The sequence below is a fragment of the Pseudonocardia alaniniphila genome (assembly GCF_022524485.1).
GTDB classification, from domain to species: Bacteria; Actinomycetota; Actinomycetes; order Mycobacteriales; family Pseudonocardiaceae; genus Pseudonocardia; species Pseudonocardia alaniniphila.
Map to the genome: position 1 here is coordinate 57672 of NZ_JAKXMK010000006.1, position 55366 is coordinate 113037.

The following is a 55366-nucleotide window of genomic DNA, read 5'->3' on the forward strand; positions in this document are numbered from 1 at the left end:
GTGGGTCCGCGGCCGGTCGAGGCCGATCGCCCGATCCACGGCGATCCGTCCGCCCTCGAGCACCAGCACCCGGTCGGCGAGCGACACGGCCTCGTCGACGTCGTGCGTGACCAGCAGCACCGCGGGCCGGTGCCGGTCGTAGAGCTCGCGCAGCAGCGCGTGCATCCGGATCCGGGTGAGGGCGTCGAGTGCCCCGAAGGGCTCGTCGGCGAGCAGCAGGGCGGGCTCCCGGACGAGGGATCGGGCCAGTGCGACCCGCTGTTGCTCGCCTCCCGAGAGCTCGTTCGGCCAGGCCCGCTCGCGCCCGGACAGGCCGACCTCGTCGAGCGCCGCGCTTCCGCGCCTGCGCGCATCGGGACCACCGAGGCCGAGCACGACGTTGTCGAGCACGCGCGCCCACGGCAGGAGCCGCGAGTCCTGGAACACCACCGCGCGTTCGGCGGGCACCCGCAGCTCGCCCGAACCCGCGACGCCGTCGTCGAGCTCGGCGAGCGCTCGCAGCAGGGTGGACTTGCCCGACCCGCTGCGCCCGAGCAGCGCCACGAACTCGCCCGCCGCGATGTCCAGGTCGACGTCGTCGAGCACCGTGCGCCCGTCGAACCCGCGGGTCAGTCCGCGCGCCCGCACCGCGGGCGACACCGCCGGGCCGACCGCTCCCGGCAGGCTCGTCAGCTGCCCAGCGTCCGTCGCCATGACAACGCCCTCCTCTCGATGGCGCGGACCAGCGTGTCTCCCACCAGCCCGAAGGCGGCGTAGACGACGAGCCCGACGACGATGATCTCGGTCTGCCCGTAGGTGCGGGCCTGGGTCATCAGGTAGCCGATCCCGCTGGTCGCGTTCACCTGCTCGACCACGACCAGCGCGATCCACGAGATCGTCACGGAGAGCCGCAGGCCCGTGAAGAAGCCCGGCAGTGCGCCCGGCAGCGCCACGCGGCGGATGAACTCCGCACGGGAGAGCCCGACGGTCTCGGCGAGCTCGACGTACCGGTGGTCGACGCCGCGCAGCGCCGCATGGGTGTTGATGTACACCGGCACGAAGACGCTCGCGGCGATCATGATGATCTTCATCTCCTCGCCGATCCCGAACCAGATGATCGCGAGCGGGATGAGGGCCAAGGTCGGGACGGCACGCTTGATCTGCACCGGCCCGTCGATGAGCGCCTCGCCGACGCGGCTCAGGCCCGCGGCGAGCGCGAGCGCCACACCGAGCCCCACGCCGAGCACGAGCGAGATCCCGGCGCGCTGCACGGACGTGAGCAGGTTGCTCTGCAACCTCCCGTCGGCGATCAGCTCACCGAACGTCGCGACCACCGTCCACGGCGCGGAGAGCGTCTGCGGGTCGAGAAGCCCGGTCGCCGAGGTGACGACCCAGGCGAGCAGGAGGAGCACCGGGCCGAGAGCGAGCCCGCCCGGGACGGCCCGCCCGGGCCCGAGCCTGCGGCCGTGCCGGATCCGGTGGGCCAGCCGCGGGTCATTCGCCGCCTCGCCGCCGCGGCCGCGCTCGCGGGGCCGGGAGACCGACAGCTGGGTCATGACGCCCCCGCCGGCCCGTAGGACGCGCCGACCGCCGGCACCGTGGTCGTCACGACCTGGTCGAAGCGCAGGTCGAAGCCATCGCTCGCGCGCACCTTCTTCGGGAGCTCCCCGGCGCGGTCGATCACGTCGATCGTCGCCTGCTGGCGCTCCACCACTGCGGCGTCGAGGCGGGGAAACGTGATCTGTCCCAGCGAGTCGACGATCCGCTGCCCGTCGGCCTGGCTGATGCCCTGGTTCTCCACGTAGTACTGCTGCACCCACTCGGCCGGGTGCTCGTTGATCCACTGCTGCGAGCGGATGTAATGGTCGACGTAGGCGCGCAGCGCCGCGGCCTTCGCCGGGTCCTCCAAGGCCTCGCGGCGCGCGTAGAGATAGTTCAGCCCGGAGGAGGTGTCGGCCGTCTCGGCCGGGTCGATCACGCCGCCGCCGCGCGGCCCGGCCTCGGCGAGGAACCGGGTCAGCCGCGGCTCGTTCAGCGGAGCGACGTCCACCTGCCCGGTGCGGACGGCGTCGTTGAAGTCGCCGAGCTGCAGCCGGACGAGCTCGACGTCGGACGTCCGGAGCCCGGCCTTCTCCAGCGCCCTCAGCACGATCACCTGTTGAGCGGTGCCCTCGGCGTAGGCGATCTTCGCTCCGCGCAGGTCGGCGAGCTTCCGGATGTTCTTGCCGGGGGCGACGGCGAGTTGCGTGCTCGACGGGTCGGTCTGGCGGGCCAGGATGATCGGGACGTCTTCGCCTGCGGCGAGGGCCTGGATCGGCGGCGTGTCGCCGACGCTGGCAACGTCGGCGGCGCCCGCCCGGAACGCCTCGAGGATCGCCGGTCCGCCGGTGAAGTTGGCGAACTGCGCGGTGAAGGGCAGTTTCTCGAGCTCACCCGACGCCCGCAGCGCCACCTGCTGGGCCTCGGCCTGGTCGGCGATGACGAGGGTGGTGCCCGCGGGGACGTCGGTCGGGAGCGGGGCGTCGGCGGCGAGCTCGCCGCCGGTGGAGGTGGTGGTGCCGCAGGCCGCGACGACCACCGCGGCCAGTAGAGCCGCGGTGGTGGCGAGCGTGCGCCGGGAACGGGAGGTGCTCACGGGTCCTCGGTCTCGGTGTCGTCGGGCCGGTCAGTCGACGACGACGGCGTGGTCGGCCGTGAACGGGCGCCCCGCGAGGAGCTCGGACTCACGGCCGTCGGGCCCGACGGGACGGTCACCGATCACCGTGACGCGGTGCAGGGTGCGCCGGACGTCGAGGTGGTCCAGGTCGGCCGGGGCGAGGTGGGCGGTGGCCCGGTTGTCCCAGAAGGCGACGCTTCCGGGCTCCCAGCGGAACCGCACGGTGTACTCGGGGCGGGTGAGCTCGGCGTAGAGCAGGTCGAGGATCGCCCTGCTCTCGCGCGGCTCGACGTCGACGATGTGGCTGGTGAAGCCGGGGTTGACGAAGAGTGCGCGCTCCCCGGTGACGGGGTGGACCCGCACCACCGGGTGGACCGCCACCAGCAGGTTGTCGTTGACGCGGCGGGCGTAGGCGGAGCCGCCTGCCGGCTTGTCGCTGCCGCCATAGCGATGTTCGGCCCGCAGCGTGTCGATGAACGCGCGGACCGGGGCCGACAGGCCGTCGTAGGCGGCCACGAGGTTCGTCCAGGTGGTGTCGCCACCGACCTCGGGCACCACCTCGGCCCGCAGGATGGACGCGGCAGGCGGGTTCACCGCGGCGGTGACGTCGGTGTGCCAGCCCGCGACGTAGCTGTACTTCCGGCGGGTGCGAACCGTGTACTCGCCGCCGTAGCGCTTCGCGTACCGCTCGGGGTCGACCGTGAAGATCTCCGGGTGGCCCTCCGGCGGGGCGTCGTCGTGCGGGTGGGCGTAGGTGAGCTCGCCGAAGTGCCGGCCGAAGCGGATCTGCGCGGCGTGGTCGAGCTCCTGCCCGCGGAAGAAGATCACCTTGTAGCGGTGCAGGGCGTCGGTCAGACCGGCGACGGTCTTCTCGTCGAGTGGCGCGGACAGGTCGACGCCGGAGATGTCGGCGCCGATGTGTCCGGCCACCGGCCGGACGGACAGAGCGGTGCGTTCGGGCGCGACGGTCATGGGGGTCCTTCCATGAAGTGGCAGCGAACATTCCCCGGCTGCGACACAATGCGCGGGACCGGAGTGGTTCAAATGTTCGGACTAATGGTGTGGAGCGGCTCGAGACAGCGAGCGGGGTGGCCGCGAATCAGTGGCGCCGAGCGCCGGCGGTCACCCGCAGGTACAGCACCCGGGGCGACATGCCCTGGTCAGGTGCGGTGAGCTCATGCGAACCATCGTGTGTGGGAGAGCCACGGAAGTCAATTTTGCGACTTCTGTAATTAAGTCCGCGCAGGTGGTGGGCCTCAATTCCCGTGGATGATCGCTACGAGATCCGGGTTTCGGCCCTGCCGAGGGCGATAACCCGGATCTCGCGACGATCAACGAGTTCAGCCCCGGCCGGCCACACGCCCGTCCAGGTGAACACGTCGCCGCTGGTCGCGCCGGGGTGTGTCACGTGCGGGCGGGAGGCGGGCCGATCTCCAAGGGGCGCGCGTAGGCCTCGTGCAACACGATCGATCCCGCCGCCACGCCGAGCGTTCGCGTTCCGAACGAACTCGCCACCACGGTGCGCCGCGGATCGGCGGCCACGTGCGCGCGCTCCGCCACCTCGGTGTGCAGATCGTCGAGCAGTTCGGGCCTGCGCGTGATCCCGGCCTCGGCCACCACCAGGATCTCCGGGTTGATCACGTCGAGGAGCAGGGCCACCGCGCGGCCGACGAGCCGGGCGCGTTCGCGGAACAGCGCGACAGCCCACGGCTCGTCCGCCTCCAGCGCGGCGAGCACGTCGGGGAAGCGGGCCTCGCGCAGCAGGCCGGTGCCGGCGGCGTGTTCGGCGAGCGCCTGTTCGGCCACCGTGGCCTGGAAGCAGCCGGTGCGTCCGCAGGGGCAACGCCCACCCGCGAGCGTCGGCCCCGACCCGACCGGGAGGTGGCTGACGTCGCCCGCCGCAGACCGGGGACCGTGGTGCACGATCCCGCCCGTCACGATCGCCGCGTCGACCACGTTGCCCACGAACAGGTGCACCAGGCTCATCCGTGCGCGGGTGCGGTGGGAGCCCATCAACTGCTCGGCGCGGGCGAGGGCGCGGGAGTGGCTCTCGACGCGCACCGGGAGGCCGAGCCTCCCCTCCAGCACCGCCTGCGCCGGCACGTCGCGCCAGCCCAGCTGCGTGTGCCGCACGACGACCCCGCGCGCGGGGTCGATCCACCCGCCGCTGGCCAGTCCGACCCCGAGTGGCCTGCGCCCGCAGGTGTGCTCGTCGAGGAACGCGGCCATCCGGTCCCCGGCGTCGGCGAGCACGGCCTGCGCTGCGCGGTCCCGGTGCGGGATCCGCTGCTCGGCGAGCACCCGTCCGCGCAGGTCCATCAGCACGAGCGTCGTGTGGCGCAGCGCGATGTGGATCCCGCCGACCAGGTGGGACCGCGTGTCGATGTCCACGGGGACGTGCGGGCGCCCGATCGCGGGGCGCGGCCTGCGCACCGGCCGCTCGCGGATCAGGCCGAGGTCGGCGAGCTCGGTCGACTGGCGGCTCACCGCCGCCGCGGAGAGCCCGGTGAGCCGGGCGACCGTGCTGCGGGCCACCGGCCCGTGGTCGAGGATCGTGCGCAGCACGACTGCTGCGGTCGCGGTGCGACGGCCGTCGCCGGCGAGCTGGTCACCGCCGTCGGGCTGCGGGGCGGGGGCGCGGAGGAGAGCGTGCATCGATGTCCCTGCCTGGGTGGGCCCTTCGTGCGGGCCCGTGACGGGTGCTGCGGCCTGTTGCGCGCGGGGGTGGATCAGCCGCGCGCCACGGGCGCCGCACAGAGCGCGCTCGCCTGCCGACGGAGGTCGACGTGGCGGCGCGCCTTCAGCGTGGCGGCCTGGGACATCCCGGACATCGTCGCAGAGCGGCACCGGCCGGAGGCAGTGGCCGCCGTCACAGTTTCTGATGAATTCCTCCGGGCCCGACATTTCGACGGACATTTCCCGTCGGCTACTGAATGATGAGAATATGTCGCTGCAAATGTTCGAACCGATGGATCGACATGAGCGCAGGTCCGAACTCCCACATCACATTTGGTTGCGCGAACTCCGCGCGTCTGCTCGGCTTGCAACTGTGAACGGGGTTCTGCTCACGCAACGTCGGCATGTCGACCTCTGCCGACTCGCGTCCTGCGTGTGTCCTGGCTGACGCGCCGCCCCGCCGTTTTTCTTGCCCGTGCCCGTCGGCCGGGCGCTTCCCCGCAAAATCGTTGAAGAAGGTTCGCCGTGTCTCCTGGTCCTCTGACCGCGCACTGGTTCCTGCCCACCTACGGCGACGGCCGCCAGCTCGTCGGGGGCGGCCACGGCGTCGGCGTCGGTTCTGCCGGTGGCGTCCGGCCGGCCTCGATCGGTTACCTGACGCAGGTGGCACGGGCCGCCGAGCAGGTCGGCTTCGTCGGTGCCCTCACACCGACAGGGGCGTGGTGCGAGGACGCCTGGCTCACCACGGCGATGCTGGTGGCCGAGACCGAGCGGCTGAAGTTCCTCGTGGCGTTCCGGCCCGGATCGGTCTCGGCGACGCTCGCCGCGCAGATGGCCGCCACCTACCAGCGGCACTCGGCCGGCCGGCTGCTCCTCAACGTCGTCACCGGCGGCGAGCCCGCCGAACAGCGGGCCTACGGCGACTTCCTGGACAAGGACGCCCGCTACCGCCGCACCGGCGAGTTCCTGCAGGTGGTGCGGGCGTTGTGGCGGGGGGAGAAGGTCGATCTCGACGGCGAGCACGTCCGCGTCGAGAACGCGTTCCTCGACCGCCTGCCCGACCCGGTGCCGCCCATCTACTTCGGGGGCTCGTCGCCCGCGGCCGGAGACGTCGCGGCCGAGCACGCCGACGTCTACCTGACCTGGGGTGAGCCACCCGCGCAGGTCGCCGAGAAGGTCGACTGGATCCGCCGCCTCGCCGCCAAGCGCGGGCGCACGATCCGCTTCGGCATCCGGCTGCACGTGATCACCCGCGACACCTCGGAGCAGGCCTGGTCGCACGCCGAGTCGCTGCTCGAGGCGATCGACCCGGCCGCGATCGAGCGCGTGCAGGCCGGCCTCGCCCACAGCGAGTCGGAGGGGCAGCGGCGGATGCGCGCCCTGCACGGCGGGTCGACGGCGAACCTGGAGGTGGCGCCGAACCTGTGGGCGGGCGTCGGTCTCGTCCGCGGTGGCGCCGGAACCGCGTTGGTGGGCAGCCACAGCGAGGTCGCCGACCGGATCGCCGAGTACCACGCGCTGGGCATCGAGGAGTTCATCCTGTCCGGTCACCCGCACCTGGAGGAGGCCTGGTGGGTCGGCGAGGGCGTGCTGCCCATCCTCGAGCGACGCGGGATCTGGAAGCGCCCCGGCGCCGATGTCGCGTCCGTCCCGGAGTCGCGGACCGTCCCGTTCGCCGCGGCCCAGTGAGGGCCCGGCGCCCGGTGCCGGGGGAGGGCGAGCGATGAGTACGGCCGCGGTCCTCGCAGAACGGCCGCCGGACGGGCCACCGCCCAGGACCCGCACCATCCTCCTGGCGAGCCTGGTCGGCACCACCGTCGAGTGGTACGACTTCTTCCTCTACGCCACGGCCGCGGGGCTGGTGTTCCCGCAGCTGTTCTTCCCCGTCGGCAACCAGCTCGTCGGCACTCTGCTGGCCTTCGGCACGTTCGCCGTGGGGTTCGTCGCGCGCCCCATCGGCGGCGTCCTGTTCGGGCACATCGGCGACCGGCTCGGCCGCAAGCGGACGCTCGTCGCCACGATGGTGCTGATGGGAGCGGCCACGGCGCTCATCGGGCTGCTGCCCTCCTACGCATCGATCGGCGTCGCCGCACCGGTGCTGCTCGTCGTGCTGCGCGTGCTGCAGGGCCTGGCCGTGGGCGGTGAGTGGGGCGGCGCGGTGCTCCTGGCCGTGGAGAACGCGCCGCCGGGGTCGCGCGCCCGCTTCGGCAGCGTGCCGCAGATCGGCCTGGGTCTCGGGCTCGCGCTGGGTACCGGGGTGTTCGCCCTGCTCGGCGAGGTGCTCGACGAGCAGGCGTTCCTGACCGTCGGGTGGCGCGTCGCGTTCGTGCTGAGCGTGGTGCTGGTCGTCGTCGGTCTGCTGGTGCGGCTCCGGATTCTCGAGACGCCGGAGTTCCGCAGGCTGCGCGACAGCGGTGGGACGGCGCGGGCGCCCGTCGTCCAGGTCTTCCGCACGTCCGGCCACCGCCGGGGCCTCCTGGCGGGGATGCTCGCCCGCTGGGCGGAGGGGGCGGCGTTCAACACCTGGGGCGTCTTCGCCATCACCTACGCCACCGCGACGGTCGGGATGAGCAAGATCGTCGTGCTGCTGGCCGTCACCGGTGGCGCGCTGCTGATGGCGGCGCTGACGCCGGTGGCGGGCCTGCTCGCCGACCGGTACGGGCGGCGGCGGGTGTTCGGCACCGGCGTGGCCGGTTTCGGGATCACCGTCGTGCCGTCGTTCTTCGCCGTGCACAGCGGGATCACGTGGCTGGTCGTGGTGGTCCTGCTGCTGCAGCTCGGTGTCTGGTATGCATTGATGACCGGTGCGGAGTCGACGCTGTTCGCCGAGCTCTTCGACACCGACGTCCGTTATACGGGGATGTCGCTGGTCTTCCAGGGCTCCGGCATCTGGGCGTCCGGGCTGACCCCGGTGATCCTCACCGGCTTGCTCGTGCTCGGCGCGGGAACGCCGTGGTGGGCGGCGGGCTACCTCGCCGCCACCGCGGGGATCAGCCTGGTCGCCGTCGTGCTCATGCCGCGCTGGATCCGCTGGCGTCCACAGTGGACGAGGGGAACGCGCTGGTAGCGACCGGACGGCACCGATCGGCCCGTGCCGGTCGGTGCGGTGCGGATTGCTACAACTGATCCGTGCTGACGGTGCGTGGGGCCGACCTGGTGTGGACGGGCGTGGTCGAGCGGCCGGGCGGTGAGGTCGCGTGCGGGCCTGACGGCCGGGTGGCCGGCGGCCAGGTCGAGGGGGAGGTGCTCGACGCCTCGGGCTGCGTGATCACGCCGGGCCTGGTGAACGCCCATCATCACCTGCTGCAGTCGGCGTTCCGGATCCTTCCGGGCACGCGGGGCGTCCCGATGCGCGAGTGGTTGCCACGCATGTCGGCCGCCTACACGGCGGTCGGCGTCGACGGCGGGCTCGCGCATGCGGCGGCATCCGTCGGGCTGGCCGAGTCGCTGCTGTGTGGGGTGACGACGGTGGCCGACCACCACCTCACCTGGCCTGCGGGTGACGGGGTGGAGCTGGCGTCCGCGGTCGCTGCCGCTGCGGCGGAGCTGGGCGCGCGTCTGGTGTTCGTTCGCGGCAGCGCCCGCGACGACCCGCAGGCCGCGGCGGCGTCGGCCGACGCGATCGCCTCGCGACTCGGCGGCGACGCCACCGGCATGGTGCAGGTCGCCGTGGGCCCTGCGGGGGTGCACAGCGACGCGCCCGAGACGTTCGCGCTGCTCGGCGAGGTGGCGCAGCGCCACGGGCTACGCCGGCGCACCCAGGCGAACGAGCAGGTCGACGTTGAGGTGGCTGCGGAGCGCTACGGGCGGCGGCCGCTGGAACTGCTCGACGAGTGGGGCTGGCTCGCCCCCGACGTCACGCTCGCGCACCTCTGCGGCGTGACGCCCGGCGAGATCGCCCGGCTCGCTGCGACCGGCGTGAGCGCCACCCACGCACCGGGCTGCGACCTGCCGATGGGGTGGGGGGTGGCGCCGATGGCGGCGCTGAGCGATGCCGGGGTCACCATCGGTCTCGGCACGAGCGGCGGAGGCAGCAACGACGCAGGCCATCTGCTGGCCGACGCCCGGCTCGCACTGCAGGTCGCACCGCTGGCGGGCCGCCCGGTGAGCGCTCGGGAGGTCCTGGCCTGGGCCACCGCGGGGTCGGCCGTGGGCCTGGGTCGTGCGGAGCTCGGGCGTCTCGAGCCCGGGTGCGCCGCCGACCTCGTCTGCTGGGACGTCACCGGCGTCGCCGATGCCGGTGTGGCCGACCCGCTCGCCGGACTGCTCTGGGCCGCGCCCGGCCGCAGGCCGCGCCATGTCGTCGTGGCCGGGCGGGTGGTGGTGCGCGACGGGCAGCTGGTTTCCCGCCCCGAGACCGAGGTTGCGAGGGCGCTGCGCGCGCTGCTCGCCTCACGCGCGGCCGGCTGAGGTCGGCGCGGTCCGGGCAACGTGCCCGATTCCACCATCGAGATCGGATCCACCGTGGTCAGCGCCTCGAATCCGTGAGGTTGGCCATAAGCCGCAGCACCGACGGGGGCGCCGGGCGTGAACTTGTGGCGTGGCCGACAACGCGGATAGCGGTGCGGGACCGGGGTACGACTACGTGGTGGTGGGTGCGGGCACCGCGGGTTGCGTGATCGCTGCGCGGTTGTCCGAGAACCCGGACGTACGGGTGCTGCTGATCGAAGCAGGCAGCGGGCAACCGCCGCCCGCCGTGGCGGTGCCGACCGGGTGGCCTGCCCTGCAGGGCACGTCGGTCGACTGGGCGGGTACCACCGTGGTGCAGGGCGCGACCGGCACGGTCATTCCCTGGCCGCGCGGGAAGGTCCTGGGTGGGTCCTCCGCGATCAACGGCATGTGTTTCATCCGTGGGCACCGCTCGTCCTACGACGCCTGGCCCGCGGCAGGTGCGAAGGGCTGGGGGTTCGACGACCTGCTCCCGTACCTGCGGCGCAGCGAGCACACCGAGGGGCGCGATCCGGCGCTGCGAGGCGTCGACGGTCCGCTGACGGTCGGGCCGGCGCGGTCGCCGCACCCGGTGGCGGCGGCCGGGCTGGCCGCGGCGGCGGAGGCAGGGCATTCGCTGGCGGACGACATCAACGCCGGGCTGGAGGAGGGCTTCGGCTGGTGTGACCTGAACATCGTGAACGGCAGGCGCCAGAGCGCGGCCGACGCCTATCTCGTCCCTGTGCTACAGCGGCCGAACCTCGACGTGGTGACCGACGCGCTGGCCCACCGGCTGCTCCTGTCCGGCGGGCGGTGCACGGGCGTCGAGTACAGCGTCGGTAGTGCCCTGCACACCGCGGCCTGCACCGGCGAGGTCGTGCTGACGGCGGGCACGGTGGGTTCCCCGCAGCTGCTGATGCTCTCGGGGATCGGCCCGCAGGCACACCTTCGTGAGGTCGGCGTCGACGTCGTGCTGGACCTGCCCGGCGTCGGATCCAACGTGCACGACCATCCGCGCTCGACCGTGGTCTACAGCTCGCCCGTGCCGATCCCGGCCGGAACGCACAACCATGCGGAGATGATCGGGCTGGCCAGCAGCCACCTGGCGCAGGACGGGCCGGACCTGCAGTTCCAGGTGCTGGAGATCCCGTATTTCGCACCTGCCCTGCCGCCCGCGCTTCCGGTGCCGGGCCAGGCCTACAGCGTCGCCCTCGGTGCCATGACCCCCAGCAGTCGTGGCTCGGTGCGGCTGTCGGGTGCCGGGCCCGACGCGGCGCCGCTGCTGGACCCGAACTACTACGGCGATCCCCGGGACGTCGAGGTCATGGCCGCTGGCCTGCGCATCGCCCGGGCCATCGGCCGCGCAGCCGCGTTGGCTCCGTGGCGGGCGGAGGAGGTGCTCCCGGGGCCCGGGGTGCACGCGGATGACGACGAGGCCGTGCGCCGCTATCTGTTCCGGAGCCTGCGGACCTACTCCCACCAGGTCGGTTCGTGCCGCATCGGCACCGACTCCTTGGCGGTGGTCGACACCGAGCTGCGGGTGCGCGGGATCGACGGGCTACGGGTGGCCGACGCCTCCGTCATGCCCTCCATCGCGTCGGCCAACACCAACGCCACCGTCTACGGCATCGCGGAGCGGGCCGCGGATCTCGTCAGGGCAGGCTGACCAACCCCCACTCTCACGTCAGCACCCATCGCGATGGCCGGTAGCTGTGATCCGCGTTGGTCATCGATGGCCGAACAGCGCAGGGTGGAGGCGATGTCCGCTCGTCCAGACCATCATCTCCGAGAGCTGAGGTAGTCGATGTCCGAGTACGGTGCCCTGCAGCACGAGGAAGTCGTGATCCGGCGTGGCCGCCGATCCGGTGCCGCCATCACGGTCGCGGTGCACTCGCGGACGCTCGGCCCCGCGGTGGGCGGTTGCCGTATCTGGACCTATCCCAGCTGGCGTGACGGCACGGCGGATGCGATGCGCCTCTCGGAGGCGATGACGTACAAGTGCGCGGCCGCCGGTCTCGAGTACGGGGGCGGGAAAACCGTCGTCGCGCTGCCGATGGGAACGGTACTGACCCCCCAGGTACGCCACGACATGCTCCTCGACGTGGCCGAGATCGTCGCCGGGTTCGACGGGAGCTACTGCGTGGGACCCGACGTGGGCACCGGGCCCGACGACATGATGGTCATCCGCGACGTCACTCCCTACTCGTTCTGCCTGCCACAGGAGCACGGTGGCACCGGGAGCTCGGGCACGCCCACAGCGCTCGGCGTCCAGGCCGCTCTGCGGGCCGGCGCCCGGCACGTCTTCGGCTCGGAGTCGCTGTCGGGCCGGCGGGTGGTGATCGCCGGGTTCGGCTCTGTCGGGTCGCGGCTCGCCGCCGACCTCTCCGCGCAGGGGGCCATGGTCGTCGTCTCCGATGTCGACGACCAGAAGCGCGCGGAGGCGAAGAACGCGGGGTACGGCTGGGTGGATCCGGACCGGGCGCTCCTGACCCCGGCCGACGTGCTCGTGCCCGCCGCGGTGGGCGGGGTGCTCAACCCGCGGAGCGTGGCCGCTCTCGACGTGCCGCTCATCATCGGGCCGGCGAACAACCAGGTGACCAGCGACTCGGTCGCGCAGCTGCTCGCCGACGCCGGAACGGTGTGGGTCCCCGATTTCGTGACGAGTGCCGGAGGCGTGATCTACGTGCTGAGCCGCGAGGTCGGCGGTCTCGACCACGAGGCAGCCGCGAAGCGGGTCGAGGCGATCGAGGAGACCGTGGACAGCGTGCTCGACGCCGCCCGCACGGCAGGCACCACCCCGCTGCACGAGTCGATGGCACTCGCGGAGCGCAGGCTCAGCACCGCAGCGGCGGAGTAGCGGCTGAGCCTTGTCGATCCAGGTGGGCGCGCCATCGGAGGGGTGGGCATGCCTGCTCAGGGCAGGACCGGAAAGCAGCGCCAGGTCCCACCGGGCGAGTCGTGCGGCCGTACGGCGTGGCCGTCGAGGACGAAACGAGTCCGGCCGGGCGGGGTCACGTCCGTTCCGGCCTGCCAGAAGTCCACACGGTCGGGAACGAGCCGGATCGTCGTCCAGCTCGGGGGCGCCTCCCGGGTGGCGGGGTCGCGTGCGGCGACGTCGAACGAACGCTCGACGTGAACATCGGAGTGCGGTGATGAGCGTCCCCCGGTTCGTCGACCTCAGTGCCCCGCAGATCGCGGCCCTGCCCGCCGGCACGGTCGCGGTGCTCCCGCTCGGGGCCGTGGAGCAGCACGGCCCGCACCTGCCGGTGTCCACCGACTACGTCACCGCCACCGAGGCGGCCGAGGCCGCGGTCGGGGCGGTCGCCCGGCAGGGCTCCGCACCCGTGGTGCTCCTCCCCGGTCTCGCCTACACGAAGTCGGACGAGCACCACTGGTCGCCGGGCACGATCTGGCTCTCGTGGGACACGCTCATGCGCACCCTGGTGGACATCGGCCGGTCCCTGCAGACCTCGGGGATCAGGTCGATGCGAACGGGCGGATCTGCGGGATCGGTCCGGGCGCGCCGCCCCCGGACGACGCCGGCACACCCGCAGAAGAGGTGTTCGATGCCGGTGGGGCGATCGTCGCGCCGGGGTTCGTCTCCGCGCACTCGCACCTGTTCACCTCCGGCCTGCGCGGCATCGCGCCCGCCTCCACGCTCTATCCCTGGCTGCGGGCCATGTCGGAGGTCTTCCGGCACGCGGACGCCGAGGCGCTGTACTGGTCGACGGTGCACGGCTCGCTCGACTTCCTCGCCAGCGGCATCACGACCGCGTACAACTTCACCCAGTCGCGGGTGAGCAGGGTCTTCGACCCGGCCACCGGCATGAGCACTGTCGACGTGGTGCACCCGCCCGAGTACCTCACCCGCCAGTTCGACGGCGCGGCCGACGCCGGGCTGCGCGTGGTGAACGCGATCCGGCTCGACGACGGGGTCGGGCCCGAACGCGAGGTGCTCGCGGAGTTCGCGGACATGGTCGCGGCGTCGGCAGGGCGGACGCCGCCCGACCACCATCTCGGTACATCGGTCTTCGGGTCGGTGCAGTGGGCGGACACGCCCCGTACCGCCGAGCTGGAGGCCCAGGTGATGCGGGAGCACGGGATCGGCAACCAGGCGCATTTCCTCGAGACCGCCGAGGAGCTCGCGGTGCAGCGCGAGAAGTTCGCCTGGTACGCCGACGCCGGGGTGCTCGGGCCGGCCCTCCTGCTGGGTCACTTCGTGCACCCCACCGACGAGATGGTGGCGGCTGCGGCGGAGGCGGGCTGCGCGATGGTCTGGCAGGCCACGTCGAACGGGCGGCTCGGCTCGGGGATCGCCGACGTCGTGCGGTACTCACGCGCCGGGATGCGCATCGGGATGGGGCTCGACGACCAGTCGTGCACCGACCAGTCCGACCCCTTCGGCAACATGCGCATCGGCATGTACACGATGCGCGCCCTGCACACCGACGCGTCGGTGCTCCTGCCCCGCGAGGTACTGCGGATGCACACGCTCGGCTCGGCGGAGGTGCTCGGCGTGGCCGATCGCGTCGGGAGCCTGGAGGTCGGCAAGTTCGCCGACTTCGTGGTGGTCGACCACCGGGCGCCCGGCACGGGCCCGGTCTGGGATGTCTACGCCACTTACGTGATGGCGTGTGGGCAGCGCAACCTGAAGCAGGTGTACGTGGGAGGTCGCATGGTGAGCTCGGACGGCCGCTGTACGAGCCCGCTCGGCGCGGACGTGGACGGCGCCCTGCACGAGTGGATCGGCCGGGCCGCCCGCGAGGCGGGGGTGTACCCGGTGCTGGGGCCTGGTGGACAGGAACCGGACGTCCTGCCGTGACCGACCGGCCGGGCCACGCCTGTCCCAAGCACATGACCTACGGGCCGTGCGGGGGAGTCGGCGTGGACGGGTCGTGCGAGATCGGCCCCGAGCCGTGCGTGTTCCTGCACGATCCCGTCGTGCCCTGGCCCGGGATGCCGCAGGCGGATGCCGAACCGGGTGCTGCGGGCCGGGCGTTCCGCGACCTCATGCGCCGGCGGCCGGTGGTGATCTCCGGGATGCCGGCGGCCGCACTGGACGCGCGTTCGGTCGCCGACACCGCGGAGGTGCTGGGGGGCTCGGTCGACGCGGTGCTGACCGGGGACATGCCGGCGGCGAGGGTGCAGTTCCCGCCCGCGTACCACGCGATGCTGGTGCAGGAGCGCGGCATCCCGGTATGGGCGGGGCTGAACTGCCGCGACCGCAACCGGGTCGCGCTGGAGGGCGAGATCGCCGCGCTCGCCCACGCGGGGGTGGCCGGCGTCCACTGCGTCACCGGTGACCACACGTTCACCGGTCACCGTCCGGACGCGGCGGCGGTGTTCGACCTGGAGTCCCACGAGCTCGTCCCTCGTGCCCGGGCCGCCGGGCTGCTCGTCTCCGTCGCGGAGTCGCCCGCGGCGCCACCGGTCGAACGGCGAGGCGGGCGTCTTGCCCAGAAGGTCCGGGCCGGGGCGCGACTCTGCCTGCTCCAGTTCTGCGGGGAGGCACAGGACGTGGCCGCATTCGTCCGGTCCGCCCGTGCGGCGGGTGCGGATGTCCCCGTGCTGCCCGCCGTCCCCGTCATCGTCGACGAGTACGGGGCACGGGTGATGGCGTCCTTCGCCGCGGCGGTGCTCCCGGCCGGTCTCGCCGACTCGGTCCGCCGGGCCGGCGACCCGGTGGCCGCCGGCATCGAGGCTGCGGTGTGTCATGCACGGGAGCTGCTCACCGTGGCCGGGGTGGCCGGGGTGGTGCTGAACGGGGTGGCCACGGGTGGCGCCGAGACGCTGCTGGCCAGGTCGATGGCCGCCGTCGGCCGCGCACTGGGAGCTGGGCGCTGACCGTCATCCGGTGCGCGCACCGTCGAGGAAGACGGTGAGCATCGCGCTGCTCGCCTGCTCCACCCCGAGCTCGTCCCGCACCACCAGGTGGAGGGCTCGCTCCAGCAGGCCGGTGAAGAGATCGAACAGCACCGGCACCGGGATGTCGGCCCGCAGCGTGCCGTCGGCGATCCCGCGTCGGAGCAGCTCGCGTACCGGTTCGCCGAGCTTCGTGTCGAGATCGGCCTGGTCGGCGGGCTGCTTGCGCAGCGTCTGGAGGAGGGCGCCGTACTTGCTGCCCGCACCGATGAAGCCCCGCGTGACCCGCGCGACTCCCTCGGGCACGGCGACGCTGCCGAGTTCGGCGTCGGCGATCCGGTCGCAGAGCTCCGTGACCGCCGCCGCGGTCAACCCTCGGATCAGGGCGTCCCGGTTGGGAAAGTAGCGGTAGAGGGTGGCACGCCCGACGCCCGCGGCGTCGGCGATCTCGGCCATGCTCGCCGCCTCTCCGCGCCTGGCGAGCACGTCGGCTGCCGTGTCGAGGATGCCCGTGGCGACGCGATCGTGGAGGGATGACTGCCGGACCATGCGGATCAGCATACGGACGTCTCATTCGTTGACGGGCACGTCTCGTTTTGAGACATTAATGTCTCAAATGGGAGGAGGGGTCATGATGCGACGACTAGGGGCCACCGGGGTCGAGATCACACCGGTGGGCCTGGGCTGCATGCAGTTCTCGGGATCCGGGCTCGTCGAGCGCTTCTACCGGGCCCTCGATCAGCCGGCGGTCACGTCGGTGGTGGGCGCGGCGCTGGACGGGGGGATCACCTGGTTCGACACGGCCGAGATGTACGGCCGTGGACGGTCTGAGCGGGCGCTGACCACGGCGTTGCGCGAGCGGGAGGTCGCCCCGGGCTCGGTGACCGTTGCGACGAAATGGGCGCCCGCGGGCCGCGCGGCGGCGAACATCGGCAGAACGCTGGACGCCCGGCTCACGTCGCTACAGGGGTTCCCGATCGACCTCCACCAGATCCACATGCCCTACGGCAGCCTCTCGCCCGTGTCGCGGCAGCTCGTGGAGATGGCGCGGTTGGCCCGGGCCGGACGGGTGGGCGCCGTCGGCGTCAGCAACTTCTCGGCACGCCAGATGGAGAGGGCGAGCGTGCTGCTGCGGTCGGAGGGGGTGGCGCTCGCCTCCAACCAGGTGCAGATCAGCCTCCTGCACCGGGCGATCGAACGGAACGGCGTACTGGACACCGCGCGGCGTCTCGGGATCACGCTCATCGCCTACTCGCCGTTGCGTACCGGCCTCCTCGCGGGGGTCTTCCACGCCGACCCCGGCCGAGTGCGTTCGCTCCCGTGGGTGCGGCGGTTCCTGGTCGGCCTGGGTTCACGAGGGCTCGCGCGCACCGCGCCCCTGATCGACGAGCTGGGCGCGATCGGCCGGGCGTACGGCGTGTCGGCGGGGCAGGCCGCGCTCAGCTGGCTGATCCGCTTCTACGGCGAGACGGTCGTGGCGATCCCCGGAGCGTCGAAGCCGCAGCAGGCGAAGGAGAGCGCTGCTGCGATGGAGCTCGACCTCACGGACCGGGAGCTCGCACGACTCGACGAGGTCTCGCGGCGGTGCGGCGGCTAGCGATCGTGCTCAGCCCAGGCCGAGCAGCGCGGGCACGTCGGCGATCGAGTCGACGACGTACTGCGGGCGATGCCCGTCGACGCCGTCCTCGGCGTCCGGGCGGAACTTCCCGGTGCGCACGAGCACGCCGGTGAGCCCGTGGGCCTGCGCGCCGAGCACGTCGGACTCCACGTCGTCGCCGATCATCACCGCCTCCCCGGCGCTGACGCCGAGACCGAGGAGGGCGGCGGCGAAGAACGCCTCCGCGGGCTTGCCGAGCACTACGGCCTCGGTGCCGGCGGCGTGCTCCAGCCCCACCAGGAAGGCGCCGCTGTCGAGTTGCATCCCGGCGTCGGTGCGCCAGAACAGGTTGCGGTGCATGGCGAGCAGCTCGGCTCCGCGCTGGAGGTGGCCGAACACCTCGTTGAGGGCCTCGTAGCCGAACTCCGGGCCGGCCCCACCCAGCACCACCACGTCCGGTTCCGCGCCGGGCCCCGAGACGAGCCGCACGCCTTCGAGGTCCTCGTCGACGTCACCGCTGTTCAGCAGCAGGCACGCCGCATCAGGACGGTGCTCGCGCAGGTATGCGGCCGTGGCGGCCGGCGCGGTGAGGACGTCCTGCTGGGCCACCGGGAACCCGGCATCGACGAGCGTGGCGGCGATCCGCTGCCGCGTGCGCGACGTCGTGTTGGTGACCAGCGCGACCGGGAGCCCGGCGTCACGGATGGCGCGCAGGGCGTCGACAGCGCCGTCCAGCGGTTCCCAGGACACCGTCAGTACGCCGTCGATGTCGATCAGCACCCCGCGCACGGTGTCCATGGCGGCACGTTACCCGCGGGTGGGCCCCCACGAAGGCCTCACCAGCTGCCCCGATGGTCGGGCATCGACACGATCAGGGGGACCGCGGCCAACAGGATCACGGCGAACACGCCGAAGATGTAGGCCTGCGTGATCCCCGGCGTTGCGCTGACCGACAGCAGTGCCGTGGTGACCGTGATCGACACGATCGCGCCGGACTGGCGGAACATCCCGCGCAGCCCGGTGATCGCCGAGATCTCGCGGGGCGCGAGGTGCAGGGAGGCGTTGTTGCTGGCCGGCGCCGCCATGCCCATGCCGAGTCCGGTGATCCCCGCGGCGATCGAGAGCCATGCCTGCGGCGGGAGGCCCTGAGGGGGCAGGGCCAGCAGTACCAGCCCGACGACCATGAGGACGAAGCCTGCGACCATGAGGATCCGGTGGCCGGTGCGGCGCAGCAGGAACACCGACAGCCCCGAGAGGCTGATCATCCCGAGCGCCCGGATCGCCAGCAGGCCACCCGCGGCGAGCGGGGCGATGCCGTAGCGGTCCTCGGCGTAGATCGGCACCAGCGTGCCGAACCCGAGCGCCGCCGCACCGAACATCACGTTGACCATGTTCATCGTTCCGAAGGTGCGGCCGCGCAGGAGCCGCATCGGCACCACGGCATGGGGATCGCGGCGGGCGTGGCGCAGGAACCGCCAGCAGAGCACCGCTGCCACCACCGCTGCGATCACGGCCGCGATGATCTGCAGACGCAGGTTTCCGGGCGTGCCCAGCGCGGTGATCGCGGTCATCGTGGACAGGAGCAGTCCACAGAGCAGCCCGATTCCCCGCAGGTCGATCGGGGCGGCGGCCGTGGTGCGCGGTGCCGTGCGGATCAGGACGGCCACCAGCACCACGAGCAGCACGCCGAACGGGAGGTTGATCAAGAAGATCGCCCGCCAGGAGGTGTAGGTGACCAGCACACCGCCGACGACGGGCCCGATGATCGCGCCGATCGGGAAGATGCTGGTGAACATGCCGATGGCCCGGTCGCGATCGCGCCCGAACACGTCGGCGACGATGCCCGTGGCGGACGGAACGATCGCTCCGGCGGCCAGGCCCTGGAACATGCGCACGATGATGAGGGTGGCGATATCGCCCGCCATCCCCGCGCACAGCGAGGTCACGGTGAACATCGTGATCGCGATGAGGAAGATCGTCTTGCGCCCGAACTGGTCGCTCAGCTTGCCGGCGATCGGCATGGACATGATCTGGCCGAGCGCGTAGACGGTGATCGTCCAGCTGCTCCACGCCAGGGAGCCGCCGAGGTCATTCTGGATCGCGGGGAGTGCCGTGGCCACCGACGTCTGGTCGATCGAGGCCATCAGCAGGGCGATCGCGATCACGGCGAAGACGGTCCAGCGCCGTGGTAGGGGCTCCTCGCCCTGTCGTTGATCCTGTGTGAGCGAACCATCGGCGGGCAGGGAGCGAAGCATGGCTCGGATATTAATTGCTTGACGCTAAGCAAGCAAAGGACTTGCAAGGTCTTGACGCGCATCCGCATGTGTGATTAGCGTCTTCATAACGTATTCTAGACGTTCATATTGTGAAAAGTGCGTCCCGGTTCTTGATCCTCGGTCCAACGGCGGAGCGTGATCCCGTGGTGACGACACTCGTGCAGACGCTGGTCAGCGGCATTCTGGTGGGCGGGCTGTACGGGCTCTTCAGCAGCGGCCTCACTCTGATCTTCGGCATCACCCGGGTCATCAACTTCGCGCACGGCGACTTCGTGACGCTCGGCATGTTCGGGGCAGTGCTGCTCTTCACATGGCTCGGCCTGAGCCCGCTTCTGGGAATCGTGCCCGTGGCGATCGGGTCGCTGTTGCTCGGCGCGATCGTCCACCGGGTCATCGTCCGGCGGACGCTGTCGATCACCGGTATCAGCGCGGTCGATGCGCAGCACGGCCAGCTCGTGCTCACGCTGGCGGTGTCGATCCTGATCTCCAACGGGCTGCTCATGCTCTTCGGCCCGGCCCCACGCGCCGTGCAGGGCGTGCTGCCCGGCGTCTACGACGTGTTCGGGGTGTTCATCGCCCAGGCGCGGCTGGTGTCGTTCCTGATCGCGCTCCTGGTGTTCCTGATCCTCTACGTCGCGCTGCAGCGCACGCTGTACGGGAAGGCGATCCGGGCCACCGTCGACGACCGGGACATGGCGGCCATGGTCGGCATCGATCCCGACCGCGTGTACGCGGTGAGCTTCAGCGTCGGGATCATGCTGACCGGAGTGGCGGGCTGCGTTCTCGCCACCTACTACCCGGTGACCCCCACCACCGGCGGCAGCTTCCTGATCATCGCGTTCGTCACAGTCGTGATGGGTGGGCTCGGCAACGTGGTCGGCGCGTTCGTCGCCGGGCTCCTGGTCGGGGTGATCCAGCAGGTCACCGCGATCTACGTGGCCGTCGACCTGCAGGACGTCGGACTGTTCCTCGCGTTCGTGCTCGTGCTGCTGTTCCGCCCACAGGGCATCCTCGCCGGACGGAGGGCCCACGCATGATCGGGCGCGATCGGATCACACGCGCGGCGCGCTCCACCGGGGGCCTGAGCGTCGCCGTCCTCGTGCTCGTCGCGAGCCTGCCGCTCTGGTTCATCCAGACGTACTTCGTCCTCAGCGTCGCCACCCTGACGCTGATCTTCATGGCCGCCTCGCTGGGCTGGAACGTGATCAGCGGATTCGGCGGCCAGATCTCCTTCGGCCACAGCATCTTCTTCGGCCTGGGCGCCTACTCCTCGGCGCTCCTGCAGGCCGAGTACGGCGGCAACGCCTACGTCGGGCTCGTACTCGGAGTGGTGATCGCGGTCGTCGTCGCCCTGCTGCTGGGAGCGGTCACGCTGCGCCTGCGCGGGATCTACTTCTCGCTCGCCACGTTCGCCCTGACGCTGGTCTTCGCCATCCTGACCGGCCACTACGAGCAGTTCACCGGGGGCGAGGTCGGGCTCACCCTCCCGCTGCTCGGTGACGACCCCGGCTCGTTCGCCTTCTCGGACAAGCTCGTCTTCTACTACATCGCGCTGGTGCTGGCGGCGCTGGCGTTCGCCGGTGGGTGGCTCGTGCAACGCTCCCGGCTGGGCCTGCAGCTGCGGGCCATCGCCGTCGATCAGGAGGCGGCCCAGGCCTGCGGCGTGCTGGCGTTCCGGGTGAAGCTCGCCGGCCTGGCCATCAGCGCCGTCCCGGGCGCGCTGGCCGGATCCGTGTACGTCCAGTACATCGGGTTCATCGACCCGGACAGCGCCTTCGGCGCCGCGCTGGCCACGCAGATCGCGGTGATCGCGTTCGTCGGCGGGGCCGGCAGGCTCTGGGGCCCGGTGATCGGGGCCGTACTGCTCGTGCCGCTGCAGCAGTTGCTGAACTCGCAGCTCTCCGCGTACCCGGCCGGGTTCAACCTGGTGGTCTACGCGCTGGTCGTGCTCGTGATCCTGTGGGTGGAGCCCCGCGGGCTCATGTCGTTGCGCCGCCGGGTTCCCCGCGTGGGGCTCACCTCCCCGCCGTCGGCTCCCGCTCCCCAGCCGACGGGGGCGGCTGCGACCCGGGAGGGGAGCGCCGGATGACCACACCCGCCGTTCAGGTGGCGCCGACCGGCGCATCGCTGCTGCAGGTCGACGAGCTGACAGTGCGCTTCGGCGGCCTGGTGGCCGTGAACGCCGTGAGCTTCTCGGTGGCCGAGGGAGAGCTCCTCGGGATCATCGGCCCCAACGGCGCAGGCAAGACCACGAGCTTCAACGCCGTGGCCGGAGCGGTGCGCCCCACGTCGGGCACGATCACGCTGGGGGAGACCGTCGTCAGCGGGCTGCCACCCGAGCGGGTGGCCCGGCTCGGCATCGCCCGCACGTTCCAGTCGGTGCGACTGTTCCGGGCGATGAGCGTGGCGGAGAACGTCACGCTCGCGGCGAGCACGGTCTGCCGGTCACTGACCGCGGCGGCTCACCGGGCGGACGAGGTGGCGGAGCTGCTGTCCATGGGGTCGCTGATGAACGCCGAGGTCGGCGCCCTTCCCCTCGCCGACCAGAAGCGCGTGGAGATCGCCCGCGCACTGGCGCTGCGGCCACGGTTGCTGCTGCTCGACGAGATGATGAGCGGGCTCAACCAGGAGGAGACCCTCGACATCATCGGCGTCGTCCGGCAGCTGGGCGCGCAGGGCCTGACCATCATCGTCATCGAGCACGTGCTGAAGGTGATCATGGAGCTGAGCCACCGCGTCCTCGTGCTCGACCACGGGGCGTTGATCGCGCAGGGCGCGCCGCAGGAGGTCATGCGTGACCCGCAGGTGGTGGCGGCCTACCTGGGCCCGCAGGCGGCCCGGACGTTCGGGGAGCCGTCATGAGGATCCCCTGGTCGGCACGGGCAGGCCGATCGGCGTCGGCCGCGGCGGCCCCGCTGCGGGTGGACGGGCTCTCGGTCGCCTACGGCAACATCCGCGCGCTCGTCGACGTGTCCTTCGAGCTGCGGCCCGGCGAGTTCATGGGCGTGCTCGGCGCCAACGGAGCCGGCAAGTCGACGTTGCTGAAGGCGATCTCCGGCCTCGTCCGCCCGTCCGAGGGCACGATCTCGCTCGGCGAGAACTCGGTGCTCGGCCTCCCACCGCACCGCATCGCGGCGGCGGGGATCGCCCACGTGCCGGAGCGCAGGCGCGTCTTCCCGTCGCTCACGGTGCGGGACAACCTCGCTCTCGGCGCCTACGTGACGCCGCCTGCCGTGTCACGCGCCCAGCTCCTCGACGAGGTCTTCTCCCTGTTCCCGAGGCTCGCGGAACGTGCGACACAGCCGGCCGGTTCGCTGAGCGGCGGCGAGCAGCAGATGCTCGCGGTGGGGCGCGCCCTGATGTTGAAGCCCCGGCTGCTGATGCTGGACGAACCCTCCCTCGGGCTCGCCCCCGTGATCGTCGAGGAGATGTTCGAGCGGCTGGCGCGCATCCACCGCGAGCTCGACGTGTCGATCCTGCTCATCGAGCAGAACGCCACGCAGGCCCTCGAGGTGATCGAGCGGGCGATCGTGCTGACCACCGGGGTAGTCACTTTCCGCGGCTCCCGCGAGGAGCTGCTGGAAAGTGACTACCTCAAGCGGGCCTACCTCGGCCTCTAGCCGGCGCTCTCGCGATGGCCGTTGCCCGATGCATCCCCAGCCGCCCGCCCGTCGGCGGAACTCAGGACGGGCGGCTGATCGGGGAGCGGGAATGCCTCGAGATAACGCTCGTAGTCGGGCTCGACGTCGATCTGCAGGGTGCCGAGGATGCGGATCACCGCGTTGTAGAACGAGATGATGATGACCAGGTCGACCAGGCGGGCCCGCCCGAGGTGCTCCTCGAGCGTCGCCCAGGTCTCGTCGGCCATCCGGCCGTCGGTGGTGATCTGTCTGGCCGCGGTGAGCACGGCCGTCTCCACCGGGCCGAGCCCGTGCTCCCGTCCCGCCGTGGCGGCGAGGACGGCGGTGATGTCGTCGTCGGACACGCCGAAGTCGTAGCCGATCTTCACGTGGTGGCTGAACTCGTACGGGCTGGCCGTGAGGTGCCCGACCTGCAGGATTGCGAGCTCACGCAGCCGTGGGTCGAGCTCACAGCCGTGCCGGATCCACTGCCCCAGCACGGAGAAGTGGCGCAGCCCGTCGGGGGAGTTGGCGAGGGCGCGGAAGAGGTTGATGGGGCGGGCGAGGAGCGGTCGGTCGGCCTCGGCCAGGTCGGATTCGGACAGGTAGGGAACGAGAGCCATCGGTTTGAACTCCATCGTTCGTGGCGTCGTCGGAGTCGTTGACGCGGTGCCGCCCACATGGTTACCGTTCTTCAAGTAGTGACGCAAGGGTTCATAATTTGAAACCCGAGGTAGCGCGATGAGCACTGAGGCCCTCGCTCCGTTCCGCGGACGGCAACCGTTCGCCATGGTTTCCGACCTGGTCGTACCGGGCGCCCTCGATCTGGACGCGGACGATCGGCTCTGGGTGCCACAGGCGCCCGATGTCGCGTTCCGCCCGCTCCTGCTCTCGCCGTCGCAGGGCTACTTCGTGAACCTGCTCAGGGTGCGGCGCAGCGGGGTGCTGTCGAGGCACCGCCACGCCGGTCCGGTCCACTCGTTCACGCTGCGCGGCCGCTGGCACTACCTGGAGCACGACTGGGAGGCGACCGAGGGCGGCTACGCCTTCGAGCCGCCGGGGGAGACCCACACGCTCGTCGTTCCGGACGGCGTCGCGGAGATGATCACGCTCTTCCACGTCACGGGCAGCTACGTCTACGTCGACCCCGACGGCAGGGCCACGGGGTACGAGGACGTGTTCACCAAGATCGAGAACGCACGGCGGCACTACGCGGAGATCGGACTCGGCGCGGAGCGGGTCGAGGAGTTCCTCCGCTAGTCAGCAGTCCGGCGATACGCGCGACGAAGGGGTCGACGACATGGGACAACGCGTGGCGGGCAAGGTGGCGGTCGTGGTCGGTGCCGGCCAGACGCCCGGACAGACCGCGGGCAACGGCCGGGCCACCGCCGTGCTGCTCGCCCGGGAAGGCGCCGCGGTGCTGGCGGCCGACCGCGATCTCGCGGCCGCGCAGGACACGGTCGCGGAGATCGAGGCCGAGGGTGGCAAGGCGCTCGCGGTGCAGGCCGACGTCACCGACGAGGACGCCGTGGCCGCGATGCTCGCCACCTGCGTCGAACGCTTCGGCCGGATCGACATCCTGCACAACAACGTCGGCGTGAGCATCGCGGGCGGCGACGCCCCGATCACCGAGATCGAGGCCGACGCCTTCGCCCGCGTCACGGCGATCAACCTGCAGGGCATGGTGCTCACCTGCAAGCACGCCATCCCCGTGATGCGCGAGCAGGGCGGCGGGGTGATCACGAACATCTCGTCGATCGCGGCGAACATCAACTATCCCTACATCGCGTACCGCACGTCCAAGGCGGGCGTGGTGACGATGACCGAGCACATCGCGATCCGGAACGCGGAGTACGGCATCCGCGCCAACGCGATCCTGCCCGGCCTCATGGACACCCCCATGGCGATCGAGAACCGCGTCGGGCTCGGCGGCGCCACCCGCGAGCAGGTGATCGCCGAGCGCAACTCCCACGTGCCGCTGCGCAACAAGATGGGCACGGCGTGGGACGTCGCCCATGCCGCACTCTTCCTCGCCTCGGACGAGGCCTCGTTCATCACGGGTGTTGCTCTCGCCGTCGACGGCGGCCAGAGCCTCGCCGTCGGCTGACGTTCCCCCGCCCCGACGAATGTGCACCGCCTCCCCGCACCGACCCCGATCGGAGTCCCACCGATGACACACGTCCGCGCACGCACGCCCCTGACTCGGGAGCCGGGCCCGTGAGCACCCCGGCCGCGCCGACCGAGCAGCTTCTGGCCGACCTGCACCAGGTCTGGCGGATGCGGGCGTTTGAGGAGAAGGTCCGCGATCTGCGGCTCGCGGGCGACGCAGTCGGCTCGATCCACCTGGGCATCGGCCAGGAGGCGATCCCGGTCGGCGCAGCAGAGCTGATCGGTCCTGACGACGCCGTCTTCGCGACCTACCGCGGGCACTGCTGGGCCATGGCCTGCGGTGCGGCGCCCGCCGCCCTGTTCGGCGAGGTACTGGGCCGGGCCACCGGCACCAACGGGGGCCGGGGTGGATCAGCGCATCTCAGTGCCCCCGCCCACCGCTTCTTCGGCGAGAACAGCATCGTCGGAGCCGGGGCGCCGATCGCGGTGGGAGCGGCGCTCGCCGGCCGGTTCGACGGGTCCGGACGCGTCGCCATCACGGTGTTCGGTGACGGCGCGATGAACCAGGGCGCGGTGCACGAGGCGATGAACTTCGCCGCCGCCATGAACCTGCCCGTCGTGTTCGTCTGCGAGAACAACACGTGGTCGGAGCTGACCCCCATCGACGAGATGGTGCGCGACGCGGTCCTCTACCGGCGCGCCGCGGCCTACGGCATCCCCGGCGAGCGGATCGACGGGAACGACCCCGCCGTCGTGCGCGACCGGCTCGGTGACGCCGTGGAGTTGGCCCGGGAGGGCGGCGGTCCGACGCTGGTCGAGGCGATGACCGCGCGGCTGGTCGGCCACTACATCGGTGATGCCGAGCAGTACCGCAGGCCCGGCGAGCTCGACGAGGCCCGCAGGCGGGAGCCCGTCGCCCGGCTGAGCGGGCAGCTGCGGGCCGCCGGTGTGGACGAGACCGTGATCGAGGGCGCGGAGCGCGACGCCCGCGCGGAGATCGAGCAGGCGGCGGCCGAGGCGCTCGCCGCGCCGCTCGCCGACCCGGCGACCGCGAAGGACCACCTCTATGTCTGAGACCTCTGCAACCGCGCTCCGTCCGGCACAGGCGGGCGGCACCGTCGCGAAGCTGACCTACGGCGAGGCCGTCAACGCGGCGTTGCGCCGCTGCCTGGAGGAGCTGCCGGAGACGCTGCTCTACGGCGAGGACATCGCCAAGCCCGGCGGTGTCTTCGGCGTCACCCGTGGGCTGCGCCGCGACTTCGGCGAGCGCGTCTTCGACACCCCGATCAGCGAGTCGGCGATCCTCGGCTCCGCCGTGGGCGCGGCCATGCTCGGCCGCCGTCCCATCGTGGAGATCATGTGGGCCGACTTCTCGCTGGTGGCCTTCGACCAGATCGTCAACCAGCTGGCCAACGTGCACTACGTCAGCCGCGGGGAGCTGCGGGCACCGGTCGTGGTGCGGACCCAGCAGGGCTCCGCCCCGGGAGCCTGCGCCCAGCACAGCCAGAGCCTGGAGGCGTTCTTCCTGCACGTTCCGGGCCTGCGGGTGTGCATGCCGTGGACCGCCCAGGACGCCTACGACCTGCTCGTCGCCGCCGTGTACTGCGACGACCCGACGATCGTGATCGAGAACCGCACGCTCTACAGCGCCGGGAAGCAGGAGGTGGTGCTCGGCGGACCCGTGCAACCGCCCGGTGGTCTGCGGGTGCGCCACGAGGGATCCGACGCCACGCTCGTCACCTGGGGGGCGATCACCGCACGGGCCGTGGCGGCCGCGTCCACGCTGGCGGAGCAGGGGGTGTCGCTGGAGGTGATCGAGGTGCCCTGGCTCAACCCGTTCCCCACGGAGGACGTCATCGAGCGGGTCCGGCACACCGGCAGGCTCGCCGTGCTGCACGAGGCCAACGTGACCGGCGGATTCGGCGCCGAGGTGGTGGCGCGCGTCGCGGGATCCGGCGTGGCGCTGCGCAGCCCGGCGCTGCGCCTCGGACTGCCCGACACACGGGTCCCGGCCGCGCCCAGCCTGGTGGCGGGCCTGCTTCCCGACAGCGACGGGATCGCGGCGTCGATAAAGGGCTGGCTCGCCGGCAGCTGAGAGCTTCCGCCGCCTGCCGAGGCGGCGCACTGCAAGGACCCAGCGGGGCAACGCTCGAAGAAGGGACCACCGGCCGTGCACATCGTGTTGGGCGTGGACACGCTCTCGTACCACTGCCGCCTCGCCACCGGCGAGATCCGCCTGGAGGACGTGCTCCGCGAGGTCGCGGATCTGGGCGCGGCGTTCGTGCAGTTCAACGCCGTGCACGTCGCCGACCGGCCGGCAGCCGGGCTGGCGGCGCTGCGCGAACTCGCCGCCGACCTCGGCCTGGAGATCACGCTCTCCGGGGACGTGGTCGGCCGTGCGGACAAGGGCGACAGCGTCGACTCCGGCGTCGAGCGCATCCGGCGCTGGACGGAGCTGGCCGAGGCGATCGGGAGCCCGTTCGCCCGTGTCTCCTCCGGCTTCTACCGCAACGAGCTCATGGGCGCGCCGGACCGCATCGCCGCGGAGCAGCGCTACGTCACCGACGTGCTCCGCCGGGCGGTCGACGAGGTGCCCGGCGACGTACAGATCCTGCTCGAGAACCACTCCGACTTCACGGCCGAGGAGTACGTCGAGATCATCGACGGGGTCGGGAGCGACCGCGTGGCCGTCTTCCTCGACCTCATCAACCCGATCTCCTCGTTGCAGGACCCGCTCACCGTGATCAGCAGGCTCGCCCCGCTCGCGCCCGCCGGGCACGCCAAGGACTTCCGCATCGAGTCGCGCTACGTCGAGGACCGGTTCCACCGCCGCGGGTTCGACGTGCAGTGGTGCTACCCCGGTGAGGGCGTCGCCGACCTGACCTCCCTGATGGGCGTGCTCGTGGCCCAGGACGAGCGCGCCGAGCCCTACCGGCTCTCCGTGGAGGGCCTCGACAACTACCCCGGCGTCGCCGACCAGCGGGAACGGCTGGGGGCTTCCCTGGGGTTCCTGAGCTCTCTTCTGGTGGGCGCGCCCCCGGCGCAGCCCGCCGGTGCCGCGCGGTGAGACTCCGGCTGCCGGGTGCGGTCGTGGCGGCGGTCCTGCTCGCCGCCGCCACGGCGTGCAGCGGCGGGATCGCGTTCCAGGACCGCTCCAGCGGCGCGGTGGACTGCGGCGCGGGCGTGAAGATCGGCGCGCCCTACCCACTCAGCGGCGTGTGGGCGGAGAACGGCCAGAACTCGCTCAACGGGATGCTGCTCGCGGCCGACGAGATCAACGCGGCGGGCGGGATCCGTGCCCTGCACGGCGCGAAGATCAGCATCGTCAGCGGCGACACCAGCTCCGACAACCCGGGCCAGGCCAAGACCGTCACCGAGAACATGCTGCAGGGCAACGACATGTCGGCCGTGGTCGGCTCCTACCTGAGCAGCATGACGCTCACGACGGTGATCGCCACCGAGACCCGGAAGGTCCCCCTGCTGACCCAGTCCTTCGTCGACGAGCTGACACAGAAGGGCTACCACTACCTGTTCCAGATCCCGCCGAAGGCATCGGCGTTCGGCACGGAGACGATGAAGGCCGTGGCCGGCGTCTTCGCCGAGCAGAGCCGCAGCCTGCGGACGGTCGCCGTGGCGGGCAGCGACGACGCGTCCACCAAGGCACAGAGCGCCGGGATCGTGGCCGGGTCGCAGGCGCAGGGCCTCGACGTGCGCGAGCAGGTGACGTTCCCGAACGGGCTCTCCGACGCCACGGCCGTGGTGAGCAGGCTCGCCGACGCACGCACCGACGTGATCGTGCTCGGCGGCAACGTCTCCGACCTGTCGCTCATCATCCGGGGTCTGCGCTCCCGCGGTGTCACGACGCCGATCGCCACGTCGGGCGGAGGGGGTGCGCTCACCCCGCAGTTCTCCGCGGCCCTGGGCCCTGCCGCCGACGGCATCATGGCGTCGGCGGCCTGGAACGCCGACCTGAAGCTCCCCGGCGTTCCCGAGGTGGCCGCGGCCTACCAGCAGAAGTACGGCGTGTTCATGCCACAGGAGGCCGGCGAGTCGTGGGCGGCGGTCCACGAGCTCGCGCAGCTGATGGAGTCGGGTGCCACCTGTGACCCGGCGCTGATCCGCCAGGCGCTGGTCACCACCGACTTCACCGAGGGCCCCGCATCGGCGGTGCCGCCGGGCAAGGTCGGGTTCGACGGGACCGGGGCGAACAAGTACATCGTGCCGATCCTCGTCCAGTGGCAGGGCGGCGCGCTGCGCACCGTCTACCCGCCCGACGTCGCCGCGGTGGCAGCGCTCCCGCTCGGCGGCGGACAGGGCACCTGACCGCAGGTTCGGACATTCGAGGAAAGGCACGCGATGGATCTGGAACTCGCCGGGAGCCGCGCGCTCGTGACGGCCGCGAGCCAGGGGCTCGGCCGGGCCTGCGCAGCGGCGCTGGCCGGTGAGGGGGCGCGGGTCGTGATCTCCTCCCGCGACCACGGCAAGCTGGCGGGCGCCGCTGCCGAGATCGGTGCGGCGGGGAGTGTCGCCGCCGACCTCGGCTCGGCCGCCGACATCGGCCCGCTCGTGGAGCAGACCGTCGAGCTCCTGGGCGGCCTCGACCTGCTGGTGGTCAACTGCGGGCCGCCGCCCGCCGGGCGGTTCGCCGACCTGGACGACGCCGCCTGGGACACGGCGCACGAGGGAGTGCTGATGAGCGCCGTCCGGCTCATCCGCGCCGCGCAGCCACACCTGCGGCAGTCCGGGCGGGGCCGGATCGTCAACCTCACCGGGTACGGCACCAAGGAGCCCATCAGCGAGCTGGTGATCTCCGAGGCCAACCGGGCAGGCGTCACGGTGCTCGCGAAGGTGCTGGCCGACGAGCTCGCCCCGGCGGGCGTCACGGTCAACAACATCGCGCCGGGGCCGATCCTCACCGACCGGCTGCGCGAGGTGCAGGGCAAGGCGGCCGCGGGCGCCGGGATCGACCTCGACGAACAACTGCGGCGCTACGCCGAGCGGATCCCGGTGCGCCGTGTCGGCAGGCCGGAGGACATCGCCGACCTGTGCGCCTTCCTGTGTTCGCCGCGCGCGGGGTTCGTCACCGGGCAGACGATCGTCGTCGACGGCGGAATCAACCGGTCCATCTGATGCCCCCGTCCTCGCAGCCCCTGCGCGTCGCCGTCGTCGGTGCCTCGCACTGGCACCTCGACCTGTACCTGCCGACCCTGCTGGAGCTCCCCGACGTCGAGCTGGCCGGCGTGAGTGACCGGGACGAGAAGGTGGCCAAGGGCCTGGGGGAGCGCCTGGACTGCCCGTGGTCGGTCTCCGACGAGCAGCTCTACGACGACGTCCGGCCCGACTTCGTACTGGCGTTGGGCTCGCACGCGGAGATGGTGGGGGAGGCCGAGCACCTCCTGGACCGCGGCATCCCGTTCGCCATGGAGAAGCCGTGCGGCACCGACGCGGAACAGGTACGCCGCCTGGCCAGCCGAGCCGAGGCGCAGGGCGCGTTCGCGGCGGTGCCCTTCGTCTGGCGCCAGAGCGAGCTGCTCGGCGTGATGCGCGAGCGGTTCACCGACGACGAGATCGACTACCTGTCGTTCCGCTGGATCGCCGGGACGCCCCAGCGGTATCTCGACTCCGGCTGCGGCTGGATGCTCGACCCCGCACGGTCCGGCGGAGGGTGCACGATCAACCTCTCCGTGCACATGTTCGACCTGGCCCGGGTGCTCTTCGGGCCCGAGGTCGACGTGGCCGGAGCCGTCATGTCGAACGCCGCCCACGGGCTGCCGATCGAGGACCACTCTCTCGTGAGCCTGCGCAGCGGCGTGCGCACGTTCCACGTCGAGACCGGGTATCTGCTGCCCGGCCCGCACTCGACGTTCGACATGCGGTTCAGCATCGTTGCGCGCGACCACTACCTCATCGCCACCGGGCCGGACGACGTCGAGGTCATTCGCGCCGACGGCGCCCGTGAGCACGTGCGGGCACACACCACGAACGTTCCGCACTACCCGGTTTTCGTCCGGGACGTCCTGCGCCGGGTCCGGGAGGGCGAACGACCGCTGGCGTCACTCACCGACATGGCCGCGGTCATGGATCTCGTGCAGGACGCGTATGCCCTGGCCGGCCCCCTGCCGGCCGGGATCGGGAACTCCGCAGAGGAAGGCTCACCATGAGCGATCGGGGCACCGGCCTGCTACTCGTCATGATCGACATCGATCCGGCGCACGAGGAGGACTTCAACCGCTGGTACGACGAGGAGCACGTCCCGGAACGGCTCGGGTGCCCGGGCTTCCTGTCGGCACGGCGGTTCGTCAGCGTCGAGGGCGAGCCGAAGTACCTCGCGCTCTACGAGCTGGACGACCCTGAGGTGCTCGAGACCGACGCCTACAAGGCGATGCAGCCGCCCACCGAGTGGACGAAGCGCGTGAGCCCCCATTGGACCTCCTACGTGCGCAACGTCTATCGCGAGATCCCGAGCAAGGCGACCTGACATGGCCAGGCACTCCGACGGCAGCTCGCTGCTGTTCCTGCACCCGGTCGGTCTCGACCGCCGGTGCGTCGAGTGGCTGGATCTGCCCCCGGTACGCGCCGTGACGATGCCCGGCCACGGTGAGCGCGAGCGCGCCCGCCCCGGCCTCACTCTCGCCGACATGGCCGACGAGATCGTGGGCCACAGCACCGGGCCGCTCGACGTGGTGGGCGCGTCCCTGGGCGGCATGGTCGCGATGCACCTGGCGCTCGGGCATCCGGACCGGGTGCGCTCCCTCGTGCTCGCCTGCACCACCCCGCGCGGTGACTCCGCCGTCATGAACGACCGGGCCGACGCCACCGAGGACAGGGGATCGGCGGGAATGCTCGAGGACACGCTGACCCGCTGGTTCACCCCCGCGGCGCTCGAGGCCGATCGGGACACCCCGTACATGGCGTACGCGCGGGAGCGGCTGCTGGCGATGGACCCGGGGGCGCTGGCCGACACCTGGCGCGCGATCGGCACGCACGACGTACTGGATCGGCTGGGCGAGATCCGCGTGCCCACCACGTGCATCGCGGGGACGCGCGACCTGTCGACGCCGATGGACGTCATGAGGGATCTGGCCGCGCGGCTGCCCGACGCGCGGCTGGTGGAGATGGACGCCCCGCACATGGCCTTCCTCGAGCGGCCGCGGGAGTTCTCCGTGGCAGTACTGGAACACCTGGCGTGGGCCGGGGCGCAGGAAGGAGCATTGCGATGATCATCGATCTGCACCGCCACCTGTGGTCGATCTTCGAGCGGTACGCCGCTGTGCGGGAGATCGCCGCGCGTGGGGGAGTGGCCGGGGTCCACCGGCACGCCGAGGCGCCCGTGCAGGACGTCGGCGCGCGAGCCGGCGAGATCCGTGCCGAGATGGAGAAGGCCGGCGTCGACCGCTCGTGCCTGCTGCTCGGCGACTACGGGCTACGGCTCGGGGAGGGCGACCGGTCGATCGAGGAGGAGAACCGGCTCGCCACCGACCTCGCCCGTGAGGACCCGGAGCACTTCATCGCCTTCTTCGGGATCGACCCGCGCCGGCCGGGGGCCGTCGACCTGTTCCGTGACGCTCTCGACGCCGGCGCCCGCGGGCTGAAGTTGCATCCCTGCTCCGGGTTCTCTCCCGCCGACCCGGTGTGCCACCCGCTCTACGCGCTGGCGGGCGAGCGGGGAGTGCCGGTGGCGGTGCACACCGGGCCGATGGCCGCGCCGCTGATCAGCACGTATGCGAGCCCGCTGCACCTCGACGAGCCGGCGGCGGACTTCCCCGACACGAACTTCGTGATCCTGCACGCCGGCCAGCGCGCGTGGTTCCCGCTGGCGCTCGACATGGCCCGCTGGAAGCCGAACCTCTACCTCGAACTCTCGTTGTGGCAGAGCCTGCTCATCGAGGACGAGGGCCGCTTCGTTTCCCACCTGGCCGAGATCAAGAACGGCATCGGGCTCGGCCGCGTGGTGTTCGGCAGCGACTGCCCCGGCGTATCGGCGGTGATGCCGCTGCACACGTGGGTAGAGACCTTCCGGGACCTTCCCGAGATCGCGGGCCGCCACGGCGTCGAGATCACCACGGACGAGGTGGAGCAGATGCTCGGTGGCACGGCGGCGACGCTGATGGGGCTGTCGTGACGAACCCGGTCGACGGATCTCCTGCACAGCGGCGCCTGGACGGCAAGGTCGCGGTCGTGACGGGCGGCGGTTCCCGCGCAGCCGGAATCGGGACGGGACGGGCCGCGGCGATCCTGTTCGCCCGCCACGGCGCCCGCGTCCTCGTCGTCGACCGCGACGAGGACGCGGCGAACGCCACCGTGGACATGATCGCCGCGGAGGGCGGCGAGGCCGTCGCCGTCGCCGCAGATCTCACGGTGGAGGACGACTGCACCGCGATGGCGGCCGCGGCCGTCGGGCGCTGGGGGCGCATCGACATCCTGGACAACAACGTCGGGATCGAGGGCCCCGGAACGATCCTCGACGCCACGTCCGAGGACTGGGACAGGGTCATGGCCGTCAACGTGCGGACGATCGTCCAGGCGAGCCGCGCGGTGGTGCCGGTGATGGCGACGGGAGGCGGGGGTTCCATCGTGAACCTGTCGTCGATCTCGGCGCTGCGTCCCCGCGGGCTCACGCCCTACACCGCCGCGAAGGGTGCGGTGATCGCGCTGACCCGGGCGATGGCGATCGACCACGCCGCCGCCGGGATCCGCGTGAACTGCATCGCGCCGGGGCCGATCTACACACCGATGGTCTACGCCGCAGGGATGGCGGACGAGCTGCGCGATCGCAGGCGCGCCGCCTCGCCGCTGGGCATCGAGGGCACCGGATGGGACGTCGGATTCGCGGCGTTGTTCCTCGTGTCGGACGAGGCCCGCTACATCACGGGCACGGTCCTGCCCGTGGACGGAGGCGTCTCGATCCGCAGTCCGGACAGGTGAACGCGCCGCCCACGAGCGGACACGCGAAGATGGAGCCGAAACGGTCGCATCGGACGTGAGGGATGACATGACCGACGAGATGAGAACGGGCACCCGGATCCGGTCGGTGTCCCGGGCCGCGCACCTGCTCATGCTCATCGCCTCACTGCCGGAGCCGGACCGGTCGGTCAACCGTCTGGCCAAGGAGCTCGGCACGTCGGTGCCCACGGTGTACCACCTGCTCAACACGCTGGTCGACGCGAAGCTGCTCGCCCGCGACGAGCGCAAGCAGTACCGCTTCGGCTTCGCGATGGAGGTGCTGTCGGCCGCGTACGCGCAGCAGACCGTCCCGCCTCCCGAGCTGCTGGCACCGCTGCGGTGGATCACCGACGCCACCGGCGAGAGCGCCTACCTCAGTGCGTGGCGGAGCGGGAACCCGGTGGTGCTCGCGCACCTGGCCGGGACGCACGCGGTGCAGGTCACCGACCTGCGGCCCGGCTACCGCGGGGCGGCCAACGCGCGGGCCTCGGGGAAGGTGCTGCTCGCCTTCGCCGAGCCCGCCGACCGCGAGCGTTACCTCGCCATGCATCCGCTGGAGAGCATGACGCCGAAGACGATCACCGATCCGGCCGTCCTCGAAAGGGAGTTGGCTCGGGTGGCGAAGAACGGCTACGCCACCGACATCGAGGAGTTCTCGGTGGGCGTTGCCTGCATCGCGGTGCCGATCTGGAGCAACGGGATCGTGATGGGGTGCTACACGATCTCGGCGCCCGTGCAGCGCTACCGGCAGCACAAGGCGCGCTACCTGGCGAGCCTGCGTGAGGCGGTGCAGATGCTCGGTGATCAGCCGGCGACGCAGCCGCAGGAGGGCGTGGGCGACCCCGCCTGAGCCGCGGTCGACTCGCGGTGGTTACGGCCGGTGAAACCGCGGAGTGGCCTCAGCGCGGAAGCTGGATGGAGGCCTCGCCGTCCATCCGCGCGAGCTGGTTTTCCGAACCGTGCAGGGCCGACATCGCTCGCCACTCATCCCACGGAATCGTCCAGTCGTAGAAGTCGCCGTCTGCGGCGGAAAGCTGGATGTGGCTTCCGGTGACCTCGACCGGATCCCCGTAGAGAACCGAGTTGAAGTAGGCGCGCGCGTTCGCGGTGGAGAGGTTCACACAGCCGTGGGTGACGTTCTGTCGGCCCTGTGCGTATCCCGATGCGGGGTTGGCGTGGATGAACTCGCCGTTGTTGGAGATCCGGACCGCCCAGTGCATGGGCACGTTCTCGTAGTTGTACGCCCGGTTGGTCATCAGTTCGGTGCGGGACTTGCCCATCACGACGTGGATGCCGCCTCGCGTGACCCGCCTCGGGTCCGACTCGAGCCCGTAGCTGGCGGGCACGTTGGACACCTCTTTGCCGTCGCGGATGACGACCATGCGGTGGCGCTTCACGTCGGCGCGCACGATCTGGGAGCGGCCGATGCTGAACTCGCTGGTGAGATCGGCGGCGCCGAACTCGGTATCGCCGAGGTCGAGCCCGTAGAGCCGGGCCTCGACGTGCACCTTCGTGCCCGGCGGCCAGTACTCGGCAGGCCGCCAGTGGATCCGCGAGGTGCGGGCGGTGTCGGGCAGCCATGCCCAGGAGCCCATGACGGGCACGGACGTGCGCACCGAGAGGAGCCGTTCGACGGCGGCGCGGTCGGCCTCGGCGACGAGGCCGCTGAAGCGGATGTCGATCGGGGCGGCGATCCCGACCACCGCCCCGTCGCCGATGCTCGTCGACGCGCGGAGCAACCTGCTCGGGTCGACCACGGAGAATCCGCCGGTGACCGGAACGGAGCCACCTTCGCCGATGGCGCTGCCGGCGAAGCGGTACGTGGTGCCGAACGCGAGGGCCGTCGACGCGGTCCACGTCCGGCCGTCCGGTGACAGGGTTCCCGGGACCGGGGTGCCGTCCTCGGCGACGAGGGCGACGTCGGTGAGCGCGCCACCGGTCGCCTCCACGCTGATCGGTGCCAGCGGGGCCACGTCGGTGGCACCGTCCGCCGGAACGAGCCGGACCTGCGGGGCGGCGGCCACGGCGACAGCGCCCGGGCCGGCCGCGCTGCTGGCGGCCGCCCCGGCAGCGAGGAGCAGCACGACGACCGCGCCGAGCACCACTGCCGGCGCTCGGCGTCGCGCACGATCCGATTCGGGCATGACCGTTGCTCCCCGCAGCCGATTTCTCCTCGAATCATCAGAGCAATTGCTCGACTTCAGGTCAATGACGCCACGGACCCCGAAAGCGTTCGGTCCTCAACCATTACCCGGACCGGTGAATATCGGCGTGGCGCGACCGCGAAAATGAAGCGAAACACAGAAATGACGGCCCGGTCGGCCCGGCTGCCGAGGTGACGACGGAGCAGCCTGTGACCTGTGCGGACCAACGCGCTCGCGGAGCGTGTCCAGGGAAGGCTCGTCGGGGGGAATGGCACCGGGACGGCACACGGCCGCGCAGGCCGCGTCAGGCGGGGCGCACCCGTTCGGCGAAGTCGTCGTGGCTCATCCGCGTCAGGCTCTCCACCTCGAGGGCGTCGAGGTGGACCTGACGGCCGGTCTCGAGGTCACGCACGAGCAGGCGGGGCCCGTTGGCGGTCTCATCGAGCAGGATCTCCACGGTGGCGAACTCGTTGCGCAGCACCAGGCGGGGCGGGGGAGCGGCTGTGCTCATCGGGCGCTCACGGGGCGGCTCAGACCAGGAACGTGAGGTTGAAGATGGGGGCCTCGCAGTTGACGAGGCGGGCGGTCCGGCGCCGGATCCGCCAGCCGGCCCCGTGCGGGACCAGCCGGTGCTCGTACTCGCCCGCGAACGACCGCTGTGTGCCCTTCCGGACCTCGAAGATCGCGAAGTTCGACCGCACCACCGGGCCGTGCTCCGCATCGGACACGCGGACGTTGGTGATGAGGCGGCGGGTCACCGACGGTGGGATCTGGGCGTGGGCAGGGCCGACGGTCAGCCGCCAGATCCGCTCCTCGATGCGGCCCCTGTCGTCGTAGATCAGGGAGACGTGGCGCTGCGGATCCGCCTCGTCGTGGCGGGCGGGCACCCAGTACACGGCGTCGTCGGTGAAGAGTTCCAGCCACCGGTCGAGCTGGAATCCGTCGAGCAGTTCGGCCTCGTGGTAGAGGAATTCCTCGGCGTCGCTGCGGGTGAGCGTGCGGGTGTCCTCGGTCGCTCGGGTCGCTCCGGTCATGCCGTCCGCCCTTCCTGCAGGAGGCGCTTCCATTCCCGGAACAGGCCCCGCTGCGGCGTCTCGTCACTCGGCTTGCCGCGGTAGCCGCCGCCCGGGAGCCGCTCCTCGTCGTGCAGGCCGCGCGAGAGCAGCAGCCACGGATCGACGTCGGCGGCCACGCCCTCCTGCACGCAGACGAACGCCTCGGAGTCGTCGGGGGCGATGAACGAGCCGGTGGCGAACGCCTCCTCGAACTCGCGCAGCCGTTCCGCGTTGAGATCGTCGGGAGCGTCCCCGATCAGCATCGGCGACATCGTGATCTGTGTACGTGTGGGGCTGATCGGCGTGATCACGCGCAGGTTCTGCAGCGTGATGTGCAAGTTGGGGAAGATCAGGACGTTGAACTGGCCCAGAAAGTCACGCAGGAGCGCATCCCCGTGCTCGGACTCCAGGCGCGAGGTGTACTCGGGATAGGTCTTGCGGAACTCCTCGACGTCGCCGTCGCTGGGCCAGCGGGCGAGGAGCACGTGGCCGCCGGGGTGGGCCTCGCTGTAGCCGATGGTCTCGTCGCGGGAGCCCAGGCGTGCGTGCGTGCGGTCCGGGCTCTGGTCGCGGATCTTGAACCAGGTCTCGTGCAACGTGATCGCGTGGTAGCCGTCGACCCCGCCTTCGATGGCGTGTTTCCAGTTGGCCGGGTACTCGTGCACGTTGCGGCCCGCGCTCAGGTTGAGCGTCTTCTCGAACGCGGGGTGCAGGAAGACGCGGTCGAGGTAGTGGCGGGCGCCGCCGAGGTGCTCGGCGAGGTCGGGAACGTCGGGGTTGAGGCTCGCGAAGACGAGCCCCCGGTAGGAGTCCACCCGTGCCACCGGCGTGAGGCCCAGTGCCGGCTTGTCGAGGTTCTCCGGGCTGTAGCGGCGGTTCATCGGCACGCCCAGCAGCTCACCGCTGTTGCGGTAGGTCCAGCCGTGGAACGGGCAGCGGAAGAAGTTCGCGTTGCCCGAGCGCTCCCGGCAGACGACCGACGCGCGGTGCCGGCAGCGGTTGAGCAGCACGTGGATCCCGCCGTCCGCGTCGCGGGTGACGATCACGGGCTGGAGGCCGATCGTGGTGCTCCGGTAGTCGCCCGGGTGCGCGATCTCCGACTCGTGCGCGACATAGACCCAGGTGCGGCCGAAGATGCTGCGCATCTCCTCGGCGAAGAGCGTGGGGTCGGTGTAGACGCTCCCGTGCACGCGGTCCGGCTGGACCAGGTGGTCGAGGTCCTCGTAGCTGGCGGTTCGCATCAGCGCCTCATTTCTCGCCGGCGACTCCTCGCACTGATGTACGCTATGCGGACACGCAGTACGGGTTGCGGACATCCGTAATGTCGCTCGCAGTGGTGACCACTGTCAAGGGAGATCGAGTGCCCAAGGAGCCGGACCAGCGCGAGTTCATCCAGTCACTCGAACGCGGTCTCGCCGTGATCCTGGCCTTCTCCGACCACCACCCGAGCCTCACGCTCAGCCGATGTGCCGAGCTCACCGGCTTGAGCCGGCCGACGGTCCGCCGGGTACTGCTCACGCTCCAGCACCTCGGCTACGTGCGCAGTGAAGGACGTTCGTTCGCCCTGACGCCCCGCGTGCTCGCGCTCGGCTACGCCTATCTGAGCTCCCTGAACCTTCCCGTGATCGCGCAGCCGTGGATGGAGGAGCTCGTCGCCGAGACGCGCGAGGCGTGCTCCCTGTCCACACTCGACGACACCGACATCGTCTACGTGACGCGGGTGGCCACCCATCGCAGGCCCAGCGTCGCCCTCGCCACGGGCACCCGGCTGCCCGCGCACGCCACCGCGATGGGCCATGTGCTGCTCGCCGACCTGCCGAAGGGCGAGCTGGACCACTACCTCGCGCGAGCCGAGTTGGCGCCGCTGACCGCGCGGACGGTCCGCACGCCCGAGGAGCTGCTGCACCGGCTCGACGCCGCGCGTGCGCAGGGCTGGGCGGTGGTCGAGCAGGAGCTCGAGGAAGGCCTGCGGTCGGTGGCCGCCCCGGTCCGGGGCGCGGACGGGCGGGTCATCGCCGCGCTCGGCATGTCCGCGTCCGTGGCATCCGCCGACGAGGAGACGATGCGCGAGCGGTTCGCGCCGATGCTCGTGCGCGCTGCCGCGGAGATCAGCGAGCGGCTCGGTGCCGACTTCAGCCCCTGCCGGCACCCGGAGCGGGGTGCCGACGATGAAACGATGACGATCCGGGAGGATTCATGAAGCTCAGCTGTGCCGTGCTCGACGACTACCAGGACGTCGCGCTCCGGACGGCGGACTGGAGCTCCCTCGCCGACGCGGTAGACGTCGAGGTGTTCCACGAGCACATCGACGACGAGGATGCGCTGGTCGAGACGCTCGGCAAGCACGAGATCGTCGTGATCATGCGGGAGCGCACCCCGTTCCCGCGATCGGTGCTGGCGCGGCTGCCCCGGCTGCGGCTCCTGGTGACCACCGGGATGGGCAACGCCTCGGTCGACATGGCCGCGGCAGCGGAGCAGGGTGTGCTCGTCTGCGGCACCGGCGGGCTCATGCCGCCGACCGCGGAGCTCACCTGGGCCCTCATGCTCGGCCTGGCACGTTCCGTGCCGGCAGAGACGGCGTCGCTGCGTGCGGGTGGCCAGTGGCAGCGCAGCGTCGGCACCGACATCCACGGCAGCACCCTGGGCGTCATCGGCCTGGGCAGGATCGGCCGGCACGTGGCGAAGATCGGCCAGGCCTTCGGCATGGACGTCGTCGCGTGGAGCCAGAACCTCACGGCGGAGGCGGCGGCCGACGCGGGCGTGCGGCTCGCGTCCAGCAAGGAGGAGCTGCTCGAGGTCAGCGACTTCGTCACGATCCACCTTGTGCTCTCCGACCGGTCCAGGGGACTGCTGGGCGCGCCCGAGCTCGCCCGGATGCGACCCACGGCGTACCTGATCAACACCTCCCGTGGCCCCATCGTGGACGAGGACGCGCTGGTCGACGCATTGCGCGCGGGCCGGATAGCAGGGGCCGGGATCGACGTGTTCGCCGTGGAGCCACTCCCCGCCGACCACCCGTTCCGCTCCCTGCCCAACGTGCTGGCCACCCCGCACCTCGGCTACGTCACGCGCAAGACCTACGACATGTTCTTCCGCGAGGCCGTCGAGGACATCGCCGCCTTCGTGGCGGGATCTCCGGTCCGCACGCTGAACTGAGGCCGTCGCGAGGCGCACGCCGGTGCCCGTGCCGGGCGACGGCGTGCGCCTCGCGGTGATCAGGCCGTCGGGGACGGACGCCCGTCGACGGCCACCTCGTCCAGGGGCACCGGAGCAGGTGGCTCGCACGTCGTCGAGACGGCGAGTCCGGTGCGCCGGTGTGCTGCGGACAGCAGCGTCTCCATCACGTCGAGGACGTGCACGGCCACCTCGGCCGAGGCCCGGTGCGGAACGCCGGCGCGATGGTTCGTCACGAGGTCGAGCACGCCGATCCCGCGGGCGGCGCCGGTGTAGCCGGCCGACGGCGGGAGCGCCTTCCACTCCGCCGCTCCCCGCGGGCGTAGCAGGACCTCGCCGTCGAACCGGTTCGGGTCCGGCACCGAGAGCGTGCCTTCGGTTCCGTGGATCTCGATGCGCGGCTGTGTGGAGGCGACCACGTCGAAGCTCGTCGTGAGGGTGGTGACGACGCCGCCCGCGTGCACGAGCGCGCCGGTGACATGGGTGTCGACCTCGACCGCGAAGTCCGTGCCTGCGCGGGGACCCGAACCGATCGTGCGGATGTCGCGCGCGCGTCCCGCCGCGGCGACCACCCGCTCGACGGGGCCGAGCAGATGGACCAGGGCGGTGAGGTAGTACGGGCCCATGTCGAGAAGCGGGCCGCCGCCGGGACGGTAGTAGAACTCCGGGTCGGGGTGCCAGGACTCGTGCCCGGGTGAGGTGAAGGCGGCGTTCGCGGCCGTGGGGGTGCCGATCAACCCGTCGGCGACGGCCTTGCGCGCGGTCTGCGTGCCGGTGCCGAGCACGGTGTCGGGCGCGCATCCGACGCGCAGGCCGTCCGCGCCTGCCAGCACGGTGCGCGCCTGCCCGAGGTCCATGGCGAACGGCTTCTCGCCGTACACGTGCTTGCCCGACCGCAGCGCCGCTGTGGCCACTTCGGCGTGCGCCTCCGGGATGGTCAGGTTGAGCACGAGGTCGACCTCGTCGGAGGTGAGCAGCTCGTCCACCGGCACCGCACGGGCCCCCGGTGCGTGGTCACGGGCGGCGACGGCGCGGAGCGGGTCACGGTCGGCCAGCGCGGTGACCCGCACACCCGGCAGGCTGGCGAGGGTCGTCAGGTAAGCCCCGCTGATCTTGCCGAGACCGACGATGCCGATCCTCATCGGCTCGCCCACGTGAGCCCCCGTTCGATGATGGTGCGGATCTCGGGCACGTCGAGGTCCTCCTGCTTGTGGCCGACGGTGCAGACGAAGACCCGGCCGGCTCCCCACGTGCGGGTCCACACGGCGGGGGAGACCACCGGCTCGGTCCACGGGTCGCCGGGCACCGCGGGCACGGTGGTGGTGGCGAGGACGTCGTTGCGGCTGTCGGCCAGCACCCAGTACTGCTCGGTGTGCAGTGAGACGCGGGAGATGCCGGCGACGATCGGATGATCGGCCCGCTCGGGCACCACCTCGACGGTGTGGTCGACGAAGTTGCGCGGGTGGCAGGCGAACTGGCCGCCGACCATGTGCAGGTAGTCGGTGGAGCTGCGGAACGCGTCGGCGATCCCGCCGTGCCACCCGGCGAACCCGGTGCCGCCCTCCACCGCCGCTCGCAGCCCGGCGAGCTGCTGGGCGGTGATCGTCCCCATGGTCCAGCACTGCAGGACGAGGTCGGTGCGCGCCATCAGTTCGGCGTCGAGATAGATGTCGAGAGTGTCCGAAACCACCGTCTCGTAGCCGGACTTCTCGAGAAACGGCAGGAAGCTGTCGGTGGTCTCGACGGGGCAGTGGCCCTCCCAGCCACCTCGGACAACGAGCGCTGTCAACTTTCGCAACTCTGCGATGCTCTCCACCCCCCGAATCTCCCAGAAGTGGGTAAAGCCGATCAACAGGTTGGAGTCCGTCATCTCGACCGGGATGGGCGGAGCGAAACGCGCTGGTTCCTCAGCTCCTATAAGCTCCGGTACTCTTCTTCGCACCATCGGCGACGTGAGTGGGCACCACCGCGAAGGTCGGCCGGTGCGAGGGGGGTTTACGTGCATCGTCACGAATCGCCGGCGCAGAACGTCGAAAACGCGCTCGACGACGGGTCGCAGTCCCGGTCGCCCCGCCCCCGCGCCGCCGGCGACGGGGGCATCTTCATGGCGCTGCAGCGCAGAGCCGGCAACACGGCGGTCGTGCGTGCCGTGCAGGCTGCTCGAGAAGCCGCGGTGCATGCGGAGCATGCGGTGGCGAGCCCGGGGGGCCGGCAGTGGCCCGTCCACGACGTCGGCCGCGCCACGGGACGACCGCTCGCCGCCGGGGTGCGCGGCGAGGGTGAGGCCCGCCCCGGGACCGGTGTCGGCCCGGCGCCTGCGTCCGGGTCTGGGCAGGACCCCCTCGAGACCGCGCCCGATCCTCTCGTCGTCCAGCGCAGGGTCGGCTTCGAGTTCGAGACCCCGTGGCGGGCGAAACGGATCAGTACCGGCAAGGCGCTCGCGAAACGCGAACTGATCGGCACTCGGTTCGACGGCTTCAAGGCCGAGGCCGATGCAGACCCTGAGGGCGGGCATTCGGAGATCGAGTTCGTCGTCGACCCACCGGTCGAGGAGGGCGATGCGGGCGAGCGTCGCCTCACCATGGTGATGCGGGGCCTGACCCGGCTCGGCGACCAGATGGAGCGCGCCTCGATCACAGCCGATGCGAGGCCCGTCGACGACGAGGAGCGCCCCCGGCCGACCCCGGAGACCCAGGTGCCTTTCTTTCGGCAGCAGAAGGCGACGGGTCGGTCGGCGGACGACGACTTCGCGATCATTCCGCGGGGGAATCTGCGGGCGGCGGCACAGGTCACGAGCGGGTTCAGGCTCGGCGCGATCCCGCGGCTGGGTGATCGGCTCCGGCCGCGTCCGGGCGACGTGCGCAATGCCGGCGACATGAGCAACGTGGGCGACATGGGAGACATGAGCGACCTCGCCTACATGGTCGACGCCATCGACTACGGCGACGGAGGAGCGCATGCGGACGCGCGCGCCTTCGAGCTTCCCCCGGCGATGGCGCGTGGAGCGGCCACGCTGCGCAGCCGAGCGGCGCAGGTGCAGGGCAGGCCGGCTCTCCCGAACCCCAGTGAGGATCTCAAGGGCCTCGTCGGCGTCATATCCAGCTATCTCATTCAGGGCGCGGCGAGTGTGCCGCTCGCCTACCCCAAACAGCTCGGCAATCTCTTGCTGGCCCGCACCGATTTCGCGAAGCTCTTCCGGCTGCTTCCGCAGGATGAGCAGTCGCTACTCAGCGCGGACCCCCAACTCTGGGTCGACCTCGTTGTCGAAGCGGGCTCCCGGGGAAATGCGGCGCTTTACCGGGGTCGCATCGACCCGAATCAGAATGTCATCAAATCCGGCACCGAAAGAACGGGTGCGGTGGATCTGACGGTCGGGCGCTGGCTGCGGGCGATTCCCGCGAACACAGATCTGCTCACCACCATCGAAGGCCGCCAATCGATGGGAGCAATGGGCGACAAAGTCGAGGACGTGGGGCCGTCCACTGCTCGGGAGCAGGCGGGGATCTTCGAGTTCCGGGCCTCCCAGGGCGTTCCCCTCCCGCTGGCCGAATGGTTCGATTTCGCTCTCGGTGCCCAGCGGTACATCTCGCGGCTGCACGGGGACTGAGCCGGCCCGCGTTGCCTGTGGTCGCGACCGGCGGGGTGCCGGTCGTCGGGCCGCGATGTCGCGCGTCAAGGCCGCGCGGGAGTGCGCCACTCCTTAAGCTCTGCCCATGGCGCGCTACTTCGATGTTCACCCGGTCGATCCTCAGCGGCGCGCGCTCGGGCAGGTCGTCGAGATCGTCAGGTCCGGGGGCCTCATCGCGTACCCCACGGACTCCTGCTTCGCGCTCGGCTGCCAGCTCGGCGACCGCGACGGGCTCGAGCGGATCCGCGAGATCCGCCGGCTCGACGACAAGCACCACTTCACGCTCGTGTGTCGCGACTTCGCCCAGCTCGGGCAGTTCGTGCAGATCAGCAACACCGTGTTCCGCACCATCAAGGCGGCCACGCCCGGCAGCTACACCTTCATCCTGCCCGCCACCAAGGAGGTGCCGCGCCGGCTGCTGCACCCGAAGAAGAAGACAGTCGGCGTGCGGATCCCCCAGCACACGGTGGCCCAGGCGTTGCTCGCCGAGCTGGGGGAGCCGCTGCTGTCGTCCACGCTGCTGCTGCCCGACGAGCCGGAGCCGCTCACGCAGGGCTGGGAGATCAAGGAGCGGCTCGACGGTGCCGTGGACGCCGTGCTGGACTCGGGCGACTGCGGCACCGAGCCGACCACGGTGGTCGACTACTCCGGGCCGGAGCCGGAGATCATCCGCCGCGGCGCGGGCGACCCGTCCCGCTTCGAGTAGGAGCCGGGCGCCGGCACCGCCGGTGAGGGCGGCACCGGCGTCCGGGCGTCCTGATCAGCCGCCCGCCATCGCTCCCACGATGAGCAGCGGCTCCGTTCCTCTGACGACGGCCTCCGGGAGCGGGTCGTCGGGCTCGGCGTGCGAGAGGTCCTGCTCGCAGGCGAAGTACCGCACGAACGCCCGGCGGCGCTGGGTGCGGTGGTCGCGGATCGTGCCGCGCAAGACGGGGTAGGTGCGCTCCAGCGCGTCCAGCACTGTGCGCTGGGTGGCAGGTTCGGTGACGTCGACGGCAACCTCACTGTCGACCTGGGCGAGCTTGCGCAGGTGCGCCGGCAGCTTGATCCGCACCGTGGCCGTGGTGGTCATGGGATCGTCTGCACCTCCACCGAGAGCACGGCGGGCAGGTCCCGCACGATCGGGGTCCAGGTGTTCCCGGCGTCCGGGGAGGCGTACACCTGGCCGCCGGTCGTGCCGAAGTACACGCCGCAGTCGTCGAGGGTGTCGATGGCCATCGCGTCACGCAGGACGTTGACGTAGCAGTTCTCCTGCGGGAGGCCGGTGGTGAGCGGCTCCCACTCGTTGCCGCCGGAGCGGCTGCGGTAGACGCGCAGCTTCCCCTCCGGCGGGAAGTGGTGGGAGTCGCTCGTGATCGGCACGACATAGACCGTGTCCGGCTCGTGCGCGTGGACCGAGATCGGGAAGCCGAAGTCGGTGGGCAGGTTGCCGCCGATGTCGTGCCAGGTGTCGCCGCCGTCGTCGCTGCGCATGACGTCCCAGTGCTTCTGCATGTAGAGCACGTCCGGCCGCGACGGGTGCATGGCGAGGTTGTGCACGCAATGGCCCACCTCCGCGTCGGGGTCGGGGATGCCCTCCGACTTGAGGCCGCGGTTGGTGGCCCGCCAGGTCTTGCCGGTGTCGTCGGTGCGGAACACCCCCGCCGCCGAGATGGCGACGTGCATCCGGGCCGGGTCGCGTGGGTCCAGCAGAATCGTGTGCAGGCACATCCCGCCCGCCCCCGGCTGCCAGTGCGGGCCGGAGCCGTGCTCGCGCAGCCCCGGTAGCTCCTGCCACGTGCGACCGCCGTCGGACGAGCGGAACAGGGCGGCGTCCTCGACCCCGGCATAGACGGTGTCCGGGTCGCTCGGCGTCGGCTCCAGGTGCCACACCCGCGCGAACTCCCACGGATGCGGCGTGCCGTCGTACCACTGGTGGGTGCCGGGCACCCCCTCGTAGGCGAACTCGTTGCCGACGGGCTCCCACGTGGCGCCGCCGTCGTCGGAACGCTGGATGACCTGCCCGAACCAGCCGCCGGACGGCGCTGCGTACAGCCGGTCGGGGTCGGCGGGCGACCCCGTGACGTGGTAGACCTCCCACCCGGCGAAGTGCGGGCCGCTGACGTTCCAGCTCTCCCGCTTCCCGTCGGAGGTGAGGACGAAAGCGCCCTTGCGCGTGCCCACCAGAACCCGGACCCCTGTCACTGCACCTCTCCTGTTCCGCGCCGCCCTCGCGCCGCACGGTGTAGGGGACCGCTCGTGCGCCGCAAACTCATCGGTCGCAGCTCGACTTCGCCTGATCGCAGGAACACCACCGCTCGTCCGTGCGCGACCGTCCGTTCGTCGGCAGCGGGCGGCCGCGGACCCTCTTCCGGGATGGGCGAATTCGCCGGGGCCGTCCGCCGCATGCAGCCGTGTCCTGAGCGCACTCTCGGCAACCGTGTGCCCGGGTCGAGCGGGGCGCGGTAACGTGCCGCGGGCTAGGACATGCCACTCTGCGTTGCGTCGCCGTGACAGACCCACTCGCGGCTTCGGGGGGAAGGAGAGGGGCGGATCGACCCGTGCGAGAGGACCGATTGGTGGGCGACAGGATGTTCGCTTCCGAGGGTGACTCGGTGAACGTCGGACGCCAGGGGTCTGCGGTATGGGCCGATGGGTGGGACGACGCCCCACGGCCCTCGTCGAGCGAGGAGGCCGCCGTCGGCGTGGCCCGCCGCCTGCAGGCTCGCCTGGACCGGCACCTGTGGTTGCTGGAGCGGCTACGGGCGGAACAGTCCTACCCCGAACCCCCGGGGTTCGCGGAGCTGGCGGAGTCCGGCCACCGGATGCGGCGCGACACCGAGAGCTTGCTGGTGCTCGGCGGTCAGGAGCCGGGTGTGCGCGGTGGCGCGCCCCGGAAGCTGTCCGACATCCTCGCCGAGGCCGCGGGCGCCGCCGAGGAGCCCGGTCGCGTCGATGTCCGCACCGCTCCCGCCGCCACGGTGGCGCCCGCTGCGGCAGCCGAGTTCCTGCACGTGCTGTCCGAGCTCGTCGACGACGTCACTTCCGTCTACCGGGGGGCGCGCCTCGACGTCGCGAGCCGTGTGGAAGGGCGCGGGATCGTCGTCGACGTGTCGGTCGACGGCGGAGCCCGCCTCGCCCTCGACGACATGAGCGGCGACGGGGTGGCGGTCATCGCCGAGCAGATCGCGGGGCGCTCCCGCCACGGCGTCAGCTTGAGCCGTCCGCTGGCCGGTCCTCCGCGCAGCGGCCCGGGGCCGGTCGCGAGCGTGCACTGCCCGCCCGCCGCCGTCACCCTCGAGGAGCCGCGCCCGGTCCTCTCCGAGCCCTTGCTCCCGACGAGGAACGGCAACGGGCTCGGCAACGACCCGCTGGGGCTGGGCAGCGATCCGCTCGGCACCCGGAGCGACCGGCTGGGCCCGGCTGACGACCCGCTGGGGCTGGGCAACGACCGGCTCGGTTCGGGGAGTGACCGGCTGGGGCTGAGCAACGACCCGCTGGGGCTGAGCAACGACCGGCTCGGATCGGGGAGTGACCGGCTGGGGCTGAGCAACGACCCGCTGGATTCCGGGAGCGACCGGCTGGGGCTGCGCAACGACCGGCTCGGATCGGGGAGTGATCGGCTGGGGCTGGGCAGCGACCCGCTGGGGCTGAGCGACGACGCCCGCCGTCTGCGCGACGACCCTCTCGGGCTGGGCAACGATCCGCTGGGGCTGAGCGACGAGTCGGTGCGCGGAAGCGACGATGCGCTCGGGTCCGGTGACGACAACCCGTTCGCGCCGCGCAACGGCTCGTCGGAGTACGGCTCGTCCCCGTTCGAGTCGCCGCAGTTCGAGTCGTCCCCGTTCGCGTCGTCCTCGTACGGCTCGTACGAGCCAGGCAACGGGCTCGGTCTCGTGGCGAACGGCTCCGTCTTCTCGAGCAACGGGCCCGAGCAGACCGGCAGCGCGGCCGCCTACCCCGGATCCTCCACTGATGAACCGGCCGCGCCGGAGTACGCGCTCCCGTCCCGCTCGTCGTCACCCCCGGTCGACGAGCTCTTCGGCCCGCTGCTGGACCTGCCGCAAGAGCCGATGGACGACCGGTTCTCCACCCCGATCTTCGAGGCGATCGCCTCGGCGTGGTTCCGCGACCCCGAGCCCGAGCAGGCCGCTGACGGCTCCGACGGCGCCGTCAACGGGTCCGGGCCGGTGGACTGGGAGTCGCCGAGCGACCGGGAGTGGCGGGAGGCCGCGGCCCGCGCCACCCGCCCGGACACCGCATCGGGCACCACGTCGAGCGGGCTGCCGCGGCGCCGCCCCGGCGACCAGCTCGTGCCGCCGCCGCGCCCCCAGGACCCCAACCCCGTCACGGAGCGGGTTCCCGACCGTGTCCGCGAACGCCTCGCCACCTACCAGCGCGGGTTGCGCCAGGGCCGGCACCGTGCGCCCGGAGCCGCGGAACCCGACGCCTGGTGACCGCGCGTCCCACCCGGCGGCGTTGACGGAGTGGGATCACACAACGGCTCGCCGTGGGCACTTGACCATGACAGGGTGCGCGTATGCCCTACGACGTCCGCGCCGTCCGTGATCACTTCCCCGCGCTGAAGGCCGGGTACGCCCACTTCGACGGTCCCGGCGGGTCGCAGGTGCCTGATGTCGTCGCCGACGCGATGGCTCGCACGCTCTTGTCCCCGCTCGCCAACCGGGGCCGGGTCACGGCGGCCGAGCGGACTGCCGACGACATCGTCACCGGCGCGCGGCAGGCCATGGCCGACCTTCTCGGCGCCGACCCGCGTGGGGTCGTGTTCGGCCGGAGCATGACCCAGCTGACCTACGACATGGCCCGCACCCTCGCCGCCACGTGGCGTCCCGGCGACGAGGTCGTGGTGACGAGGCTCGACCACGACGCGAACATCCGGCCGTGGGTGCAGGCAGCGGAGGCGGTGGGCGCCGTCGTGCGGTGGGCGGACTTCGATCCGGAGTCGGGTGAGCTCACCGAGGAGCACCTCGCCGCCGTCCTCTCGCCGCGCACGCGCCTGGTGGCCGTCACCGCGGCGTCCAACCTGATCGGCACCTGCCCGCCTGTGCGGGCGCTCACCGACCTCGCGCACGAGGCGGGCGCCCTCGCCTACGTCGACGGTGTGCACTTCACCGCACACGCCGCCGTTCACGTCGAGGCGCTGGGCGCAGACTTCTACGCCTGTTCCCCGTACAAGTTCCTCGGCCCGCACTGCGGCGTGCTGGCCGCGGCTCCCGAACTGCTCGAGAGCCTGCACCCGCAGAAGCTCCTGCCGTCCACCGACGTCGTGCCCGAGCGGTTCGAGCTGGGCACCCTGCCCTACGAACTGCTCGCCGGCACCACCGCGGCCGTGGACTTCCTCGCGTCGCTCGGCACAGCAGGTCCGGCGGTCGGCAGGCGGGAGCGGTTGGTGGCCACCATGGGCGCGATGGGCCGGCACGAGGACCGGCTGCGCGGGCGCATCGAGGACGGCCTGGCGGCGCTCCCCGGGGTCACCGTGTACTCGCGGGCGGTCCACCGCACCCCGACGTTGCTGGTGGGGTTCGCCGACCGCGATCCGGCCGCGGCGTACGAGTTCCTCGCGGGGCGCGGGGTGAACGCGCCTGCCAGTTCGTTCTACGCGCTGGAGGCGTCGCGGCGGCTGGGCCTCGGCGACACCGGTGCGTTGCGGGTGGGGCTCGCCCCGTACATCGACGACGACGACGTCGACCGGCTCCTCGACGGGCTGCGCGCGTTCGTCGCCTGAGAGAGGATCACGCCGGCGGGTCGGGCGCGGCCCGCCTGCCGGCCGCGCGGGTGTGCTCGAAGATCAGGCTGGTCTCGGTGCCTGCCACGGCTGGATCGCGGTTGAGATGGTCGGCGACGAACCGGCGCAGCTCGTCGGTGCTCGCCGTGGCGACGTGCACGAGGAAGTCGTTCGCCCCGGCGACGAAGTAGACGTCGAGCACCTCGTGGCGGCGGCTGAGCTCGGTGACCAGTTCGGCCATCGAGCCGCGCGCGTGCGGCTGCAGCCGGATCGCGATCATCGCCTGGAGGTCGTGGCCGAGCGCCCGCGGGTCGATGTCGGCGTAGTAGCCGCGGATCACTCCGTTCTCCCGCAGCGCCCGCACCCGCGCCAGGCAGGTGGACTGTGCCACGCCCACCCGCTCGGCCAGATCCTTGTTGGAGACCCGCGCATCGCTGCCGAGCACCCGCAGGATCGCCAGATCGGTGTCGTCGAGCGGCCGAACATCCTGCGACGGCACGGGCCGCGCGGACGACGTTTCTGCAGAAGGCGATGACATACAAGAAGAATATCGAATCTTCTGCAGCAGTGTTGCGCGTAATCAGTGGCATCTTCACTATGTGAGTATGCGAATCGGTGTGCCCCGCGAGGTCAAGAACCACGAGTACCGCGTCGCGCTGACCCCCGCCGGGGCGCACGAGCTCACCCGCTCCGGGCACCACGTGCTCGTCGAGCGGAACGCCGGGCTCGGCAGCTCGATCAGCGACGCCGACTTCGAGGCGGCAGGCGCCCGCATCGTCGCCACCGCCGACGACGTGTGGGACGCCGCGGACCTGCTGCTCAAGGTGAAGGAGCCGATCGAGCAGGAATACCACCGGCTGCGCCGTGGCCAGGTCCTCTTCACCTACCTGCACCTCGCCGCGTCGCTGTCGTGCACCGAGGCGCTGCTGCGGTCCGGCACCACGGCGATCGCCTACGAGACCGTCCGGCTGCCCGACGGCACGCTGCCGCTGCTCGCCCCGATGAGCGAGGTGGCCGGTCGGCTCGCGCCGCAGGCCGGCGCCAACGCCCTCATGCGCGCCGCCGGCGGCCGCGGCGTGCTGCTCGGCGGCGTCCCGGGCGTGCCTCCGGCCGGTGTGGTGGTGATCGGCGCGGGGGTCTCCGGCCAGAACGCGGTGGCGATGGCCGTCGGGCTCGGCGCCGACGTCACGGTGCTGGACCTCGACATCACCAAGCTCCGCAAGCTCGACGACCGGTACGCCGGCCGCGTGCGGACCGTCGTGTCCAACACCCACGAGCTGGAGAAGGCCTGCCTCGGTGCCGACCTCGTGATCGGCGCCGTGCTGGTGCCCGGTGCCCGCGCGCCGCGGCTGGTGAGCAACGATCTCGTGCGCCGGATGAAGCCGGGCTCGGTGCTCGTCGACATCGCCATCGACCAGGGCGGCTGCTTCGAGGACTCCCGTCCCACCACGCACGACGACCCGACCTACCGGGTGCACGACTCGGTGTTCTACTGCGTGGCCAACATGCCGGGCGCCGTGCCGCACACCTCGACCCACGCGCTGACCAACGCCACCCTGCCGTACGTTCTGCGGCTGGCGAACCTCGGCTGGTCCGACGCACTCGCGGCCGACCCTGCACTCGCCGCCGGTCTGTCGACCCACAACGGCGCCCTGACCAGCCTCCAGGTGGCCCACGACCTCGGGCTGCCCTACGCCGAGCCGCAGGACCTCGTCGCGGCCTGAGGGCATCGCCTGCCGCCGGGCGATTATTGTTCCGTCGTGTCCGGCGACTGGTGGGTCCTCGTGCTGGCCGCGCTGCCGGTGCTGGCGCTGCTGGTGGCCGTGGCCGTCCGGAGCAGCCCTGCGGCCGCTGATCCGGAGTCGCTGTCGGCGGAGCCGGAGGACCGGCCGTTGCCCGCGGTCGTGGCCAACCCCATCCGGATCGAGCCCGGTACCCGCAGGCGGATCGAGTCGGTCTGCGCCAGCCTGGGCTGGGCGCCGCCGCTCTGGCTGGAGACCACGGTCGAGGATCCCGGTACCGGCCAGGCCCGGGTCGCGATCGAACGCGGCGCCGACGTCGTGCTCGCCTGCGGCGGCGACGGCACCGTCCGGGCGGTGGCGCAGGCGCTCGCCGGCACCGGGGTGGCGATGGGCCTTGTCCCGGCAGGCACCGGCAACCTCCTGGCGCGCACCCTCGGCAACCCGGACAACGTGATCTCGGCCGTCCGCGTCGCTCTCACCGGCGACGACCGCAAGATCGACGTCGGTCGGGTGCGGGTCGACGACGGGGACGAGGAGCACGTCTTCCTCGTGATGGCCGGCACCGGCTTCGACGCCGCGATCATGGAGAGCACGCCGGAGGCGCTGAAGGTGCGGGTCGGCCCGCTCGCCTACGTGATCTCGGGCCTGCGGGCGATGCGAGGGCGCCGCACCCGGGTGAGCCTGACCCTGGACGGCGACCAGCCGGTGCGCCGGCGCACCCGTACCGTGCTGGTGGGCAACAGCGGCACGCTGCTCGGCGGGCTCGTGCTGATGCCGAGGGCCACGGTCGACGACGGCGTGCTCGACGTCGTGAACATCGCTCCGAAGACTCTCGCCGGTTGGGTCGCCGTAGCCGGGCGGGTGATCAGCAGGCGGGGCGACGGCAACCCCCGGGTGGAGCACTGGCAGGCGCGGTCGATCGTGATCGAGGCGGAGGCCCCGCAGCCCTCGCAGCTCGACGGCGACCCGATCGGCGACGCGACCCGGTTGGAGATCCGCGTGGAGCCCGCCGCGCTCGTGATGCGCGTGGCCGACGTCCCTGCGCCGGACGCACCGGATCCGGGTTAGCGTCCAGCCGTGCGCACCGTGTACGTGATCGGTATCGGCGCAGGCGACCCGCAGCACCTCACGCTGCAGGCGGTCGCTGCGATGAACCGCGTCGACGTCTTCTTCACGATCGACAAGGGTGAGGACAAGAGCGATCTGGCGCGGCTGCGCACCGAACTCCTGGAGCGGCACGTGACGCGGCCGCACCGGGTGGTCGCGGCGGGCGACCCGGAGCGGGACCGGACGGCCGGTCCGGGCCGATACGAGGCGGCCGTCGTCGACTGGCAGGAGCGCCGCGAGTCGATCTACGAGCGGATGATCGCCGACGAGCTCGACACCGACGGCTGCGGCGCGTTCCTGGTGTGGGGCGATCCCGCCGTCTACGACGGGACGCTGCGCATCCTGGAGCGGATCGCCGGGCGCGGCGGCGTCGCGTTCCGGGTGGAGTCGATCCCGGGGATCAGCAGCGTGCAGGCCCTCGCGGCGCAACACAGGGTGGCTCTCAACCGCACCGGTCGTCCGTTCGCGGTCACCACCGGCCGCCGGCTGGCAGGCGAGGGACTGCCGGCCGGGGTCGACGACGTCGTCGTGATGCTGGACGCCCGCAACGCGTTCGCGAGCCTCACCGACACCGACATCGACATCTACTGGGGTGCCTACGTCGGCACCGCCGACGAGGTGCTCGTGCACGGCGACCTGCAGCAGGTCAAGGACGAGATCGTGCGGATCCGAGCCGAGTGGCGCGAGCGCAAGGGCTGGATCATGGACACCTATCTCCTGCGGCGGCGGGACGGGTGAAGGTTCTCGTGCTCGGCGGCACCGGCCAGGCACGCAGGCTGGTCGCGGCGCTGCACGGCCGCCCGGAGTTCACGGTCACGTCCTCGCTGGCCGGGCGCGTGGCGGTGCCCGCACTCCCGCAGGGGGACGTCCGCATCGGTGGGTTCGGGGGCGCCGACGGGCTGGTGGCGTGGTTGCGCCGCCACGGCACCGACGTGGTCGTCGACGCCACGCATCCGTTCGCCGTCCGCATGACGGAGAACGCCGTGGCGGCCGGCGCCGCCACCGGAGTGCCGCTGCTCCTGCTGCGGCGCGCGGGCTGGACCGCGGGTCCGGGGGACCGCTGGCACCGCGTTCCCGATGCCGTGAGCGCCGCTGCCGTACTGCCCGCGTTGGGGGAGCGGGTCTTCCTGACGACCGGTCGCGGCGATCTCGCTGCCTTCGCCGGGCTCGACCGGCTCTGGTTCCTCCTGCGCAGTGTCGACCCGCCGCCACCACCGCTGCCGCTCCGGTGTGAGGTCATCCAGGCCCGCGGTCCCTTCACCGCCGACGCCGAGCGCGAGCTCCTGCGCGAGCACCACATCGACGTGCTGGTCACGCGCGACAGCGGAGGCGAGATGACCGCGGCCAAGCTGGTCGCCGCCCGTGAGCTGGGCGTTCCCGTCGTGATGCTCGCCCGCCCGCCCGCGCCCGCCGGGCCGACGGTGAGCACCGTCGATGAGGCGGTCCGCTGGCTGGAGGACCGCCTGCCCGCGCTGCTGTGAGGATCGGCTACGAGTCGGTCGCCGCGGGGTCGTCCTTGGCGAACTCAGCCCGCACACCGAGCAGCCGCACTGGCCGGCGGGACGTGAACTTGTCGAGCACCTGAAGCGCCGCAGCGGCGAGGACGTCGGGATCGTGCGTGGGCTCGTCGAGGGTGGCGCTGCGCGTGTAGGTGGAGAACGGCGCGAACCGCACCTTGACGGCCACCCGTGCGGCCGGGCGATCGCCTGCGATGTCGGCCGCCACCTGCCGGGCGAGGGAGGCGACCTCCGTGCGCACGTCGTCCCAGTCCGTGAGGTTCTCCTGGAAGGTCGTCTCCTTGCTCCGCGAGCGGGGTACCCATGGCGTGCCCTCCACCGTGGCGCGGCCGATCCCGCGCCCCAGCTGCACGTACCACGGTCCGAGGGCGGGGCCCAGGTCGGCGGCGAGGGCGGCCGGGTCGGCCGCGGCGAGCTCGGCGACGGTGTGGATGCCGCGGTCGGCGAGCTTGCCTGCGGTCTTCGCGCCGATGCCCCAGAGCGCGCGGGTCGGCCGGTGCGCCATGACCTCGTCCCAGTTCGCCGCGGTGAGCCGGAACACCCCGTCGCCGGTGCCCGGCTTGGCGAACTCCGTGGCGAGCTTGGCCCGCAGCATGTTGTCGCCGATCCCGACCGAGCACGACAGCCGGGTGCGCGCGAGCACGGCAGCCCGGATGGCCCGCGCGAGCGCCTCGGGATCGTCGGTGTCCGCGCCGACGAACGCCTCGTCCCAGCCCATCACCTCGACGACCACGCCGTCGAACCCGCGCAGGGTCGCCATCACCTCCGCGGAGACCTCCTCGTAGTGGGGGTTGTCCGCGGGCAGGAACACCGCGTCCGGGCAGCGCTTCGCCGCCGTACGCATCGGCAGCCCGGACCGGACGCCGTGTGCGCGCGCCTCGTACGACGCCGTGGCGACCACAGCACGCTGTGTCGGATCGCCCTTGCCTCCGACCACCACGGGGAGCCCGGCGAGCTCGGGGCGACGCAGGATCTCGACCGCGGCGATGAACTGGTCGAGATCGACGTGCAGCACCCAGGAGGCCACGCGGCCAGTGTGCCGGGCTCATCGAGAATGGAAAGGGCGTTCCTCGGCATTCGCCCGACAGCGTCCCGTCAGGGCATGGGGCCGCGCAGCGCGATGCCCTA

56 protein-coding genes and 1 pseudogene (1 of these 57 running past the window's edge) are annotated in these 55366 nt (G+C 71.7%); 37 read left to right on the plus strand and 20 right to left on the minus strand.

Annotated features, from left to right (window positions below):
• The 6 genes from MMF94_RS07090 to MMF94_RS43700 form a co-directional block, all read right to left on the minus strand.
• On the minus strand, window positions 1-693 hold the 5' portion of the coding sequence (locus MMF94_RS07090) for an ABC transporter ATP-binding protein (RefSeq protein ID WP_241035480.1). 63 nt of this gene lie to the left of the window's left edge; the window shows 693 of its 756 coding nt (coding positions 1-693); the start codon lies at window positions 691-693; the stop codon falls past the left edge of the window.
• Window positions 669-1535 carry an ABC transporter permease gene (locus tag MMF94_RS07095; RefSeq protein WP_241035481.1) on the minus strand — a complete coding sequence of 289 codons (867 nt, stop codon included), beginning with the start codon at window positions 1533-1535 and terminating at the stop codon, window positions 669-671. Before MMF94_RS07095 ends, MMF94_RS07090 begins: the two co-directional genes overlap by 25 nt.
• Complete coding sequence (locus MMF94_RS07100) at window positions 1532-2614, minus strand: ABC transporter substrate-binding protein (RefSeq protein ID WP_241035482.1); 1083 nt, start codon at window positions 2612-2614, stop codon at window positions 1532-1534. The genes MMF94_RS07095 and MMF94_RS07100 overlap by 4 nt, the downstream gene beginning before the upstream one ends.
• Before the next feature lie 30 nt (window positions 2615-2644).
• On the minus strand, window positions 2645-3607 hold the full coding sequence (locus MMF94_RS07105) for a TauD/TfdA dioxygenase family protein (protein ID WP_241035483.1): 963 nt from the start codon (window positions 3605-3607) through the stop codon (window positions 2645-2647).
• A gap of 432 nt (window positions 3608-4039) precedes the next feature.
• A complete protein-coding gene (locus MMF94_RS07110; protein WP_241035484.1) occupies window positions 4040-5290 on the minus strand; it encodes an ROK family transcriptional regulator in 1251 nt (416 codons plus the stop codon).
• A gap of 74 nt (window positions 5291-5364) precedes the next feature.
• Window positions 5365-5466, minus strand: coding sequence for a putative leader peptide (locus MMF94_RS43700; protein ID WP_420852423.1), 102 nt, complete (start codon window positions 5464-5466; stop codon window positions 5365-5367).
• A 137-nt stretch (window positions 5467-5603) separates the two neighbouring features.
• On the opposite strand from MMF94_RS43700, the gene MMF94_RS43705 reads away from it, so the two are divergent.
• The 9 genes and pseudogenes from MMF94_RS43705 to MMF94_RS07145 all read left to right on the plus strand — a co-directional run bounded on the left by MMF94_RS43705 (window position 5604) and on the right by MMF94_RS07145 (window position 15583).
• Window positions 5604-5759 carry a putative leader peptide gene (locus MMF94_RS43705; protein WP_420852424.1) on the plus strand — a complete coding sequence of 52 codons (156 nt, stop codon included), beginning with the start codon at window positions 5604-5606 and terminating at the stop codon, window positions 5757-5759.
• Between the two features lie 77 nt (window positions 5760-5836).
• Window positions 5837-7000, plus strand: a complete 1164-nt coding sequence (locus MMF94_RS07115) for an LLM class flavin-dependent oxidoreductase (protein ID WP_241035485.1) — start codon at window positions 5837-5839, stop codon at window positions 6998-7000.
• Between the two features lie 34 nt (window positions 7001-7034).
• Window positions 7035-8378: an MFS transporter gene (locus tag MMF94_RS07120; RefSeq protein ID WP_241035486.1), complete on the plus strand. Its 1344-nt coding sequence runs from the start codon at window positions 7035-7037 to the stop codon at window positions 8376-8378.
• Window positions 8379-8440: 62 nt separating this feature from the next.
• On the plus strand, window positions 8441-9721 hold the full coding sequence (locus MMF94_RS07125; RefSeq protein WP_241035487.1) for an amidohydrolase family protein: 1281 nt from the start codon (window positions 8441-8443) through the stop codon (window positions 9719-9721).
• Between the two features lie 130 nt (window positions 9722-9851).
• Complete coding sequence (locus tag MMF94_RS07130) at window positions 9852-11405, plus strand: GMC family oxidoreductase (RefSeq protein WP_241035488.1); 1554 nt, start codon at window positions 9852-9854, stop codon at window positions 11403-11405.
• A gap of 138 nt (window positions 11406-11543) precedes the next feature.
• Complete coding sequence (locus MMF94_RS07135; protein ID WP_241035489.1) at window positions 11544-12596, plus strand: Glu/Leu/Phe/Val dehydrogenase dimerization domain-containing protein; 1053 nt, start codon at window positions 11544-11546, stop codon at window positions 12594-12596.
• A 295-nt stretch (window positions 12597-12891) separates the two neighbouring features.
• Window positions 12892-13212, plus strand: a pseudogene (locus tag MMF94_RS43710) (creatininase family protein); the annotation flags it as partial.
• A gap of 86 nt (window positions 13213-13298) precedes the next feature.
• Window positions 13299-14561: an amidohydrolase family protein gene (locus MMF94_RS07140; protein WP_241035490.1), complete on the plus strand. Its 1263-nt coding sequence runs from the start codon at window positions 13299-13301 to the stop codon at window positions 14559-14561.
• A gap of 62 nt (window positions 14562-14623) precedes the next feature.
• Complete coding sequence (locus MMF94_RS07145) at window positions 14624-15583, plus strand: methylenetetrahydrofolate reductase (RefSeq protein ID WP_241035491.1); 960 nt, start codon at window positions 14624-14626, stop codon at window positions 15581-15583.
• Between the two features lie 3 nt (window positions 15584-15586).
• On the opposite strand, the gene MMF94_RS07150 is transcribed toward MMF94_RS07145, so the two are convergent.
• The gene (locus MMF94_RS07150; protein ID WP_241035492.1) at window positions 15587-16150 is read right to left on the minus strand and encodes a TetR/AcrR family transcriptional regulator; all 564 of its coding nucleotides are present in this window, start codon (window positions 16148-16150) and stop codon (window positions 15587-15589) included.
• 82 nt (window positions 16151-16232) lie between these two features.
• Here MMF94_RS07150 and MMF94_RS07155 point away from each other — a divergent pair, with 82 nt between their 5' ends.
• Window positions 16233-17198 carry an aldo/keto reductase gene (locus MMF94_RS07155; protein ID WP_241035493.1) on the plus strand — a complete coding sequence of 322 codons (966 nt, stop codon included), beginning with the start codon at window positions 16233-16235 and terminating at the stop codon, window positions 17196-17198.
• A gap of 9 nt (window positions 17199-17207) precedes the next feature.
• Here MMF94_RS07155 and MMF94_RS07160 read toward each other — a convergent pair whose 3' ends face one another.
• Window positions 17208-17996 carry an HAD-IIA family hydrolase gene (locus tag MMF94_RS07160; RefSeq protein WP_241035494.1) on the minus strand — a complete coding sequence of 263 codons (789 nt, stop codon included), beginning with the start codon at window positions 17994-17996 and terminating at the stop codon, window positions 17208-17210.
• 38 nt (window positions 17997-18034) lie between these two features.
• Complete coding sequence (locus MMF94_RS07165) at window positions 18035-19453, minus strand: MFS transporter (RefSeq protein ID WP_241035495.1); 1419 nt, start codon at window positions 19451-19453, stop codon at window positions 18035-18037.
• A 164-nt stretch (window positions 19454-19617) separates the two neighbouring features.
• Between MMF94_RS07165 and MMF94_RS07170 the strand changes: the two genes are divergently transcribed.
• From MMF94_RS07170 to MMF94_RS07185, 4 genes are read left to right on the plus strand one after another with little or no spacing between them, the layout of a single operon-like run.
• Entirely contained in the window at window positions 19618-20511 is an 894-nt protein-coding gene (locus MMF94_RS07170) for a branched-chain amino acid ABC transporter permease (RefSeq protein WP_241035496.1), read from the plus strand.
• Complete coding sequence (locus MMF94_RS07175; RefSeq protein ID WP_241035497.1) at window positions 20508-21563, plus strand: branched-chain amino acid ABC transporter permease; 1056 nt, start codon at window positions 20508-20510, stop codon at window positions 21561-21563. The genes MMF94_RS07170 and MMF94_RS07175 overlap by 4 nt, the downstream gene beginning before the upstream one ends.
• Window positions 21560-22336 (plus strand): ABC transporter ATP-binding protein, encoded by a 777-nt coding sequence (locus MMF94_RS07180; RefSeq protein ID WP_241035498.1) that lies wholly within the window; start codon window positions 21560-21562, stop codon window positions 22334-22336. Before MMF94_RS07175 ends, MMF94_RS07180 begins: the two co-directional genes overlap by 4 nt.
• The gene (locus tag MMF94_RS07185) at window positions 22333-23094 is read left to right on the plus strand and encodes an ABC transporter ATP-binding protein (RefSeq protein WP_241035499.1); all 762 of its coding nucleotides are present in this window, start codon (window positions 22333-22335) and stop codon (window positions 23092-23094) included. Before MMF94_RS07180 ends, MMF94_RS07185 begins: the two co-directional genes overlap by 4 nt.
• Here the strand turns inward: MMF94_RS07185 and MMF94_RS07190 are convergent.
• Window positions 23091-23717, minus strand: a complete 627-nt coding sequence (locus tag MMF94_RS07190) for a carboxymuconolactone decarboxylase family protein (RefSeq protein ID WP_241035500.1) — start codon at window positions 23715-23717, stop codon at window positions 23091-23093. The two genes, MMF94_RS07185 and MMF94_RS07190, sit on opposite strands and share 4 nt — an antisense overlap.
• A 118-nt stretch (window positions 23718-23835) precedes the next feature.
• On the opposite strand from MMF94_RS07190, the gene MMF94_RS07195 reads away from it, so the two are divergent.
• From MMF94_RS07195 to MMF94_RS07255, 13 genes are all read left to right on the plus strand, one after another.
• Window positions 23836-24354, plus strand: coding sequence for a 2,4'-dihydroxyacetophenone dioxygenase family protein (locus MMF94_RS07195; RefSeq protein ID WP_241035501.1), 519 nt, complete (start codon window positions 23836-23838; stop codon window positions 24352-24354).
• 40 nt (window positions 24355-24394) lie between these two features.
• Complete coding sequence (locus MMF94_RS07200; RefSeq protein WP_241035502.1) at window positions 24395-25201, plus strand: SDR family NAD(P)-dependent oxidoreductase; 807 nt, start codon at window positions 24395-24397, stop codon at window positions 25199-25201.
• A 110-nt stretch (window positions 25202-25311) separates the two neighbouring features.
• Entirely contained in the window at window positions 25312-26277 is a 966-nt protein-coding gene (locus MMF94_RS07205) for a thiamine pyrophosphate-dependent dehydrogenase E1 component subunit alpha (protein ID WP_241035503.1), read from the plus strand.
• Complete coding sequence (locus MMF94_RS07210) at window positions 26270-27298, plus strand: alpha-ketoacid dehydrogenase subunit beta (protein WP_241035504.1); 1029 nt, start codon at window positions 26270-26272, stop codon at window positions 27296-27298. Before MMF94_RS07205 ends, MMF94_RS07210 begins: the two co-directional genes overlap by 8 nt.
• Window positions 27299-27391: 93 nt before the next feature.
• A complete protein-coding gene (locus MMF94_RS07215; protein ID WP_241035505.1) occupies window positions 27392-28270 on the plus strand; it encodes a sugar phosphate isomerase/epimerase family protein in 879 nt (292 codons plus the stop codon).
• Window positions 28267-29526, plus strand: coding sequence for an ABC transporter substrate-binding protein (locus tag MMF94_RS07220; RefSeq protein WP_241035506.1), 1260 nt, complete (start codon window positions 28267-28269; stop codon window positions 29524-29526). The genes MMF94_RS07215 and MMF94_RS07220 overlap by 4 nt, the downstream gene beginning before the upstream one ends.
• A gap of 33 nt (window positions 29527-29559) precedes the next feature.
• Complete coding sequence (locus MMF94_RS07225; protein ID WP_241035507.1) at window positions 29560-30333, plus strand: SDR family oxidoreductase; 774 nt, start codon at window positions 29560-29562, stop codon at window positions 30331-30333.
• Entirely contained in the window at window positions 30333-31364 is a 1032-nt protein-coding gene (locus MMF94_RS07230) for a Gfo/Idh/MocA family protein (protein ID WP_241035508.1), read from the plus strand. Before MMF94_RS07225 ends, MMF94_RS07230 begins: the two co-directional genes overlap by 1 nt.
• Entirely contained in the window at window positions 31361-31681 is a 321-nt protein-coding gene (locus tag MMF94_RS07235; RefSeq protein ID WP_241035509.1) for a DUF4286 family protein, read from the plus strand. The genes MMF94_RS07230 and MMF94_RS07235 overlap by 4 nt, the downstream gene beginning before the upstream one ends.
• Before the next feature lies 1 nt (window position 31682).
• Window positions 31683-32423: an alpha/beta fold hydrolase gene (locus MMF94_RS07240; RefSeq protein ID WP_241035510.1), complete on the plus strand. Its 741-nt coding sequence runs from the start codon at window positions 31683-31685 to the stop codon at window positions 32421-32423.
• Window positions 32420-33325 (plus strand): amidohydrolase family protein, encoded by a 906-nt coding sequence (locus tag MMF94_RS07245; protein ID WP_241035511.1) that lies wholly within the window; start codon window positions 32420-32422, stop codon window positions 33323-33325. Before MMF94_RS07240 ends, MMF94_RS07245 begins: the two co-directional genes overlap by 4 nt.
• Entirely contained in the window at window positions 33322-34128 is an 807-nt protein-coding gene (locus tag MMF94_RS07250; protein WP_241035512.1) for an SDR family NAD(P)-dependent oxidoreductase, read from the plus strand. Before MMF94_RS07245 ends, MMF94_RS07250 begins: the two co-directional genes overlap by 4 nt.
• A gap of 67 nt (window positions 34129-34195) precedes the next feature.
• Entirely contained in the window at window positions 34196-34996 is an 801-nt protein-coding gene (locus MMF94_RS07255; protein ID WP_241035513.1) for an IclR family transcriptional regulator, read from the plus strand.
• A gap of 49 nt (window positions 34997-35045) precedes the next feature.
• Here the strand turns inward: MMF94_RS07255 and MMF94_RS07260 are convergent, their stop codons facing one another.
• The 4 genes from MMF94_RS07260 to MMF94_RS07275 form a co-directional block, all read right to left on the minus strand.
• A complete protein-coding gene (locus MMF94_RS07260) occupies window positions 35046-36290 on the minus strand; it encodes a L,D-transpeptidase (RefSeq protein WP_241035514.1) in 1245 nt (414 codons plus the stop codon).
• Between the two features lie 304 nt (window positions 36291-36594).
• Window positions 36595-36801 (minus strand): hypothetical protein, encoded by a 207-nt coding sequence (locus tag MMF94_RS07265; protein WP_241035515.1) that lies wholly within the window; start codon window positions 36799-36801, stop codon window positions 36595-36597.
• A 19-nt stretch (window positions 36802-36820) separates the two neighbouring features.
• Window positions 36821-37324, minus strand: coding sequence for an aromatic-ring-hydroxylating dioxygenase subunit beta (locus MMF94_RS07270; protein WP_241035516.1), 504 nt, complete (start codon window positions 37322-37324; stop codon window positions 36821-36823).
• A complete protein-coding gene (locus MMF94_RS07275) occupies window positions 37321-38586 on the minus strand; it encodes a Rieske 2Fe-2S domain-containing protein (RefSeq protein WP_241035517.1) in 1266 nt (421 codons plus the stop codon). Before MMF94_RS07275 ends, MMF94_RS07270 begins: the two co-directional genes overlap by 4 nt.
• A 119-nt stretch (window positions 38587-38705) precedes the next feature.
• Here MMF94_RS07275 and MMF94_RS07280 point away from each other — a divergent pair, with 119 nt between their 5' ends.
• Window positions 38706-39545 carry an IclR family transcriptional regulator domain-containing protein gene (locus MMF94_RS07280; RefSeq protein WP_241035518.1) on the plus strand — a complete coding sequence of 280 codons (840 nt, stop codon included), beginning with the start codon at window positions 38706-38708 and terminating at the stop codon, window positions 39543-39545.
• A complete protein-coding gene (locus tag MMF94_RS07285) occupies window positions 39542-40501 on the plus strand; it encodes a D-2-hydroxyacid dehydrogenase family protein (RefSeq protein ID WP_241035519.1) in 960 nt (319 codons plus the stop codon). Before MMF94_RS07280 ends, MMF94_RS07285 begins: the two co-directional genes overlap by 4 nt.
• Before the next feature lie 59 nt (window positions 40502-40560).
• Here the strand turns inward: MMF94_RS07285 and MMF94_RS07290 are convergent, their stop codons facing one another.
• Together MMF94_RS07290 and MMF94_RS07295 are read right to left on the minus strand one after the other, a co-directional pair.
• On the minus strand, window positions 40561-41661 hold the full coding sequence (locus MMF94_RS07290; protein ID WP_241035520.1) for a Gfo/Idh/MocA family protein: 1101 nt from the start codon (window positions 41659-41661) through the stop codon (window positions 40561-40563).
• The gene (locus MMF94_RS07295) at window positions 41658-42308 is read right to left on the minus strand and encodes a ThuA domain-containing protein (protein ID WP_241035521.1); all 651 of its coding nucleotides are present in this window, start codon (window positions 42306-42308) and stop codon (window positions 41658-41660) included. Before MMF94_RS07295 ends, MMF94_RS07290 begins: the two co-directional genes overlap by 4 nt.
• Before the next feature lie 45 nt (window positions 42309-42353).
• Between MMF94_RS07295 and MMF94_RS07300 the strand changes: the two genes are divergently transcribed.
• Both MMF94_RS07300 and MMF94_RS07305 read left to right on the plus strand, forming a co-directional pair.
• A complete protein-coding gene (locus MMF94_RS07300) occupies window positions 42354-44126 on the plus strand; it encodes an SH2 domain-containing protein (protein ID WP_241035522.1) in 1773 nt (590 codons plus the stop codon).
• A gap of 106 nt (window positions 44127-44232) precedes the next feature.
• The gene (locus tag MMF94_RS07305) at window positions 44233-44853 is read left to right on the plus strand and encodes an L-threonylcarbamoyladenylate synthase (RefSeq protein ID WP_241035523.1); all 621 of its coding nucleotides are present in this window, start codon (window positions 44233-44235) and stop codon (window positions 44851-44853) included.
• 54 nt (window positions 44854-44907) lie between these two features.
• Here the strand turns inward: MMF94_RS07305 and MMF94_RS07310 are convergent, their stop codons facing one another.
• Both MMF94_RS07310 and MMF94_RS07315 read right to left on the minus strand, forming a co-directional pair.
• Entirely contained in the window at window positions 44908-45219 is a 312-nt protein-coding gene (locus MMF94_RS07310) for a MoaD/ThiS family protein (RefSeq protein WP_241035524.1), read from the minus strand.
• On the minus strand, window positions 45216-46331 hold the full coding sequence (locus tag MMF94_RS07315; RefSeq protein WP_241035525.1) for a WD40/YVTN/BNR-like repeat-containing protein: 1116 nt from the start codon (window positions 46329-46331) through the stop codon (window positions 45216-45218). The genes MMF94_RS07310 and MMF94_RS07315 overlap by 4 nt, the downstream gene beginning before the upstream one ends.
• A gap of 410 nt (window positions 46332-46741) precedes the next feature.
• On the opposite strand from MMF94_RS07315, the gene MMF94_RS07320 reads away from it, so the two are divergent.
• A complete protein-coding gene (locus MMF94_RS07320) occupies window positions 46742-48583 on the plus strand; it encodes a hypothetical protein (protein WP_241035526.1) in 1842 nt (613 codons plus the stop codon).
• An 83-nt stretch (window positions 48584-48666) separates the two neighbouring features.
• Window positions 48667-49872, plus strand: a complete 1206-nt coding sequence (locus tag MMF94_RS07325) for a cysteine desulfurase-like protein (RefSeq protein WP_241035527.1) — start codon at window positions 48667-48669, stop codon at window positions 49870-49872.
• A gap of 7 nt (window positions 49873-49879) precedes the next feature.
• Here the strand turns inward: MMF94_RS07325 and MMF94_RS07330 are convergent, their stop codons facing one another.
• Window positions 49880-50410, minus strand: a complete 531-nt coding sequence (locus MMF94_RS07330) for an Lrp/AsnC family transcriptional regulator (RefSeq protein WP_241035528.1) — start codon at window positions 50408-50410, stop codon at window positions 49880-49882.
• A 67-nt stretch (window positions 50411-50477) separates the two neighbouring features.
• On the opposite strand from MMF94_RS07330, the gene ald reads away from it, so the two are divergent.
• Genes ald through MMF94_RS07350 form a run of 4 tightly spaced genes read left to right on the plus strand, consistent with a single transcriptional unit; the run spans window position 50478 to window position 54202 of the window.
• Entirely contained in the window at window positions 50478-51596 is a 1119-nt protein-coding gene (gene ald, locus MMF94_RS07335; protein ID WP_241035739.1) for an alanine dehydrogenase, read from the plus strand.
• Window positions 51597-51632: 36 nt separating this feature from the next.
• Entirely contained in the window at window positions 51633-52682 is a 1050-nt protein-coding gene (locus MMF94_RS07340; protein WP_241035529.1) for a diacylglycerol/lipid kinase family protein, read from the plus strand.
• Window positions 52683-52691: 9 nt separating this feature from the next.
• Window positions 52692-53459, plus strand: a complete 768-nt coding sequence (cobF, locus tag MMF94_RS07345) for a precorrin-6A synthase (deacetylating) (RefSeq protein ID WP_241035530.1) — start codon at window positions 52692-52694, stop codon at window positions 53457-53459.
• Entirely contained in the window at window positions 53456-54202 is a 747-nt protein-coding gene (locus tag MMF94_RS07350; RefSeq protein WP_241035531.1) for a cobalt-precorrin-6A reductase, read from the plus strand. The genes cobF and MMF94_RS07350 overlap by 4 nt, the downstream gene beginning before the upstream one ends.
• A 7-nt stretch (window positions 54203-54209) precedes the next feature.
• Here the strand turns inward: MMF94_RS07350 and MMF94_RS07355 are convergent, their stop codons facing one another.
• Entirely contained in the window at window positions 54210-55265 is a 1056-nt protein-coding gene (locus MMF94_RS07355) for a DNA polymerase IV (RefSeq protein WP_241035532.1), read from the minus strand.
• Between the last annotated feature and the right edge of the window lie 101 nt (window positions 55266-55366).

Excerpts from the sequence above, each read along its gene's own strand:
- MMF94_RS07095 (WP_241035481.1), bottom strand. The coding sequence starts at position 1,535 with ATGACCCAGCTGTCGGTCTCCCGGCCCCGCGAGCGCGGCCGCGGCGGC.
- MMF94_RS07105 (WP_241035483.1), bottom strand. The coding sequence starts at position 3,607 with ATGACCGTCGCGCCCGAACGCACCGCTCTGTCCGTCCGGCCGGTGGCC.
- MMF94_RS07110 (WP_241035484.1), bottom strand. The coding sequence starts at position 5,290 with ATGCACGCTCTCCTCCGCGCCCCCGCCCCGCAGCCCGACGGCGGTGAC.
- MMF94_RS43700 (WP_420852423.1), bottom strand. The coding sequence starts at position 5,466 with ATGTCCGGGATGTCCCAGGCCGCCACGCTGAAGGCGCGCCGCCACGTC.
- MMF94_RS43705 (WP_420852424.1), top strand. The coding sequence starts at position 5,604 with ATGGATCGACATGAGCGCAGGTCCGAACTCCCACATCACATTTGGTTG.
- MMF94_RS07120 (WP_241035486.1), top strand. The coding sequence starts at position 7,035 with ATGAGTACGGCCGCGGTCCTCGCAGAACGGCCGCCGGACGGGCCACCG.
- MMF94_RS07135 (WP_241035489.1), top strand. The coding sequence starts at position 11,544 with ATGTCCGAGTACGGTGCCCTGCAGCACGAGGAAGTCGTGATCCGGCGT.
- MMF94_RS07150 (WP_241035492.1), bottom strand. The coding sequence starts at position 16,150 with ATGGTCCGGCAGTCATCCCTCCACGATCGCGTCGCCACGGGCATCCTC.
- MMF94_RS07155 (WP_241035493.1), top strand. The coding sequence starts at position 16,233 with ATGATGCGACGACTAGGGGCCACCGGGGTCGAGATCACACCGGTGGGC.
- MMF94_RS07160 (WP_241035494.1), bottom strand. The coding sequence starts at position 17,996 with ATGGACACCGTGCGCGGGGTGCTGATCGACATCGACGGCGTACTGACG.
- MMF94_RS07165 (WP_241035495.1), bottom strand. The coding sequence starts at position 19,453 with ATGCTTCGCTCCCTGCCCGCCGATGGTTCGCTCACACAGGATCAACGA.
- MMF94_RS07175 (WP_241035497.1), top strand. The coding sequence starts at position 20,508 with ATGATCGGGCGCGATCGGATCACACGCGCGGCGCGCTCCACCGGGGGC.
- MMF94_RS07180 (WP_241035498.1), top strand. The coding sequence starts at position 21,560 with ATGACCACACCCGCCGTTCAGGTGGCGCCGACCGGCGCATCGCTGCTG.
- MMF94_RS07185 (WP_241035499.1), top strand. The coding sequence starts at position 22,333 with ATGAGGATCCCCTGGTCGGCACGGGCAGGCCGATCGGCGTCGGCCGCG.
- MMF94_RS07190 (WP_241035500.1), bottom strand. The coding sequence starts at position 23,717 with ATGGCTCTCGTTCCCTACCTGTCCGAATCCGACCTGGCCGAGGCCGAC.
- MMF94_RS07195 (WP_241035501.1), top strand. The coding sequence starts at position 23,836 with ATGAGCACTGAGGCCCTCGCTCCGTTCCGCGGACGGCAACCGTTCGCC.
- MMF94_RS07200 (WP_241035502.1), top strand. The coding sequence starts at position 24,395 with ATGGGACAACGCGTGGCGGGCAAGGTGGCGGTCGTGGTCGGTGCCGGC.
- MMF94_RS07210 (WP_241035504.1), top strand. The coding sequence starts at position 26,270 with ATGTCTGAGACCTCTGCAACCGCGCTCCGTCCGGCACAGGCGGGCGGC.
- MMF94_RS07225 (WP_241035507.1), top strand. The coding sequence starts at position 29,560 with ATGGATCTGGAACTCGCCGGGAGCCGCGCGCTCGTGACGGCCGCGAGC.
- MMF94_RS07230 (WP_241035508.1), top strand. The coding sequence starts at position 30,333 with ATGCCCCCGTCCTCGCAGCCCCTGCGCGTCGCCGTCGTCGGTGCCTCG.
- MMF94_RS07235 (WP_241035509.1), top strand. The coding sequence starts at position 31,361 with ATGAGCGATCGGGGCACCGGCCTGCTACTCGTCATGATCGACATCGAT.
- MMF94_RS07240 (WP_241035510.1), top strand. The coding sequence starts at position 31,683 with ATGGCCAGGCACTCCGACGGCAGCTCGCTGCTGTTCCTGCACCCGGTC.
- MMF94_RS07245 (WP_241035511.1), top strand. The coding sequence starts at position 32,420 with ATGATCATCGATCTGCACCGCCACCTGTGGTCGATCTTCGAGCGGTAC.
- MMF94_RS07255 (WP_241035513.1), top strand. The coding sequence starts at position 34,196 with ATGACCGACGAGATGAGAACGGGCACCCGGATCCGGTCGGTGTCCCGG.
- MMF94_RS07260 (WP_241035514.1), bottom strand. The coding sequence starts at position 36,290 with ATGCCCGAATCGGATCGTGCGCGACGCCGAGCGCCGGCAGTGGTGCTC.
- MMF94_RS07265 (WP_241035515.1), bottom strand. The coding sequence starts at position 36,801 with ATGAGCACAGCCGCTCCCCCGCCCCGCCTGGTGCTGCGCAACGAGTTC.
- MMF94_RS07270 (WP_241035516.1), bottom strand. The coding sequence starts at position 37,324 with ATGACCGGAGCGACCCGAGCGACCGAGGACACCCGCACGCTCACCCGC.
- MMF94_RS07275 (WP_241035517.1), bottom strand. The coding sequence starts at position 38,586 with ATGCGAACCGCCAGCTACGAGGACCTCGACCACCTGGTCCAGCCGGAC.
- MMF94_RS07285 (WP_241035519.1), top strand. The coding sequence starts at position 39,542 with ATGAAGCTCAGCTGTGCCGTGCTCGACGACTACCAGGACGTCGCGCTC.
- MMF94_RS07290 (WP_241035520.1), bottom strand. The coding sequence starts at position 41,661 with ATGAGGATCGGCATCGTCGGTCTCGGCAAGATCAGCGGGGCTTACCTG.
- MMF94_RS07305 (WP_241035523.1), top strand. The coding sequence starts at position 44,233 with ATGGCGCGCTACTTCGATGTTCACCCGGTCGATCCTCAGCGGCGCGCG.
- MMF94_RS07310 (WP_241035524.1), bottom strand. The coding sequence starts at position 45,219 with ATGACCACCACGGCCACGGTGCGGATCAAGCTGCCGGCGCACCTGCGC.
- MMF94_RS07325 (WP_241035527.1), top strand. The coding sequence starts at position 48,667 with ATGCCCTACGACGTCCGCGCCGTCCGTGATCACTTCCCCGCGCTGAAG.
- MMF94_RS07330 (WP_241035528.1), bottom strand. The coding sequence starts at position 50,410 with ATGTCATCGCCTTCTGCAGAAACGTCGTCCGCGCGGCCCGTGCCGTCG.
- ald (WP_241035739.1), top strand. The coding sequence starts at position 50,478 with ATGCGAATCGGTGTGCCCCGCGAGGTCAAGAACCACGAGTACCGCGTC.